Below are 57,671 nucleotides of genomic sequence, written 5' to 3'. Positions count from 1 at the left end.
CCCGCCCGGCATCGGCATCAAACCGATCATGGCCGGCAATACGGCCGAAGCGGTTCGGGCGCCGCCGATAATCTCCTCGCTGGCTTTAACCAGACGATCCAGATACCCGATTTCTCTCAGGAACCGGCCAAGAAAAGTGATCAGAATAATTATGGCATAAAGAGCCAGAAAATCAGTCGAAATCAGCAGATGAGTATAGGCCCGGAGAATTTCATCAAAGGCCGCCCCATATAATATCGCGGTCAGAATTCCGGCCCCGAAAAGAAGATAGCCGACAAAGATTTTCCGCCGCAATCCGACCACAATCACCGTGAAAATCACAACCAGTTTCAGAAATTCAATCATATTGCCGCCAATATATTGGCCGGGCCGATGGTGTCAATACACAGGCAAATATTATTGATTGTCCGACTCATTGAAACAATATATATTACTCCGTGATGAAAATTAACTGCTCTATAAACGGTCAATCGATCCCAAAAAAAAGAGCCCGTATATCCATTTTTGACAATTCCCTGTTTTACGCCGATGGGCTTTTCGAGACTTTTGCGGCCATCGGCGATAATGTCATCTTTATCGAAGATCATCTTGACCGGCTGGAAAGAGGCGCCAGGCTGATTCGCCTGGCTCTCCCCTGCTCCCGGGATAGGATTCGCCGCTGGATAATGGCCGCCAATAAGAAAAACACTGCCCCGATCAAGAAAATCCGGGTGACATTGACAGCCGGTGATTCGGCTTTCTGGGCCGGGAAAAAGTCCAAACCGCGAATACTGATTATTGTCACCGAATACAGTTTTCCGATTCAGCCATTTCGCCTTACCGTCTCGCCCTATCAGGTTGATCAGGATTCGCCCTTCCGCAATGTTAAAACCCTTTCCTTTATCATCGAAATGACCTCGCGCAAGAAGGCCTATAGCTCTCGATTCGATGACGGTATCCTTCTCAACCGATCGGGAAACGTGGCCGAGACAACTTCGGCCAATATCTTTTGGGTTAAAAACGGAATACTGTTCACCACTCCGCTGGAAGCCGGGTGCCTGGACGGAATGACACGCAAACACATTATTGAAATGGCCGAACACCGGAATATCCCCTGCCGCATTCGTAATATAAAACTAAATGATCTCCTTAAAGCCGATGAGGTCTTCGTAACATCATCTCTTAAATTAATTATTCCCGTTATTTCGATTAAAGCCGAAAAGACATATAAATTCAGAGTCGGACCCCTCACTCTTGAGTTGAAAAAAATGTTCCTCGATTATATTGAAGCCCGCAACCGGTAATCAAATCAAAGGTTTATCTGAATAGTAAAAGTGCATGACCCGGTCATCCGGCCCAATAATTGTGCGCCGGATCCTGAGTATCAATCACAAGTCCCCGGTAATCAATGTGTTGAGCCCCATCCGCGGCAGGTATGAAAATTGCTATAAATTCGGTAGTGATTGAACTGCTTAATTTTATGTTGACCCGAACGGGTTTGACCGCTATTATCGCCGGTAAAGTAACAAGGCAGGTTTAATCATGGAGGATTTGATGACCAGAGCCATAAGCATGTTTATCATAATTGCCGCCTTTCTGGGAATGGGCGGAACCCGGGTCAATGCCCAGCAGACTTATTTTAGGACCGATGAAGCGGCTCGCTCTCTTTATGAGATGCCGCCGCGATATCTGATCAATGCGGCGACGGCGGGAACGCTTCCGAGGGGATGCTTTCATATCGTCATGCGGGTTTATAACGGCGGCGGAATGCTGGGAGAAACCGCCATCGGGCTTTCAAACCGGCTGATGGTGGGAATGTCATATGGAGCTGAAAAAATTATATCGGATTACTCGGCCGACAGTAATCCTGGAATCGAGTTTAATATCCGACTCCGGATTATTGATGAGAATTATCTGCTGCCTGCGGTTGCGGTTGGGTATAATTCGCAGGGTTACGGGGCCTATCTGGAAGACCGGGAACGTTATACCTATAAGTCAAAAGGTTTTTTCGCCGTTATCAGTCGTAATTTTATGACTTCCTATTTGACCGCCGGGGGGCATGTTGGCGTGAACTATTCACTTGAAAATGATGTTGATAATGATAAGGAACCGACGGTGTTTTTCGGGCTGGATACGCGGTTTAATAATAATATCGCCATGGCTTTCGAATATGATATGGCCCTAAACGATGACCGTGCCTCTCAGAATTACGCCCGTGGCCGGGGATATTTGAATGTCGGTATAAAATGGATGTATTCCGACAACCTGGAGCTGGAGTTGTTGTTCAATGATCTGCTTCAGAATCGAAAACAGGATGCGACTACTTTTGGACGGGAATTACGTTTTACTTACATAGAGTTCTTTTAAAAGGAAACCGAGGTGAATGATAACATGCTTAAATATGCCTTACTACTTATATCCGTTGTCGTTATAATGTTTTTATCTTCCGGATGCTACACAGTTCTGAGGCCGACCGAAGAGATTCCCAGCGGCCAGGAGCAATACGGCGAAGATGAAGGCTATAACGAATATTACGGTTACAGCCATTATTATTATCCCGGCTACTGGAGTCTTTACCCACGCTGGGGGCATTATTATGCCACGCCCTGGTGGTGGGAATATGAATATTATAATGATGGTAACGAGTATGATGCCGACGGCTCGCCGCGTTCTTCCCACGGGCAAAAAGCCAATCGTATTGATGCCGGGTGGCAACCGAATAGCGGCAGTGGAACAACGAGCATTACCCGGGGTTCATCATCTTCATCGTCATCATCATCGGGCAGTGCTTCCAGCAGTGCCAAAGAAAAAACCACCAAGAGCGACAGCGGTGAAACCGAAACCAAAACCAAAGATGAAAAACAGGATGACGGGAAATCCCAAAGCACGACCGGGGGGTGGCGGAAGAAATGAAAAAAATCGTTTTATTAATTGCGGCATTTATGGCTGTTTTCCCGGAACTGGCCGGGGCAGGAATATTTAATTATCCAAGGGAAGTCATCGCGGAAAACTTGTACGGCTACGGCGCCCGCCAGATGGCTATGGGCGGGGTCGGAATCATGTCGATGGATGGGATGGCATTGTACTATAATCCGGCTAACCTGGCCCGTATTCCCAGAATCGAACTCAATCTGGGCCTGTCATATCAGAAATTTACCGATGAGGGTATAACCAGTGCCTTTGGGTTATCATCGGCACCCGTATTTTCCGCCAAAGATGATAAAACCAATACCCGTTTGAATTCCGCCGTCCTGACCGTACCCTACCCGACTTATCGCGGCTCTCTGGTTTTCGGTTTCGGGGTGGCCCGTGTTGCCGATTTCGACCGGCTGACCACCTTTGACTACCAGGAAGATTACGAAATGGCTCTTGAGGTTTTGGAATCGGGCGGCCTTTATGAATGGTCGGCGGGATTGGGAATTGATCTCTCACCGCGGATTTCTTTCGGCGGTTCCTTATCCTTCTATCATGGCCGCCATGAATCGAATTCGGAATACGAGGTGTATTCCTCGGGCACCGTTTTAAGGCAGGAGCAGGAAATAATCGAGGATAAATATCTCGGACTGGGCGCCAGGGTCGGTCTGGCCATGCAGTTATCGCGATATGTGGGCCTGGGAATAACGGTGGAATCACCGGTCAGTTTCAATGTTGAAAACAACGGTTCATACAGTGTCAATTACGCTGACCCCGGTTATTACGAAACAGTCGAATACGATATCAAACGACCGTTCACGTTTGCCACCGGGCTGATCACCCGACTAAATAATACCAGCCTGTTTCTCGATCTCAAATATATCGACTGGACCCAATTATCGTACGGCGACAATTCAGCCATGGAGCAGGATAACGACCTTTTCAACCGCTTCTACCGGGAGACCCTGAGCTTCCGGCTGGGTGGTGAATATACTTTCCCTGAAATGGGCCTGTCACTTCGAGCGGGTTATTTTAATGTTCCCCTGCCATACGAGAATGATGCAACCTATGATCCCGGGCGGCGCGACGGATTCACCTTTGGACTCGGTTTCCTGGTCGATCAGGTACTCATGATCGATGTAGCGTATGTTTCGGCCGGTTATACGAGTGATATTATTTTGACGCCGCAGGGAGATATTGGTGATTATTTCGACAATGATATCGCTTTTTCCGAGGATGCCTCGTTAAGGCGAATCTATATCACCGGAGCTTACCGATTCTGATATTTTGGATAAATTATTTCAGAGTAGCGAAGGCGGCCTGAGATGACCGCCTTTTTTATATCTTTTCCCAGCGGGAAAGTATCATCTTAACGAATTCCTCGACCTGCCGAAAAACCAGTTGCTGATATTTTTGGGCCCGATCGGGATCGAAATCGGGTAAACCTTCGCCTTTGGTGTATAGCAATATAGAACCTGGAACGGGATAGATATCGGCGCCGGATCGGTAAAAATAGGGCATATTGTCATCGTACAGCGTCTTGTCGGCCAGCGCTTCATCGATAGCCTGAACCATGGCCGTTTCGTTGTTGGCGGCATGGCCCCCGTCTTCTCCGTAGATTTCCTTCACGGCCTCCTCGCACAGTTCCCACCAGTGGATGACGGCCGTCTTGACGCGGTAATTATAAAAGAAATCGTGAGCGGCTTTTTTAAGCGAGGCATTGTTGCCGCCGTGACCGTTCATGATGATGACCTTCCGAAAGCCGACATCGTAAAGTGATTTTAAAATATCAGCCACGAAGTTTTCGAAATTCTCGGTTCTTACCGTCATGGAACCGGGATAACCATAGAGCGATTTGGTGATCCCGTAATTAAGCGTGGGAACAATCAGGGCGTTTATTTTTTCAGCCAGATAGGCGGCTATCGATTCGGGAATGTAATTATCGGTTCCCAGGGCCGCGGCTCCGTGGGCCTCCACCGTCCCGATCGGCAAAATTACGGTGTCGATTTTATCCGGCACCAGATCACGGATATTTTTCCAGGTCAGTTTTTGATATTCTCTCTCCATGGATCACCCTATCGGTTAAGAATTCTCTGAAGCACCAGTTCGGTTTCCTTGGCCGACTCCTCGTCACCCTCGAGGCGGTACTGATTGATATCGCGAACCAGGTACTCGACATCCTCGGGATGCTCGACGGCGTACCACAACTCCAGTTCTGACCATGACAATCCTTTTTCGCGGAAATAGCTGGCGACCTCGGAATAGATATTGGGCGATTTCCAATCGAATGAAGACATCGGCACATGGCACTTGTTGGTCATTCCCAGCAGATAATAACGTCCTTCCACGGTCGGTCCGAAAACAGCATCGGATTTTTTAAGCAGCTTCAGGGCCGTCTTGAGCATCGATGGTTTTAAAGTCGGGGTGCGGCTTCCAATGAACAGGACATGATTATAGCCGTTGTCAAGGCAACGACAGAAGACTGATTCCATTTTCACGCCCCAGCGTTCGGCAGGAAGAGATGTGACTGCCAAATCCTCTTTCAGCAGGCGCGCTTTCTTGCCTTTGAGTCGTTTACCCAGATATTTCAGGATCGTGGCCACCGCCTTTTTGGTGTTTGGCAGATCAGCGTAAAACAAGTGAAAATCAAGGTTGGTCAGGCCCAGGGCGTTGACTATGGTATCGGCCAGAAAAGCCTGATGAAGGAAATCAAGATCGGTTGGACTTATCGAATTGCCGATATTTAATTCCGAACCATCTTCCTTGACTTCCTGCACGCAGATGGCAAGAACCGCATCATTCTTATTATTTTTTGGCATCACTATTTGGCTGCATTTTTATAAATTTCTTTTCGGCCAATATAAGTTGAGGCGGCTGTCCCGTCAATAGATGCAACGCTATTTTTTTCTCTCTTCCGTGCGCCTTTAAATATCAGCCAATTATAACGATTTAATTAATATTATTAATCATTCCGGAATAGATTAGGGTGTGGAAGTAACATAAAATATAATGAATCGTGCGGCGAACCATCCTTCCGTCAGGGCAAAAAACTTGACAAATATAGTCGGGTCATGTAGCTTATTAAACTATTTACAGGAGGATAAAATACCAGGGCTATGAAAAATCGGATTCGACCGGAAAATACGAATAGGTTCTTAACCGCTTTCTTGTTGATGATACTGGCCTTTTCGTTTGCGGGTCAGGCATGGTCCACTGGATTGCAAACTTTCGAAATGTCCGAGGAGGTCGACCTGGTTCATATGGCGCCGGTTATTTCGCGATCCGCCGTCGAACCCGGGAATACCTGTGACGCCGCCCTGAAAGTGACCGTTTCTCCCGGCTGGCATATTAATTCCGACCGACCGCTCCAGGATTACCTTATTCCGGCGAATCTGGAGATTGATACTCTTTCGGAATTAATACCGCAAGACATTCAATTTCCGGCCGCTTCCGATATAGATTTACTCGGCGAGAAAATGGCGGTTTTCGACGGCGATGTCATTATCCGTTTCTCAGTTTCGACATCTCCCGAGGCAACATCGGGTGACTATATACTGCCGCTTCGATTCACCTATCAGGCCTGTAATGATCGTGAATGCCGCGCTCCCCAAACCGAGGCGGTCGATCTTATGGTAACGGTTGGTTCCGGAGGACGAATTTTGAGTCCCGATATCTTCGGACAGGTCGAGAATAATATTACCGGCGGTGAGGAATACCTGACCGCTAATGAGGTTCAAAAGAATCCCGAAACCGAATCAACACTGGAAAGCCTGATCCGCAACTTTGGATTCTGGGGTTATTTCCTTGCTCTCGGATTGGCTTATCTGACCGGGGTATTGCTTTCTTTTTCGCCCTGTACTTACCCGATGATACCGATTACGGTTTCGGTTTTTGCCGGACAGAATCGCAGTCTGGGACGCGGTTTCATTCTGTCGCTGTTTTATGTGGGCTCAATGGCGATAATGTACGGTTTGATGGGACTGATCGTCTCTCTGGTCGGAGGTGTTTTCGGCGCCTGGCTGGCCAGCCCTCCGGTGGTAATCGGAATTGTCGCGGTCTTTGTGATTTTCGCGCTGTCAATGTTCGGGCTTTTCGAACTTCAGGTTCCCTCTTCCCTGCGGCAGAGACTGGGCGCCAGACAGACTGGAGGCGGGGTCGGCGGGTCGATCGTTCTCGGCATTATCGCCGCCCTGGTGGTTTCACCCTGTGTCGGTCCTTTCGTGGCCGGTATCCTGCTCTATATCGCCACCTATGGTTCACCGGTATTCGGCTTTCTGGTGCTGTTTATTTTTGCCATCGGATTGGGAACACTTTATTTAATCATCGGGACATTCTCTTCGGCCATCAGTGCCCTGCCGGGAGCCGGGATGTGGATGGAATCGGTCAAGAAGTTTTTCGGATTTGTCCTGCTGGTGATGGCTCTTTATTTCTTAAGGACCATCATTTCTGGCGAAATTTATACCATTCTGATGGGCCTGCTTTTAATTGTCTATTCCGTTTTCGGCGGCGGTTTCGACCGGCTCGGCAGTGAAGATAAATTCCTTCCGCGACTCAAAAAACTTCTTGGGTTGCTGGCTTTTATTTTCGGGTTGTACCTGTTGCTGGGGGTCATGATAAATCACGGCTTCATGTCATCAAAGTTATCTGACCGGATTCCATCGTCCGGGATAGCCCATACCAATAGCGAGAAATCGATTGATTGGAGAACCGACCTGGAATCGGGACTGGTCCGGGCCCGTGAGGAAGGCCGTCCGGTTCTGATCGATACCTGGGCCACCTGGTGCGCCAATTGCCGTGTTCTCGATAAGAAAACCTTCGCACATCCCGCTGTTGTGACCGAAATGGAACGGTTTTATCCACTAAGGATTCAACTGGAAACAGCCGGTTCGGATATTTCAAGGGAATTTATGGACCGATTCGGATTGAAACATTACTCCCTTCCGACCGTTCTGCTTCTTGATTCCGGCGGTAACATAAAACGTACTCTGCAGGGCGTAGTCGAACCGGAAGATATGGTAGCTGAAATGAGGAAAATCAGGTAATTCGGCAAAATATTTCTGTTTTATCTATCCTGAGATTATCCGGCTATTTGATCTCGGACTTGTTTTCCATCAGCAACTGCACCAGATCATCTTTAATCATGGCATAAATTTCGTCCTGGTCGAGTTTGTCGACAATCTGCTTAGCCAGTTTTTCAGAGAGGATCTGTACCAGATGCGTCATAAAATGCCGGACATCATCGGGATCCAGATTTATCGATGGCGATTCGGCAGTCCGGTCCGGAGATACCTGATGGTTTACCACAGTTGCCGCCTTACCCTGATGAGGTTGATTCTTCCGCCCGGATGATGATTCCGATGCTATATGCTCGATCTCTTCTTTGAATTTCGAAATGAATTGCTCGACCCCCCCCGGGTTTATAAATGCTTCAGATTTTTCAGAATCGTCGGTCTTCTTGAATCCCGGAGGATTTATCGGTTCAATGGCATCGCTGGTCGGCCGCGATTCTATTTTTTGATCCTGATCCGAGACGCTTTTATCGATCGGATCGGGAGGGGCGACATCTTTCTGCATCTCTTTTAAAAACCAGTCGTAATCATGATTCTCAGGCGGTTTGTTGGGCTTGATAATCGGTTCGATTTCCGGTTCTGCATCGGGATTTAAAAGGCCATATTGGTCGGAGGCAATTTCGAGTCTAGCCGAGGATGAATTATCTTCATTGAGAGATTCATCCTTTTTCTGTTTGACCGGTTGACTGTCATCCCTGATCATCAGGGATTCGACCCTGTCACTGTCTCCGGTATCTTTACCTTCAATTTCCGGCTGATGAATACCATAATCACTATTGGAATCCTTTTTTATTGCCGCCTTGGGTATTTTTACCTGGGTTGTTTTATCCATGACTTCGGAGTTTTCGACTTCGATTCTATCGATCCCGAGAGCCGAATCCAGAAACTCCTCATCGACGGCATTATCCGTGAAGGGGGAAGCGGTCGTCACGCGATCAGCGTCATTTTCCAATCCTCCCCCGACAAAAAGCCGAACCTTATCCATGAAGTCCTTGGGATCGAAAGGGCGCGGCAGAATGACCTCCTCGGGATAGGATAACTGCCGTCCGTCGGGATCGGCAATCAGCAGTAAAGGAATCGAAGCGGTTTGCTCGTTTTCTTCGATCGAGTCGTATAGATACTGACCCTGATCATCCTTCAAATCGGCCCCGATTATAACCATATTTGGCCGGGATGTTACGATCAGTTCCTTTGCTTTGACAACACCGCTGGCGGACACAACGTCATAACCGTTCTGATGCAGTAACGATTCCGCAATACTCCTGATGGCGTCCGATTTTTCGGCAATAAGTATTTTTTTACGCATAATCCCGCCTTACTTTTGTCTATTTATCCTTCTTCGACAGAATCTGGCTGGCGTCTTCCAGAAATTTCCTGTCTTCCCTGGATATATTTTCGATCCCGACTTCATTAATTTTATCAAGAATTCGGTCCACCCGGGACATTATTTCTTCGGCCTCTTTGCGGTTTTTATTCAGTCTGGCTTCCTTGCGACGGTTTTTAATATTTCTTAACCAGTGTATCGGCCTATGCAGACGCCAATCCAGTTTCAAATAGGCAAATCCGACCAGCGCCCCGCCCAGATGGGCCAGGTGAGCCACATTGGGCCCGGCCGCGAGAAAATTAAGCACGAATAAAAGCGGAATCGCCCATTTAACCTGCATGGGAAGGAAAAAAAACAACAGCAGAATACGCCTGGGAAACATCAACCAGTAGGCCGTGAGAACACCATATATGGCTCCCGAGGCGCCGATTATTCGAATCGGAACCGGTATCCCGCTGACATTGGAATAGCCTCCTCCCCCGGACTGAAAAATAAGCGACAGCAGTGCCCCGCCAAGACCGCAGTATATATAGAATTTCAAAAACGATTTCGAACCCCAGGTGCGTTCGATCTCCGTTCCGAACATCCACAGAACAAACATGTTGAAAAACAGGTGAATAAAATTCGCATGGAGAAACATGTATGTCAGCGGCTGGTAAATGGTATTGGGAAAATCGGGGAAAAACCGCGATGGAACCAGCCCGAAAACGCCTGACAGATCAACGCGAAAAAGGTATTCAATTACAAACAGGGCGGTGTTGATAATCAGCAGATATTTTATTACCGGACTGATTGTTCCGGGTCCGATCCGAAGGGACCCCGGTCCGCCGAATTGCGCATTATACGGCCTCATTATTCAACCTATCGGCAAATGCTTTTTCGCTCTAAACTATATATTTAAGGAGTGTCGAAGCCAAAGTCAATACTTAGCTTAAAGACCGGAACCATTTTGTGATGTCCCCGATTTGGAGGATGATTCCGACTGGCTGGTCTTATTTTTGTCCAACTGGACATCGCAGGATGGCCCGATTCACGTATGAACACCCATTTGGGGCAGAATAATTCTGACCAGAACAAACCAGATAACCAGGAGGAGTATTAAAAAGGCAAGATCGTACAAATCCATTTATCACCCGATTCTATCCCGGTAACAAATGCCGATGCTCTTTGTACATACACCTGTCCATTACCATTATCAAACCGGCCTCATCTCCTTTTTTAAAGGCCTCCGGTGATACCACCGACTCCTGCAACCAGACCGCCCCGACTCCGATCTCAATGGCCTGTTCGACAATGTCATAAGCCTCGCGGGACCGTCGGAAAACATCGACAATATCGATTTTATCGGGAATCGACTTTAAATCGGGATAGGATTTTTCACCCAGAATGGTTTCCTCCCGCGGATTGACCGGGATAATCCGATATCCGCGGGTTTGAAGATATTGGGCGACTCCGAGACTGGGTCGGCCGAGCCGCGATGATAAACCCACAACCGCTACCGTCCGGGCCTTTTCCAGTAATTCCCGGATTTTTTCAGCCGATGGATTTTTCCAGCCGTTACCCTCGGGGCCGTAAACAGGCATAAATCAACCCAGCACTTTCTCCACATAACCGGTCAGCTGTGCCTTGGGTAGGGCCCCCACCACCTGGTCCACCAGTTTTCCGTTTTTAAAGAAGAGCAACGACGGGATCGACATAATCCTGAACTGACTGGCGATCTGAGTGTTTTTATCAACATCCATTTTGGCTATCTTTAGCTTACCATCATGTTCTGAGGCCAGCTCCTCAAGTATCGGGGCTATCATTTTGCATGGTCCGCACCAGGGGGCCCAGAAATCGACAATAACCGGAACACTTGATTTCAATACTTCCGATTCAAAGGTACCGTCGCTGATCTCTACCGGTTTACTCATAACTATACTCCTTCATCATTGTAATATTAACTGATTATAAAAAACAAATTAAGCCTTTATTTGTTCCCGGGCGAGGTTGCTGTACTCGATATGGTTCACGCTGTCAGATTCTTTCCAGGTTTATCAGGCGGCAATTTTTGACCTGGTCGACGAAAGCCTCCAGCCGGGTTTCCTCGCCCGTATCCTGAAGACCCTCATAACTGATATTAAGCCAGGGGACATCACCCAGGTCATGCGATATTTTACTTGAGAGTGAGGTAACGATTGTTCCCGGCATGCAGTTAAATGGCATGCAATTGATGATTCCCGAAGCCCCGCGGCGGCGGAAATCGATAGCTTTGCCGATCGAGAGAACCGCTTCTCCCCTGATGGCAACCGGCAGGTATGGCGAAGCCATCCGGACAATTTCCGCGATATGCGGTTCCGAATCAATAGGTATATATTTGCGAAATTTATTCTCGATCCGGGTTTCCTCGCGATGCTGGTAAATTTCCTGCAGGTAGGCGCTGGCGATTTTTTTAAGGCTTTTATCGGCAATGGAATCGAGTTTGTAGGTGTACGTGGTCGAATTGACCCACTCGGTAAAAGTGGCCAGGCGGACTTCCAGGCCGAGTTTTTCAATTTTCTCGATCAGATGATTGTTGGAAAACCGATTGTTTCGCAAATAAATTTCACCTACCAGTCCAACCACCGGTCTTTTAATGGAATCACATTCAATTCGGCTGAAAGCCAGGGCCGCCTTCTCGGACAATTGCCGAATATCTTCATCATGAAGAATGTAATCATCGAGTTGTTTCAGATATATATCATAGACGCGGTTGGATTCACCGGCCTGTCTTTCATAGGGTCTGGTACGAAGAAGACACTTTATCAGGCAATCAACGAACAGAACCCCTCTCCAGCTTATCTTTCGAAAATCGGTTCCTTTTAAGCCGAAATCGGCATAAGAATTCTCCGAGCTGGGCGAATAGATAGGAACATCGTGGTACCCAAGTTCATCAAGGACAATGCGATGAAACTGGCGATACTGGCCAAACCGGCAGGGGCCGTCGGCCCCCGGCATAAAAAAGACCGCCCGGTCACGATTGAAATCTTGGGAATGGATCTTCTTTATCATGTCACCGGTAGTTACAACACAGGGAAAACATTCCTTGCCGGAAGTAAATTTCTTACCGTAAACAAGGCTTTCCTCATCGGGCTCCTCCATTACCTCCGCCCTGACCCCGCATCGTGCCAGTGCGGCCCGAACAGCGTAGGCATGGTCGCACATGTTGGGGATATAGACGACTTTTTCCTCAGGCGTGAATTTCTTATTGGCCGGGGAGAATTCCGTTACCGGGGGTTTGTATTCATAAAAGCGCAAGGAGTCAAGAAAGGCCTCAATCCGGGTAATCATGCCGGCATCGGCCGAATGTTCGTCAACCTCAAGCTGTAAATAAGGTTTTCCAGCCATCTGGCGGCGGAAGAAATGGGAAATAAACGAATCCGGTCCGCAGGCAAAGGAAGTAATATAAACGGCGTAAAGATTGCGATGACGGCGGATAAAATTGGCCGCCGATTGAATTTTTCTTCCATACAACCAGTACATGGTGGCCAGATCCTCGGTCCCCAGATCCAACGGCAGAAAATCCATCGGAATTGTCCTGATCCCCATCTTGCGGATTTTGGATGGGATTTCGAGCGACAGTCTTCGGTCGAAACCGTTATACGGCCGGCTGACAATGATAATACATTTCTCATCCTTCTCTATCGAATCCAGAATTTCCTTTCCCTTGGAAAGCAAATTATCACGGTAACTGTCATAAGCTTTCATACCATTAATGACAGCCGTTCGAACATCCTTGTCAGGTAAACCCATTGCTTTAATTAATGGTCGTAATTGATTGAGCATCTTGGGAATATCACGAAGAATGCTGATTGGGAAGCCGATAAACCTGATGCCCGGCGTGTCGAAATCGAATTTCGTCCCGACAGTATTTGATATCGACTGGACATAGGGACAGATATAGCTGCCATAATCGTCATCCTTGTTGTCGGTAAATCTGATAATTCCCGGCAGGAAAATATAGTCAACCTGTTTTTTAATCAGGTTCTCGACATGCCCAAAGGCCATCTTGACCGGAAAACAGGTTTCGGCGGCGAATTTCTCAAGCGCATTTTCGACAATCTCATGATTGGAAAGATCGGAGTTGACGACTTCATAACCGAGCGTTTCAAAAAACGCCTTCCAGTACGGGTAATACTCGAAGAAATGCAATACTCTCGGTATTCCCACCCGACCACGGTTTAATTTATTCGGATCGACTTTAATATAACGTTTCATGAGATATTGCTGACGCAAATTGGCATAATCGGGTAATTTAACCGGGCTTTCCCTTCTGGCGACATCGTATTTCTCGCACCGACTCCCGTAATACAGCGGCTCCTCGCCCTCCACATCAACCTTATGGATTTCGCACATGTTAGAGCAATCTTCGCAGGTGAAACTGCTGAGGCTGTACTGCCGTTTGGAAAGATCGAAGCCCTTGAATTTCGAACGACTTTGCCCGTTATCAACTTCCATTGCCAAAATGGCCGCCCCGATAGCTCCGGTGACATCATGATGCGGCGGGACGGTGACGTTTTTCCCGGTCAGTTTTTCAAAGGCCGCCACAACGCCTTTATTCCAGGCGACTCCTCCCTGGAAAAAAATATTGTTCCCTATCCGGCGATCCCCCACCACCTTGGTCAGGTAATTGGAGGCAATGGAATAAGCCAACCCGGCTATCAAATCATCGGTACCGGCTCCGGCCCGCTGATGGCTGACCAGATCCGATTCCATAAAGACCGTGCACCTTTCGCCGCATCCCACCGGGCATTCGGCCGCCAGGGCTCGGTCCCCGAATTCCCGTTCGATATTAATTTCCAGTTTTTCCGCCTGCTCCTGGAGAAATGACCCGGTTCCGGCGGCGCAGGCCTTATTCATCTCGAAATCAATAACGGTTTTGTTGTTGAGCGAGATGTACTTGGAATCCTGCCCCCCGATTTCAAAGATAGTATCTACGGTTGGATCGATATTGATGGCCGCAGTGGCTTGCGCCGTAATTTCGTTTTTTATAGTATCGGCCCCGACGAAGTCACCGATCAAATATCGACCCGAGCCGGTTGTTCCCACTCCCAAAATATTTACTCTGGTGCCGACTTCCTCGCCGATTTCCGCCAATCCGCGCCGGACCGCTTCAATCGGCCTCCCCTCGGTCATCAAATAACGCCGGGCCACCACATTCTTATCCTGGTCAATCAAAACCAGATTGGTTGACAGCGAACCGATATCAATTCCCAGATAAACGTCAAGATTATCGAATTCACGGCTGTATTTTTTATTGGTAATATCATAATGTTTGGATGCCGGATAATCAAAGGTCAACCTTTCCCGTCCGGCCGAAGGGACCCCACGGTATTTCAAATAGCCTGCTATTTTTCCGGTATCAATCAGAACCATTTCCGAATCTGCTGATTCCCGAACCAGCAAGGCTGTCCCGACCGCTCCCATGACATTGAACAAATCAGGGATAATCAATTGCCCCGGCTCGAATTCCAGAATTTCGGTAAAAGCCCGAATAACCCCCGGATTAGCCGCTACACCTCCGACAAAGGCCGCCGGGGGGATGAATTTCTTACCTCGGGCAATGGCTCCCTTAAAATTACGAGCCACGGCGAAACACAAACCGGCCACGATATCATAATCGGGAGTGGCAATTTGTTGCAAATGGATCATGTCCGATTTGGCAAAAACCGAGCAACGACCGGCAATCCTCGGGGGATTTTTTGATTTCAGGGCCAGTCGACCGAACTCGTTCTCGATGGAAATTTTCAAACGCCCGGCCTGCTGATCGAGAAACGACCCGGTTCCGGCCGCGCATAGATTATTCATGCTGAAATCAATAACGACTTTTTTATGCGGATCAATCTGGATGAATTTCGAATCTTCCCCACCCATTTCGATAATGGTAACCACTTCGGGGGTAAGAGTAAATGAGGCAGTACTGATAGCATTTATTTCTCCAAAACATTTTCCGCCCAGGATATTGGCGCCGGTTTTGGCCCCGATTCCGGTAAACCCCAGTCGTACCGGTTGACCGGTAAATTCGGTAAATTGAGTATCGAGTATTTCTTTAAGCGTCTGGTACGGTCGGCCGTGAAAACGCCGGTATATAGTCTTTAAAATACGGCCGGTCTGGTTCAGAACGGCTATTTTAACCGATACCGATCCAATATCTATCCCTATTGATAATTTCATATTCTCCATCCTGGATTATTCCTGAGTAAAATGATTGATAAGATTTTTACCCCCTAAATGCAATCATTAATTAAAAGATTTTTACCCCTTTCCTTAATATAGTATATACCATATATTCACGTATTGTTAAGGATATGCGTTTGCTATTACAAAGAGTCAACCGCGCCTCAGTAACGGTGGATAATCGAATTGTGGGCGAAATTGGTCACGGATTTTTGATTCTGGCCGGTTTTCGCGCCGGTGATGACGAAGTGGCTATTCCACGGCTGGCGGATAAGTGCCTTAACCTGAGGGTGTTTGAAGATGAACAGGGGAAGATGAACCGCTCGCTTCAGGATGTCGGCGGACAACTTCTGGTGATCTCGCAATTTACGCTGTATGCCGATTGCCGCAAGGGACGTCGTCCGAGCTTCACCAACAGTTTGCCCCCCGAGCCGGCGGAGCATTTATACAACCTCTTGCTGGATGAGTTTGAAAAATCGGGACTGACCGTCGAAAGGGGCATTTTCGGTGCCAAAATGGATATCAGCCTGATCAACAACGGTCCGGTGACAATACTGCTTGATGATCGGGAAATATAAAAATCTTGCCCATCTGCTGGATCATTATTGCTTGGTCCTGGCCTCCGGTTCACCCCGCCGGATTTTTCTGCTTGATGAAATCGGGATTACCTACCGCCAGATAATTCCCGATATTCACGAAGACAACAATGCTCATATCGATCCCCATGAACTGGCCACCCTTCTGGCCTTAAAAAAAGCTCAGGCTATTCTCGACCGGATGGGATCCGATGAAATCGCTCTGGGATGTGATACCCTGGTGGTTCTTGAAGGACATATTTTGGGAAAACCGTCATCACCCGATGAGGCTTTCCGGATGTTAAACCGTCTTTCCGGGCAGAAGCATACCGTTTGTTCCGGGGTGGCCTTGGTTGACAGGGATGGAAATGAAGAAAGCGCTTATGAACTATCCGACGTCTATTTTCGGGATGTTTCCCCGGAAGCCATACGGAATTATGTGGCGACAGGAGAGCCTCTCGATAAAGCCGGATCCTACGGGATACAGGAACAGGGCGTTTTTTTGGTTGACAGGGTTATCGGAAATATTGATAATGTAATCGGTCTGCCCCGTGATTTGTTGGATAATCTGGCGGCTAAGATGGCTGTTAAAAAGGGCTTATATGGTATTGGACATTAAAGAAATCGGCGCTCTTCTAAAAAAGACAAGAGAAGAGCAGAATCGTGAAATCGAACAACTGGCCGAAGTTCTGAAAATCGCTGAACGATATCTCCTGGCCATTGAAGCCGGGCAGATCGATGAGTTGCCTTCCAATACCAAAATATATTATAACCTGTTCGTTCGATCCTACGCCCGTGAACTGGGACTTGATCCGGATGAACTGCTGGAAAGCATGGATACTGCTGAAGAAAAACCGGAGGGCGATAAAAACGGGGAAACATCGCCGGTATCATCTACCGCCGGGCCGGAAAGGCCTTATGGAGAAACCCCCCTTTACAAAATCGGTCTCTGGCTGGCGGCGGTGGTGGTGGTTATTTTTGTGGTTGTCCTGATTTTATCCCGAACCGGCGGTAAAAAAGGAGATGTGAATGAGACACCATCCGTTACCACCGGAGATGCCTTGCAAATCGAATCGGCCGCATCCGACTCTATCGTGACAACCGGTTTGCCGATCGATTCGATGGAATCAAAGGTTAAAACCGATTCGGTTATCCCGAAGCTGACGGTTAACCATCAGCCGGATTCCCTTAAGATGGGAATCATGGTAAATGAACTGAGCTGGGTTCAAGTTGTCGCTGATGGAAATATCGTGCTCGAGGATAATCTCGATTCCGGGATGACGCGTACCGTGCGTGCGGCCGAGGTATTCCTTATTTCTCTGGGAAATCCCAATGGTGTTCAACTGACTCTGAACGGTCAGTTGCTTCGTCCTCTCTCTCCCCGTGGTCGGCCGATCAAGGATGTTATGATCAGCCGCGAAAATCAGAAAAATTATTATCTGCAGTTAGAGGAATAGGTGTTGAAGAGACTGAAAAGACTATCGGCCGGGATGAAATTACGGATGAAACGCCGTCATTATCAATCAGCGCCGATATCCCTTCCCGATGATCTACGCCGGTTAAAAAACATTCTCATCTGTCTGCCGCCGGGTCAGCGCGAATTGACCATGATCAAACAATTTTTGCCCGACCTTTCAAAAACCTTTGCTGAATCCGAAATTTATCTGATGGCCTCGCCGGGGAGCACCGTATATGATATCTTCCCGCGTAAAGGTTATCGCATTATGACCCCGTCCACCGACCATGTCGGCTGGAACGGTCTGGCCAGCAAAAAATATATCGCCCTGCTCCGGGAGAATAAGTATGACCTGATTCTCGATTTGAATTTGGCTCCCAATTCCTTTGTGCAATCAGTTCTTCTGGAATTCCCCAAAGCCATTAAGGTTGGCAAGGGAAACAGTCTCGGCGCTCCGTATTACAATATCGAGATCAAAACCAAGTTTATTCGAGATGAGAAAAATATATACCGATCAATCATCTCCACTATCGATAAATTAAAAAATCCTGCATCTGCTGGAATCGATACAAGTGCGAATTAATTTTCCGGAGGAAACGTGTACCTGAAAAGATTGGAATTGCTGGGTTTTAAATCATTTCCGGATAAAACAATCATCAAATTCACACCCGGAGTCACATCCATCGTCGGCCCTAACGGTTGCGGCAAAACCAATATTCTCGACTCCATTCGCTGGGTTCTGGGCGAGCAGAAAGTGTCTCTGCTCCGCGGAACCAAGATGGAAGAAATAATTTTCAACGGTACCCGCGATGTCAAACCGCTTGGCATGGCCGAAGTGACCCTGGTTGTCCAGAATAATAAAGGGGTTCTACCCACCGAGTATAACGAAGTTCAGATCACCCGCCGCCTTTTTCGCTCCGGTGAATCCGAGTACCTGTTGAACAAGGTCCCCTGCCGGTTGAAAGACATCCAGGAGTTACTTATGGATACCGGCATGGGTTCGCATATATATTCGGTTATCCAGCAGGATATGATTGAGGCCATTCTTTCGGATAAAGCCGATGAACGGCGTTTTCTTTTCGAGGAAGCGGCCGGGATTTCCAAGTATAAGAATCGCAAGAAAGCGGCTCTGCGGAAACTCGATGCTACCGAGGGCGATCTGCTTCGTCTGAAAGATATTGTGGCCGAGGTCAACAGTCAGGTCAACGCCCTCAAACGACAGATGAATAAAGCCCAGCGATACAAAAGCCTGTCCGAGGAATTGAAAGCCTGGGAGATATTCTTAAGTAAAAACAACCTGACACAACTGGCCCGGGAACGGCATGAGTTATTGATAAAGCGCGATCAGGCCTCCGATATCAAAATCAAGGCTGATACCGATATCGACCGCCTGTCCGCCATTCAGGAAGAAGACCGTAAGCGGTTGACCGATATCGACCGCCTGCTGACCGAAGCCGGCAATGAAATCTATATTAAATCCGAGGAGGCCCATGCCGTTGAGATGGAAATCACCCAGCTTCGGGAAAGACGTGATCATGCCCGGCAAACTCGCGAAAAAAATCTGCTTGATATCGAGGCCTTCAAAAAACGCAAAAGCATTTTGTATGAACAAATCGATGAAATAGAAAAAAATCTGGTTTCACTTGATGAGGAACTGGCCCGAACCGACCGCGAAACGGAAAATGCCCGGGTCAGTCTATCATCTGTCGATGAGGAACTTCTCGCGGCCCGACGCGATCGCGATGAAATCCACAAAAAACTGATGGCGGTCGAAAACCAGTTGACGGCAGGACGCAGCGATGATTCTAACCTCAAGGAGCAGAAGTCCGAAATTGATTCCGGTCTGGCCAATTATGACATTCGCACCGAGGAATTGAATAACAGGAGAAATGGCCTGGTTGATAGCCGATCAGCACTGGAAACGGAACTGACTTCTCTCAGAGAAAAAATGATCACTCTCCAGTCGGAACGGACTGAACTGGAAGAGACTGTCGTTACCCTGAACGAACAGGCAGAAGAGGTCTCGGGGAATATTTTCGATCTAACCGCTTCTCTCGAGGCCGCCGAGGCCCGATGTCATCTCCTCAAGGAAATGGTAACTCAGTACGAGGGTTACGGTTCCGGAGTCGTGGCGGTCATGGATATTCGGGAACGATGGCCGGGGCTGGTGGGAACCGTGGCCGATAATTTTACTCCCCGGCCGGGTTTTGAAGAAGCTGTCGAAACCGCTCTGGGGGAACTGGCTGAATTTATGATCTGCCATGATCGGACGACCGCCGAGGATATCATTGCCTACCTGAGAAACGAAAAGAAAGGCAAAGCTGGTCTTCTTATAGCCGAGATGGCGGATTCCGAGAATCCCCCGACCAGGCCCCATTTGCATGATGAGGGATTTATCGGCTGGGCTGATGATTATGTGGCGACCCCGGACGATTTCAAACCGCTGGCAAAATTGATACTCTCCCGGATTGCTCTGGTTCAGGCCGAAGCCGCCGAACGTATCATGGCTCAGCTTCCGCCCTTTTTCACATTGGTGACGCCTGAAGGGAAACAATTCCAGGGGAAAGCTGTTGTCTCGGGCGGATCGCGTGAGGGTGTATCTTTACTTGGCCGTAAAGAAAAAATCCGGGAGCAGGAGCAACTTATAAATGATCTCCGAGATAAGTTGAATATCGAGCGGGAATCGCGCAACCGGATAACCTCATCGGTGGGCGCCCGCCAGGCGGAATTAGGAGATATACACAATCGTCTGGAATCTCTGCGGGAGGAAATCGAAAAAAGCGAGCGCGAAATAACCGCCAGAAAATATGAAATCGAGATGACGGCCGGCGAAATGCACCGGATTGCAAGGGATCGGAAAGAACTCGCGGTCAAGCTGGAATCACTGCAGAATCGGCAGTACAGCCTGGATTTGAATTACGATCAACTGGCCCGGGAAAAAGACAATATTACCGCCGAGCTTCAGGAGCAGGATAAACGGATCAAAATTCTTGAAACCGGATCCGATGAAGCCGAGGCGAGTTATTCCAATCTCCAGATTCGGCAGATCGAACTTAAAAGCAAGAAACAGCAATTGCAGAGCCAGATCAAACATACCAATGAATTGGTTTTTGAAATCGACAGCAATTCCCGCGATAAATCCGACGAGATTGTTCGGGTCGAATCCGATACCCGGGATGTCGGCGACAAAATCAATGAACTGGAAATCAACCTGAAGGCGGCTTTCGACGCCCGGTCCGAAATATCCGAGCGCCAGAACAAGATCCGTGACGAGTACTCGGCACTTCAGGAACAGATTGATAATCGCGAAAGGGAAATTAAAACCACGCGGCAATCACGCGAAGAAGCCGGCAATAATCTTCATGATATCGAAATCAGGATGACTGAAATCGATTCGGAGGCGAAGAATGTCCGGCAGAAAATTCAAGAAGAATATGATCTTGATCTCGAAGAAATTACGGCTGAGCCGCCTGATCCCAATGTCCCGGTCGAAGAACATCCGGCACGGATGCAGGAGTTAAAGGAACGATTAAAAGATTTCGGCGGAGTCAATTTACTGGCCCTGGAGGAATATGATACCGCCCGGGAACGCCAGGAATTCCTGACCACTCAGATGGAAGACCTGCTGAGTGCCAAATCGACTCTCCAGTCGACTATCTCGAAAATCAACCAGACTGCCAAACGGTTGTTTATGGAAACCTTCGAAAAAGTGCGGCAGAATTTCAAAGAGGTTTTCGAGGAGCTCTTTACCGGCGGCGAGGCTGATATCAACCTGGTGGATATCGAGGATCCGCTCGAATCGCCGATTGAAATCACCGCCCGCCCCCGAGGCAAGAAACTGCTTTCGATTGCCCAGATGTCGGGTGGCGAGAAAGCTCTGACCGCAATCTCTCTTCTTTTCTCCATATATCTGGCGAAACCGTCGCCGTTTTGTATTCTGGATGAAATCGATGCCCCGCTGGATGATGCCAACATCCATCGGTTTTTAAGAATTATCCGCACCTTCTCCGAGCAAACCCAGTTTATTATCATCACCCATAACAAAATCACCATGGAGGCGGCCGATATCCTGTATGGTATTACCATGGAACAGCCCGGTATCTCGAAAGTCCTCTCGGTACGTTTCAATGACGAAGATGAGGAGCGTATAATCGACACTGCGGTACGTGATGAGAAACCTGCCGTGGAGCCGGATATCCCGGAGGCCGTCAGAGAGCGAATGACCAGCCAGGTCAATATCGGCAGTACCGATGAAACCGAATAATCCAGGATTTAAAATAAACTATGTTCTCTAAATTGAAGAGACTCAGGGAATCCCTGAGCAAGACGCGCAGTAATATCTTCGGGAAAATCGGCCAGCTTATCGGCGGCCGCAGAATAGATGATGATCTTCTCGAAGAGATCGAAGAGATTTTACTCAAAGCTGATCTTGGGGTTGAAGCGACTGACCGTATAATCGACCATCTCCGCGAGCAGGCCCGCCAGGAAAAAATCTCGCAATCGGAGGATGTCTTCAGTCTATTAAAAAAAGAAATATCGGACATACTCGAAAAAAACCTCATCGGATCATTTCTGGATAACAATCATAAGCCAGTGGTATGGCTAATCACCGGAGTCAATGGGACCGGCAAGACCACCACCGTTGGGAAGCTGGCCCGTTATTTCAAAGATAACGGCAAATCGGTGATGATTGCCGCCTGCGACACCTTTCGGGCGGCGGCGGTGGAACAACTGGAAATCTGGGCTCAGCGTTCCGGGGTTGATTTTATCCGTGCCCATACCGGGGCCGATCCAGCTTCGGTGGCCTTTGATGCCGCCAATGCCGCCAAATCCCGGAATATTGATTTTCTGCTGGTCGATACCGCCGGACGTCTTCACACCAAGGCCAACCTGATGGAGGAATTGAAAAAAATCCGAAGGGTAACCGAAAAAGTGATTCCTTCCGAATATATCTTTTCCAAATTGATTTTAGATGGCACAACCGGTCAGAATGCTCTTTCCCAGGTCAAGGTTTTCGCCGATGCCGTCGGTTGCGACGGGCTTATTGTTACCAAGCTGGATGGTACCGCCAAGGGCGGTATTATAGTGGCTATCGCCGAGGAATTATCAGTTCCGGTCGATTTCATCGGTATCGGGGAAAAAATCGAAGACCTGCAACCCTTCAATTCCCGGGATTATGTCGAGGCCCTTTTTGAAAGTTGAACAGATACAGGTCACTACTCACCGGAGAAACGAACTACTGGATATTACCCGATTGATCCAGGAATATATCGACCGAATCAATCTGGATGACGGTGTGATTATTCTCTGGGTGCCGCATACAACCGCCGCTTTAACAATTAACGAAAATGCCGATCCTGATGTGGTCAGGGACATCCTCTTTAAAATGGAAAGAGAGTATCCACAGCAGGATAATTACCATCATGGTGAGGGTAATTCCGATGCCCATATCAAGTCCTCCCTGTTCGGTCCGTCCCTGAACCTGATCGTCGACAGCGGCAAGCTCTTGCTGGGAACCTGGCAGGCCGTTTATTTTTGCGAATTCGATGGGCCGCGAAAGAGAAAATTATACTTAAAGGCATTATCCGGCTGATGTTAAAAATCAACATTATTGCGGTCGGCAAGAATAAGGAAACCTGGGTTGAAGAAGCGATCAATCACTATCTTAAACTGCTTGCCAGGCATGCCTCGGTATCTTTCATATATATCCCGGACCTCAAGAAGAGCCGGGAGCTTGATAATCCCGAACTCCCCCGTCTGGAAGCGCCTCTGATCTTTAAAAAAATAAAATCATCCTGTACCGTGGCCTTAGTAGATAAGGGGAAAACTTACACCTCTGAAGAATTCGCCGAGTACATTAGCGGATTGATGATGACCTCCGGCGGATCTGTGGATTTCATCATTGGCGGCATCCATGGATTGGATAAGTCAATTCTCATTACTTGCCGTGAGACTCTCTCCCTTTCCCCCATGACCATGTCGCATCAGCTTATTCGTCCGGTTCTTCTGGAGCAGTTGTACCGGGCCTTTTCCATTCTTTCAGGCGGCAAATACCATAAATAAAATGAGCCGATCGGCGTATGGCCGACCGGCTCGCTTATGAAGGAAAGCGTACCGCAGTTAAATGGATTATTTTATCATGGTCATTTTCCTGGTAGTCTTGAACTGCCCGGCCGTGACCTTGTACAGGTAAATTCCGGAGGCGACCGTCCGTCCATCGGACCCGGTGCCGTCCCAGGTAATCGAAATCACACCAGGATCGGAATCACCGCCGAATTGTCTGACCAGTTGACCATTAACATTATAAATCGTCATATCCCAGTGACAGGCGACCGGCAACGACAGATCAATAGTCGTAATCGGATTGAACGGATTGGGATAATTCTGTGAAACCATGAAATCTTCCGGCAACAGTTTGAGGGTGTTGCTGGAGGTCATGGCTTCGCCATGGAAACTGGCAAATGAGGTTTCCACCAGGGTAATATTCCCCTGCCCGCTGTAGGATAATTTCAGAAGTTCACCGGTTCCGCTCTTAATTGTGCGGCTCGGCTCGAAACTGTATATCAGGATTCGGATTTCCGAATCGGAAATGCTGTAAGCCAGTTCCATACCATCAGCCAGATCGCCGAGTTGCGGCGGTTCCGGAACCAGGCCTTCGTACTGGAAGACCAGGAATCCGGCTCCGGCGGCACAGGCGCTCCGGGCTTCGACACTGAGTGAGCCATGGTTGTCGCCAACCGCCAGATCGATATTCAGATTATGCGGCGAGACTTTGGGGATCATGGTGGCATCACCGATAATGACCCGGATCAAATAAACCAGGTCAGCCACTGATAGGGCATAACCATCGGCGTTTATATCGGTCGCCGCAATCTGACCATCCACATTGACAACGAATGCCGCCAGACCGTGGATGAAATAATTGGTGAAAACCACCGCGTCTGCGATCTCATAGGCCACGCCGTTCAAATTGACATCGCCCCGGTCATCGATTTCCTCGGGATGTTTAACGCATATCCCGCCGTTGTGTAAATAAACGCAACGGACCGGTTTTGTCTTATCTCCAACCATACAGCTATCGGGAGCGCCGGTATTAGCGAGACGGGCGCTTTCAGGGAAGTGGATGTCATCAGATTCATCCCAGATAACACTTCCGAAGGGGCCGTATATTCTGGAATCGACATACAGAATATCACCGATGGTGTTGGAGAAGGAATTGTCACCGCAATCGGCCCAGACAAAACCGATCGGCAAATACTGGCCGCCAAGATTTTGATCATTGACCACACGCATTAATAATTGCGATAGAATCCCGTCGGGACTCAGCTGTTCCGAAGGCGGGTGGTACGGTCCATCGTTTTGATCGGCAATACCGACCAGGTGCACTAGACCCGATGGACATCCTGATCCGCAGTCTTCGCTGGGAATATTATAAATGAAGTACTCCCATTCACTGATGGCCGAGCCCTGAGATGCATACATGAAGATCAGAGCCGAGGCATCATAGCCAATCAGAAGATCAAAACCACCGATTTCCTCACGGGTATCAATCGTAACATACACAGGAACCCTGGATCCGACCACAAAGCAGGAATCAGTTTCAATAGCGACCTCGACACATACCGAACAGGCGGCCGACGGGAATACCGTTACCTGGAATGTCTTTTCGTCAATCGAGCAGCCATCACTGGCCCGGAAACAGAATTCGTAGGTCGTATCCATGTTGTCGGGAGTGAAACAGACATAACCGCTGTCATCGCAGACGGCGAAATATTCGCCGGGACCGCAGGTTTGGGTTATGGTTAATTCTCCCTCGCCCGAATCTTCGGCAAAGATACCGTCAATGCAAATCTGGCCTTCATCATCATCACACCACGGAATCATAACATCTTCCGGAACTGTCAAAACCGGCGGATCATCCTGAATAATCGTAAGATTAAGTTCGCAGGTGTCCGCGCCGCAATTGGATGAGGCAATAATGGTTATCTCGTGAAGACCGGCCTCCGACACCGGTACACAAACCATCCCGCCGGAGTATTCCCCTTCAGGAAGAACCGTGACCTCCGCTTCGGCGCCAACCACACCGACATTGAAACATACTTCATCGACTTCCGCCAGGCAGACCAGGGTATCGATATCACCCGGACAGGTTAACTCCGGAATTTCGTTTATAACGATGTCGGCTTCCACATGGCAGGTATCGATGTTGCATGGAGTCGCCGCAATTATGGTAAACATATAATGACCGGTAGTATCGGCCATGAAGGAAAAGGTTTTGGTTGTAAAATTGTATGTACCGTAAGGAAGAATACTTACCGAGGCCGAACTCGGTGTAATCGGCAGAAGAAGATTCACCGTACCGGGGGAACATAGAGATACCGCCACCGGCAGATCGGGACATATAATACCGGCATACTGATCGATAATGACATTGACTTCAATAATACAGGTGTCGGCACCGCAGTCTTCGGTGGCAATTATCATTGACTCGTAATGACCGGAAGTATCGACATACATGCATAATTCGCCATCAACATAGATGCCATAGGTGGCGATCACTTCGGCCGTCGATGGGCTAATTGAAATCGGGATACAAAGTTGTCCCGGATCACAGAGATGTTTGGTGATAGGTTCGGCCGGACAATCGATTACAGCCACCGCTCCGGTCGTTACCGTTACACAAACCGTATCCCGACCGACCGCTTGGCATTCATCATAAGCCGAAATAATCAGGCAGTGACTACCAACATTCTCCGGCGTAAAACAGACTTTTTCGGCTTCTGAATCGTAATAACCCATAGGCGAAACAACTATGGAATCAAGAGCATTATCCCGATCAATGATTTCGACAGGGATGCAGACCTCCTCATAATTGCACTGGAAAACACCGGTATCCGGCCCTGCTGAGACCACGGGAGCGTGATTGAATACGACCGCAATACTCAAGTGACATGTGTCAGCCCCGCATTCGGATTCCGCCGCAATAGTCAGGTCGTATATGCCCTCGGTATCAGCCATGAAACAGATCTCCCCGTTTTCAAAACTGCCCACGGGACTGATTGAGACCTCGGCATCCTGGGGAATGATATCTATCGGCAAACAGACTGCTTCAGGTCCACAAAGGAATACGGAGGTGTCCTCGGGGCAGGTAATCTGGGCAGGTTGTCCGATTTCAACATCGAATGTTAACTGACAGACATCACTGCCGCATTCAGCCTCGGCCGTAATTTCAATCAAGTAAACTCCGGAAGTGTCAGCTTCAAAACACAACTGCCCATCGGCAAAAGTACCGTATGAAGGTGTTACGGTTGCATTAAGCGGACTGATCCCGAGTTCATAGCAAACGGTTTCCGGGCCGCACAGGAAATTATAAATCGGTTCGGCCGGGCAATCAATTACAGCCGCTTCACCGGTGGACACGGTTACTATGGTCGTGTCGCTGGCCGAGAGATAACATTCATCGGTAGCGGTGGTAATAATAGTATAGACTCCAGCCGTGGTCGGAGTGAAACAAACCCGGCCGGTTTCACTGTCATAATAACCGATATTGGTGGAAATAGATTCGATGTTGACATCGGGATCAACTACCACGACACCAAAACAGATTTCATTAAAAACACACTGGAAAACATCGAAATCAGCTGCCGAAGTGACTGATGGACTTCTGTTCTCGATAACATTTATAACAACCGTATCGGCGTCTATGGCATTACATGAATCGATGGCTTCGACAATAATCGTATGTGAACCGGCTTCATAATCTTCAAGACAGACATAACCATTAGTCAGCTGCCCGCCGTAAGCTGTTATCGATTTAAGATTATTATCGATATCGGTAATGGTAACCGGTATGCAGATCGGATCCCACTCACATATTACAACGGTGGTGTCATCGCCCAGCACCACTTCGGGATTGCTGTTGAGATATACGTTAACCTGGGTGGTATCGGCCTTGGTGAGCCCGCACTCGTCGACTGCGGTAGTAATAATATTATAATTTCCGGCTTGAGTCGGCATGAAACAAACCCGACCGGTGGCGGAATCATAATTTCCATCTAGCGAGACCGTTACCGACTCAATATTATCATCGGCATCACTGATATCGACCGGGAAGCAGATTTCAGTCAGGCCGCAAAGGAATTCATCGAAATCCGGGGCAGATACTACGTCCGGTGCGCTGTTCATTTCAACATAAACAACGGTCGAATCATAGTCGGTTTTGCCGCATCGATCAATCGCCATGGCAACAATGGCATATCGGCCCGGGGTCGTGGGTGTAAAACAGATACGCCCGGTTATGGCATTATAGATCGTTCCCGGGGTTACAACGATTCGGACGATATTATTATCGACATCGCTGATACCGACCGGGATACAAACTTGTTCGGGGCCGCACAGCGAAACATTCATATCCGGATTCATAATTACCAGCGGTCTTGAATTCAAAGTTACATTCACGGTAAACTGGCAACTATCTTTGCCGCACTCGTTCTCGGCGACTATTTTAAGATTTTTTGTGACCGAACAGTTGGTATAAAAACAGATCGTGCGGCTGCCATGATCATACCAGGCTGATGCCGGATAAACAGTCACGTCGGCATCCTCAGGTATTCCGCCAATCTCATAACAGAGAGTATCGGCGGCGCAGATAAATTCGGAGATATTTCCGGGACATTCCAGCGTAATCGGCTGACCTGTCTCTATCGTCACAATGGTCGTGTCTTTATCATATGCCTCGCAGGCGTCGTAGGCGGTGGTAATAATATAATAGACACCGGCCGATTCAGGCGTGAAACAAACGAAACCGTTGGAATATGTGCCGATGTTGCTGGTTATCGAGACGATATTATTATCTCCGTCGGTAACCGCCACCGGGATACATATTTCATCTTCCCAGGTACAGGTAGTCAGACTCGTATCCGGTCCGGAGGTGACCACCGGCGGGGTGTTAAGCTGGATATTGATACAAACGGTCGCAGTATCGCTACCGCACATATCGGCCGCGGTAATATCGAAGCAGTAAGTTCCGGCAGTATCGGCATCAAACGTAAGAATACCCGTTTCCGGATCAATTGTCCCATCACTGCTGATCAGAGAGAATGTTATCGGGTCATCCTCGGGATCAACCGCCAGGATATAATAGCTTATTATCTGACCGGGCAGGCATTCAAAATAGTCACCGTTCCCGGATGTTATTTCAGGAGAGGCGTTAAAAGTGATATCGACAGCGAATGAACAGGTGTCAACACCGCATTCGGCCTCGGCAGAAACATTGATTACATAGTGACCTGAGGAATCAGCCCGAAAGCAAATTTCGCCATCGGAGTAAGAACCTATTGGCCAGATATTGATGCTAACTTCATCGAGCGTGATTTCCAGCGGAAGACAAACCTGATCGGGGCCGCATAATTCGATCGTCGTATCATCCGGGCAGATTATAACCGGAGTCTGGCCAATTTCAATATTAAATGTCAGCTGGCAGGTGTCTGAACCGCAAAGAGCATCAGCAATGACATCGATCACATAAGTTCCCGTCGTGTCGGCCAGAAAGCATAATTGACCATCAGTATATTCACCATATGAAGCCGTAACATTTGTATTAGCAGGCGATATTTCCAGAGGATAGCAGATTGTTGTCTGGCTGCAGACACTCATGTCAATCGGATTCTCAGGGCAAATGATATTGGCGCTTTCCCCGGTGGCTACGCTGATAACTACCGTATCCTCATCGGAGGCGTAACATGAATCGGAAGCGGTTATGATAATCTGATAATCACCAGCGCCGGGCGGCGTAAAACATACCCGGCCATTTTCAGAATCGTAATATCCCGGATTGGCCGATATAGTCTGAAGATTGCCATCAAAATCATTGGCATCTATATCGAAACAAATTTCTTCAAAAACGCACTGAAAGACATCGAGATTTTCCGGTCCAGTAACCACGGGAGGAGAATTAATTTCCACCGTAACCGTTATCGAATCACGGAAGACAGCACCGCACTCATCAACCGCCTCCAGGACAAAATCATATTCTCCCGCCTGTTCGGGTGTAAAACAGATAAATCCCCCGGAATATGTCCCGGTACCAATCAGATTGACCGTCTCAAGATTATCATCCGGATCATTGACTGCAACCGGAATGCATGTCTGAGCCGAGGCGCAGAGAAAGACAGTGCTGTCGGACATCGATATAAGAGGCGGCCGATTATAATTTACGGTGACCATTGAAAGAGCGGTATTTTTGTGACCGCACGAATCGATGGCCGTAATTTCGATTTTATAAACACCGCCCGTATCATCGGGAGTAAAACAGATCATGCCACTTTCGGAATTATAATACCCTGGCGAACTGACGGTAACCGATGACAGGTTGTCATCGGGATCGGAGATCGAAACCGGCAGACATATTTCTTCAAGATCACAGAGGAAGAATGAAGCCTCGGGAGTTAATTCCACCACCGGCGCGGAATTCAACTCAACAAAGACCTCGATAGAATCTATATCCGATACACCGCAGTCATCAATGGCCTGAACATAAATCGTGTTAAAACCGGCCGTTTCAGGCGTAAAACAGATTTTCCCGGTCGTCTCATTATAACTTCCTTGCGGGGTAATGATGATCTCGGACAAGTTATCGTCGATATCGCTGATACCGACCGGAAGACAAATTTCATCAAGATCGCATAATTTGACAGTCGTATCCGGCGCCAGAATGACCAGCGGGGCCGAGTTCATCGTCACATCAACCTGGAACATACAGCTGTCCCGGCCGCATTCCGTATCAACCACAACCTTGAGATCTTTTTTCACAGTGCAATTGGTGAAGAAACAAATCTTTCCGGCCTCGGCATCATACCAGGCCGATGGCGGAGATACACTTATTTCGGCATCAGGAGGAATTTCACCCGGATCGAAACAAATGGTATCCGGACCGCAGATGAAGACCGAAGTGTCACCGGGACAATTCAGGCTGAATGTTTCCCCTTTGACCACAGTGATAATGACCGTATCTCTCGGATTGGGAGGACAGGCATCATCCTTGGTATATTCGCCGCGAAGGCATTTATCGGTCGCTTCGTAAATGAATGTATAATCGGCCGAATCAACATCGTCCGGAAGAAAACAGGTTATCCCGGATAAAGCGCCGGTCATGCTGAAAACCCCGGGACCACTCCACTGGATTATTTCGATTATATCGCCGGCATCGGGATCAGCCGCAAATATTTCAAAACAAATCGAATCCGGCTGGCAAATATAAAACTTTTGATCGGGATTGTCGAACGACGGCGAAGTGTTGACACCCACAGTGACACATATTTCGGCCGTATCGGTGCAATATCCGTCGCTGACCATAATCGTATGGCAATATATCCCCGGTTCCTTGGACCAGAATTTCAATGAACCGGTCAGGCTGTCGAGTGTTCCCTCACATGATACCCGTCTGAATGTAAGCGGATCGCCATCGGGATCCGAAGCTTCGACCAGGATGGTTACATAACCCTGAGTCGAACATAATAATACGGTGGTATCGCTGGAGGTGATCTGCGGCGAACCGTTGATATCGACAGTATATGATTTGGTGACTATAACCGAATCGCCCTCGCTGTCTTTGGCCATCAGGGCGATGTCGAAATCGCCGGAACCGGCCGGCGTATATTCATAGATAACCTCAACCGGGGAAGGTCCGGATTGCGTTGATATCGATCCCGGTCCGGACAGCTGAGTTATGGTTATAACCCGGCTGAAATTGGTATCCTTGACCACGAAAGTGTCAGAGATAGTACCAAAATCACAAAAATAGAAACTCTCAAAGTCGAGAAAATTATAAAAATAGGGATTCGATGATGGAGGCGTCGCATTATCGGTTGCCCCTTCACCATCACCCATAACCCCGATTAAAGTCATCGTGCCATCATCAGTAATATCGGAGTTCTTCGAATCCGCCTTGTAGCCGCTGCCAGGGTATGCCTCAGCGGCAATATCATAATATGGCAGGCGGTGGCTGCCGGTTTCCGCAAAAGACCCATACGCTAAAGCAATGCTTAAAATGATTATGGAAACCGCAACTTTTACAAAGAGTTGCAACCTAATCATCCTTCCTCCATAAGTTCAATAGTCGCTCCTAATTATTATGACAATGGCGGTAAAGGGCATAAGGAGACTAGACTATAGTCATTTTCAGTTACGCTAACCTTCATCAAAACTGTACTGGCCCAGATAATAATTCGCGTGTTAATAAGACCCTGTTGTAAAAGGCGAGTACTGCTGCAAAACCATTGATAATATATTCTTATTCGCCAATAAGTCAAGGTATTTCTGGTCTGGTTTACCGGCCCGAAATTGTTTTCTAACATTCTCTTATCGCCACTTGAACAAATCCGCATGGAAAACCTCCGTCTTGCCTTTGACCCGTACCGATATGCGTATTTATTCGTACAGGTTGAAACCATGCAACTTCCGTATATGCAATATCCTTGCCTTTTTAATATGAAGCTTGATTCTTCCCAATTTTGGATGGCAGGCATCTCCCCAATCTGATACAATTATGTCAGAAGGCTATCTAAGTTACTGTTAATTAGTGGGTTAGGCTGTTGTGCGATTTTCTGACAATTGTTCCATCCAAGACAGAAATATTAAAATATTGCGGCGGGGTATCAACTCTTGAGGATTAAAACAGAATAATATGCATGATTATGCAGGCTTTTGTTAATGGATATTCATACAATTTTATAAAATCCCGGTCCTTTTACAGAAAAGACCGGGATTTTGACAAGATTAATTAATTGCCGCCAAGGATAACCGGAAGACCATGTTTTGAATCGCCGATAATAACTATCTTGGTATTCTGCGATTCCGCCAGCTTCTGAGTCGCCTCGATTCCCTTCCAGGTCAAAAGCGAGGGTGTCACCCCGGAGGCAACGATTTTCTGGAAATCGGCAATACCCTGGGCCTCGATCCGTTTCCGCTCCGCCTCCTGCTTTTCCTTCAGAAGAACGAATTCCATTTTCTGTGCCTCCTGATCGGCCTCCAGCTTGGCATTGATGGCTTCAGTTATCTTCTGAGGCAAAACCACATTCCTGATGATTATATTTTCAACTGATATGAACTTCTGAACCATCAACCCCTGCATTTCCGATAGAATTTCACTGGCAATCGCTTCCCTTTTGGAGGAGTAAATTTCTTCGGGTTTGTATTTTCCCACTACCGCCCGGGCCACTCCGCGCATAGCCGGGGCGACGGCAATATTAAAATAATTTTTACCAACCGTTATCTGGAGCGAATCCAGCTTGTCGGCCACCGGTCGGTACCAGATGGTAACTTCAAGTCCGATTGAGGCGCCGTCGGCCGAAAGCACATGCAAATCCTCGCGGCTTTCATTAAGCTGAATCTGGTAAACGAACATGGTATTCCATGGGAAATGCCAGTTGAAACCTTCAGCATAAATCTTCCCCATCTCCGTTCCATCGCCGAATTTATAATAGAATACCCCCCGATGTCCCGATGGAATCTGGGTCCCGCAACCGATTATCCCGGAAATAAAAACCAAGATCAATAACAGCGGTAACAGCCGGTGTGCCCTGAGATGACGATCAAACATAAGACCTCCATGTTATAAATGTTACAATTGATTAATTCCCTTTAAATGGTCCCGTAAGAATGTTACAAAGAGGCGCGATTTAATACAAGGCAAAAATCGGGATTATTTTGAATTATTGATTTTAAATGGTATTGCCTGATCGACCTTTTTAACCAGTGTCGAATCATTATCCAGTACCCATGAACCGTCAACAATAAACAGGTTGAAAAATGCCTCGCTTGAAGATGGTAAACGCCAACCCGTTGTATATTTGTCGCCGGAAAGTACCGTCCTGAAACTTCCGATTACCTTTCCTCCGACCAGAGGAAAGACATTCAGCGATTGATCGGTCGTGAATACTATCGAATCCTTCGGAGAAATAATCACAACATTGTTTTTATTGAAATATTTCCAAAATTTAATATGTGGAATATACATAATATACATGGTGTCGGGCGGTAACGTTGAAAATGCCTCTCCGCCTGAAGATTTGAATTCGCCGACCGCGGCGGCGGCCGTTGTTACACATGAATATCCCCAGAAACGCCAGCCGTGATATTCATAGTTGTCATCATATAGTTTTAGAAAATATGCCCGCCTGGTAACCCAGCTTTCCATGTAATGGTAAAATGCCGTATCGCTATTTCCGATCGTGTCGACCCGGCCATAAAAGAAATCATGGATTTCAATCACGGCATTCAAAATCTGATCAAATCCACCGATATCACGTGGAATCGTATCGATGTCGCAGTCATAATATCTGATAGTGGAATCAATATGTACCATTACCCGGAGGGTATCATCGGCGTAATAGGAATCTTCAGGGTAAAGATTGATGGTATACAATTCTCTTCCGTCGACAGATTCCTCGATAAAAGAGCGCATCTCATCGAAATATGTCGTTTTATCCGGATCATCGGGACTGCATGATATTGAAATAACCATCAGGGAGAAAAGAACGGCCATAAGTACATAACGGTTAAAGGCAGACATTTATATTACCTCTTTTTCCTGTTTCTCAGGGTATCTTTGATATTCTTGATCTCGTCGCGGAGAGCCGCGGCCGTTTCGAATTCCAGATTCTGAGCGGCTTTTTTCATGGCCGCCATCAGGAAGTTAATCTGTCCTTCGGCCGTCATCTGGGCGAAATAATCAGGTTTCTCGATCACCTGCTCGTCATCAGCCGTCCGGGAATCGGCGAATTGAGTCGCTTTCAATATCTCATCCCGGGTTTTGAATATCGTCTCCGGTTCAATATGGTGCTCTTTGTTATATTCCAACTGCTTCAACCGGCGGCGCTCGGTTTCCTCGATCGCCTTCCTCATCGAATCGGTAACCTTGTCGGCGTAAAATATCACTTCCCCGTTTTTATTTCGTGCCGCTCTCCCGGCCGTTTGAATCAATGACCGTTCCGATCTTAAAAAGCCTTCCTTATCGGCATCAAGGATTGCCACCAGTGAGACTTCCGGAAGGTCCAATCCCTCCCGGAGTAGATTTATCCCGACCAGAACATCGAATTCCGACAGACGTAAATCCCGGATAATTTCGGTCCGGTCGATGGCGTCGATTTCACTGTGCAGGTAACGAACCCGGATATTCAGTTTGGCCAGATAGTTGGTCAAATCCTCGGCCATCCGTTTGGTCAGAGTCGTCACCAGAATTCTCTCGTGGCCAGCTACGCGTTTTCGAATCTCGTCGATCAAATCATCCACCTGAGTTGCCAGCGGTCTGACCGTGATTTTGGGATCGACCAGGCCGGTCGGCCGGATTACCTGTTCCACAATCACTCCCCCGGATTTCTCCAGTTCGTAATCGGCCGGGGTGGCCGAGACAAAAACCGCCCGATCTATAAGCGATTCGAATTCATCGAAAAAAAGCGGCCGGTTATCAAGCGCCGAGGGTAACCGAAAACCATGTTCCACAAGAACTTCCTTGCGCGAACGATCCCCCGCGAACATCCCCCTGATCTGCGGCACCGTCTGATGTGATTCATCGATTATTAAAAGGAAATCCTTGGGGAAAAAATCAATCAGGGTGGCTGGTCGTTCACCCGGAAGCCGCCCGGTCAGATGCCGGGAATAGTTTTCGATACCACTGCAATAACCGATTTCCTTCATCATTTCCAGATCATAATGAGTCCGCGAATCCAACCGCTGCATCTCCAGAAGTTTATCCGCGGCGCGGAGTTCCGCCAGTCTTCCCGCCAGTTCTTCCTCGACCTGTTTTATCGCTCGATCGAGTTGCGGCCGGGTAGTTACGAAATGCTTGGCCGGGTAAATGGCCACCTTTTGCCGTTCATTCAATATCTCACCGGTCAGAGGATCGATTTCGGTTATCCGCTCGATCTCATCTCCAAACATCTCCAGCCTCAGGGCCGTTTCCTGGTAGGCCGGAATCAGCTCGATAGTATCTCCCTTGACACGGAAATTACCTCGGGCGAAATTGATATCGTTACGATTATAGTGAATATCGATCAGGGACCGAATGATTTCATCGCGATCCGCCTTTTGCCCCACTTCCAGAAACAGCAGGAGATTCCGGTAATCCTCTGGAGATCCCAATCCGTAAATGCACGAAACCGAAGCGACAATAATGACATCGTCTCTTTCCAGAAGTGAAGCTGTTGCCCGAAGACGGAGCCGGTCGATATCCTCATTCATTGAGGTGTCTTTTTCGATATAAGTGTCGGTGGTCGGAAGATAAGCCTCGGGCTGATAATAATCGTAATAACTGATAAAAAACTCCACGGCGTTTTTCGGGAAGAAGGCTTTCAATTCCCCGTATAACTGGGCCGCCAGGGTTTTATTATGTGATATCACCAGGGCCGGACGGCCATACTCCTTGATGACATTGGCCATGGTGAAGGTTTTGCCGGAACCGGTAACACCCAGCAGGGTCTGGAATTTATCGCCGCGGTGAAGCCCTGCCGTCAATTCCCGGATGGCCTGCGGCTGATCGCCCCGCGGCGTGTATTTCGAAACCAACTGGTAAGGGGATCGGTTACTGCCGGTTTTCATGGAAATGTTTGTATCGATTTTCCTTGTCATCTTCATATTTTTGCCGTTTTCTCAATATATATTTACCTGCCAATATCGCAATCTAATTATAAACGAGCCATCACATCATAATGTTTACATTTGAATTGGAACCGCTTGTCTGTTGGGGGGTTTAATAAAGTGAAGATAAAGCGTAACATGGCAGGATTAAAGAGCGTATAATATGTTAGGGCAAATTTTATCTTGACACCCGTGATTAAAAGAATAACTTATAGAATTCCAAATTGTTAGGGTTCTATATATTGTATTGGAGGATCTTGAAATGTATGCTGTTTTTGAAACCGGAGGATTGCAATTCAGCGCTGAAGTGGGCACGCAGATAAAAATTCCCCATATGACTGCGACACCCGGCGAAATGATCTCGATCGAGAAAGTCATGTTGGTCAATGATGGCGAGAAGTCGTTTGTCGGATCCCCCTATCTGGAATCGGCCAGCATTGAGGCCGAAGTTTTAAATGAAGGTCTGGCCAGAAAAATCGATGTTTATAAATTCAAGAAAAGAACCAAATATCGTAAGGCCCAGGGGCATCGCCAGAAATACACGGAAATCAAGATTAAGAAAATCACTCCACCCGAAAATTGAACCACGGCGAAGTACACATGACACGGAAATGGCCGGCATCACGGATGATCCGGCCTTTTGTGCTGGCTGTGGTGGCGATGGTTATTTTCTTACCCCAACTCCGGGCACAGACTTTTAATGTTGTTAATGTCAATGTGGTCGGCAATAAAGTCGCCTCAACAAGTCTTATCCTGTCGGTCGCCGGAATAAAAAAAGGGGATGAACTGACCGCCTCCGTTACCCAGGAAGCCGTCAGCCGCCTCTATGGACTGGGCTTTTTTCGTGATATCGAAATTCTGGCCGAAGAAGTTACCGGCGGCTTGAACCTGACAATCAAGGTGACCGAATTACCCAAACTCGGGGTTCTTAAGTTCACCGGCAACAAAGAAATCAAAACCAATGATATCAAGGAAAAACTAAACCTGACCGGCGGCAGTTACCTGTCCCAGAATCTTATCTATGAAAAAAGAAATAAAATAACTGATATTTATGGTGAAAAAGGGTACTATCTGGTTCAGGTCGATTTCGGTCTTCAGTACAGTCAGGATTCCTCGATAGCCGATCTGACTTATAATATCAGCGAGGGTTCCAAGGTCAAAGTGGAGAAAGTCGTTCTGACCGGCAACGAGCGAGTCCCTGCCAAGGATATCATCGGGAAAATGCGCAATCGAAAACGCGGACTGCTTAAATCCTCCAATTTCGATAAAGAAAAGTACCCTGAGGATATGGAAAAAATAATCACTTACCTGCATAATAAAGGTTTTATCGACGCTTACCTGAAGTCGGATTCCATTGCCATTGACAGCGCCCGCAATCGCATGACCATTTATCTTGATATTTATGAAGGACCGCGGTACTATTTCGGGACGACTCAGTTCACCGGCAATGAGGTCCTGCCCGATGAAATTCTGGCGAGTGTTCTAAAATACAAGGAAAACGCGGTTTTCGACAACGAGAAATTCGATGAGTCGATTTACGAAATTTATTTCCTCTACCAGGAAAAAGGGCATCTCCATGTCCGCGTTATCGATGATAGAAAAACCAGCGACAGCCTGATTAATATAACTTTTGATATCGTCGAGGGTTTACCTTCTGAAATCAACCTGGTTCGTATTCTCGGTAACACCCGGACCAAAGAAAAAGTCATCCGCCGGGAAATGTCGATTCGACCGGGACAAGTTTTCCATCGCTCGCTGTTAATCCGATCGGTTCGCGATATTATGCAGCTGAATTATTTCGGCAATGTTACTCCGGATATCACCAATCTGCCGTCGGGTGATGTCGATGTCGTCGTCACTGTCGAGGAAAAACCCACCGCCCAGGTTTCGGCCGGGGCCGGTTACTCCGGAGTCGATAAATTCGTCGGCACGTTTGGTCTGGGTATTCCCAATTTCCGTGGTATGGGACAGAATCTGTCGCTTAATATGGATATCGGAAGTACCACCAATTCCTATTCCCTTTCTTTCACCGAACCATGGGCTTTCTCCACCCCGACCTCAGTTGGTGTGGATTTGTATTCCACCAACCGCGAATGGTATTCCGACTATACCGAAGGGCGGCGCGGCGGTGCCATTCGAATCGGCCGCCGGTTGCGATGGCCGGACAATTATTTCCGCGCCTATGCCCGTTACCGTATCGAAGGGGACCGTTTCTATGATTTCAGCGATAGTTATACCGCATCGCATTCGGAATTGACGATTGACGCTTACGAGGAATATGTTCCCGTTTATGATACTTCCGGTACGATTATTATCGATTATACTCTCGATACCACCTATAATTATGAATATGGATCACCTCTCGTAGGTTCTCTGGAAAGATTCAATAAAAACTGGCTGACCCTGTCGAGTGTTGAATTATCAGTCATCAGGGACAGCCGTGATCTTCCCCAGTTCGCCACCAGGGGCTCGATTATTTCCTATTCGCTGGAACAATCCGGTGGGATTCTGGGCGGATTCTGGGAATATCAGAAACATGTTCTGACTGTTTCCAAATTCATTCCGCTGCTCTGGAAATTCGTCCTGGCCAGCCAGGTTACGGCAGGGCTGGTCTCCTCGCCCGGGGCCGATACCACTATTCTCGAATCGGAACGCTTCTCCCCCGGCGGAACCGGCTACAGCGGTATTATCCGCGGTTATGATGATGGCTCCCTGACGCCCGACTCGACCATAACCAGATATGTCACCACCAATTATTATGATGCCACCAGTGGATCCGATAGTATCCTTGTCGAAACGGTTATCGACACCACTACTTACACCACTCGGGTGCGTGGTAAGTACATGCTGGTTGGGAACTTCGAGCTGCAACTACCCATTATCGAAAACCAGTTGTATGGTCTGGCCTTTTTCGATATCGGCAACTCCTGGCTGCATCAATCCGATATCAACCTGAGTAACCTTTATCGAGGGGTCGGGCTCGGTTTCAGGCTGGTTGTCCCCGGTATAGGCACCATCGGATTCGACTTCGGTTATGCCCTGGATGAACACGGCGATGATGGCAAGGGATGGAAACCTCATTTTCAGGTAGGCACAACATTCAGATAATTATGTAATTTTAACATACGAGGAGAGAAATGTTAAAAGGTAAATCGTTTTTATTAACCGGATTGGCAGTTTTGCTGATAATGGCTCTTTCAACCCCGGGTCAGGCTCAAATAGGTAAGGTCGGGTATATCGATTCCGATCGCATTTTCGCCGAATACAAGGACTGGGCCAAAGCTCAGGAAGAATTCAACACGTTGTACAAGGCCTGGGATGATGAGGCCAAAGAAATGCAAAAGGCCTATGAAGATATGACGACGGAATACGAAAAACAGCAGTTGATTCTCTCGCCCGACAAGAAAAAGGAAAGAGAAGCCGCTATTGAGGCCAAACGCCAGAGCCTGGATGCTTTTACGCGCGATGTTTTCGGACCCAGTGGCCGCGCCGAGCGAAAACAAAGCGAGCTGGTCAAGCCCCTGCTGGATAAAATCAACACCGCTATTGAACGCGTGGCCACCGAAGGCAATTATGATTTTATCTTCAATTCCGGGGGCCTTGCCTATGCCAAGCAGGATTTTGACATTACCGATAATGTACTGGATATTCTGGAAGAACAATAAAGGGGTAATCCGGTGTGGGCATTAAACTGAAAGAATTGGCCCGAATCGCCGGTGGTAAACTGGCCGGCGACGGCAATCTGATTATTGAATCCGCGGCCCCGATCAATTCTGCCGGGCCGAGGCAGATAACCTTCGTCGCCAATAACAGATATGCGAAATTTCTTGAAACGACCGCCGCCTCGGCGGTCGTTCTGTCTCCAGACCAGAAATTTGATCGTCTCCCCGTTATTTTCCACAAAGACCCCTATTTCGCCTTTGCTCTTATTCTCGATATCCTTTACCCGGAATCCGGTCAGGGGCAACCGGGGGTTAACCCTACCGCCGTTGTGGCATCCTCGGCCGCCATCGGCCAGGGTTCATCGGTTGGGGCGCTGTCTTATATCGGTGAAAATACCATCATCGGTGAAAACACCGCAATTATGCCGAAAGTCTATCTGGGGCGAAATGTCATGCTGGGGAATAATTGCAAAATCCATCCGGGCGTTAATCTACTTGATGATACGCACATAGGAAATAATGTCATCGTTCACAGTGGAACCGTAATCGGCTCTGATGGTTTCGGATATGCCCGGCACGAAAGCGGTATTAAAAAGGTCAAACAGGTCGGATGGGTGGAAATCGGCAACGAGGTTGAAATCGGAGCCAATGTGACCATTGACCGGGGTGCGCTGGGTCCGACCAGAATCGGTAATTCGGTCAAGATCGACAACCTGGTTCAAATTGCCCATAATGTGGAAATCGGAGATTTCTCGATCATTATTTCCCAAACCGGTATTTCCGGATCCACCAAACTGGGCCGGGGTGTGATTCTGGCCGGCCAGGTCGGAATTGTCGGGCATATTGAGCTTGGCGATGGCGTTATGGTTGGAGCCAAATCAGGTATTAAAAGCTCCGTTCCCTCCGGGCAAAATATGTTCGGTTATCCGGCCCGGGAAATAGGCCGCCAGAAAAGAATTGAGGCCTGTATCAATAGACTTCCGGAACTCCTCAAACGCGTCAACCAATTGGAAAAAAAAGTCAATCCCGATCAGGAATAATATTTTCTGCAATTGAAAAAGGCGGGACATCCCGCCTTTTTTATGGATCAATGCAATTTGCGTAATTCGCTTTAGAACGGCAAATCATCGTCCTCGCCGCTTAAATCACCCGCCGGCGGCGCCTCGGGTGGCATCTCCGTGCTCTGGGCCGGCTGCCCGGCGCCCTGATCGCGGCCGCCCAGGAATTGAAGTCGTTGGGCGACGATCTCGGTCGTATATCGCTTATTGCCGTCCTTATCCTCCCATGAGCGGGTCTGGATTCTTCCCTCAACATACACCGTTCGGCCTTTAGCCAGATATTCCTTGGCAATTTCCGCCTGCCGACCCCATACCACAATATTATGCCACTCGGTCCGGTCCTGCATAACGCCGTCTTTGTCCCGCCATTTCTCCGATGTCGCCATAGAAAAAGAGGCGACCGCCTGTCCCCCCGGTGTATAACGAAGTTCCGGATCCTTGCCAAGATTACCGATAAGGATTGCCTTGTTTATTCCTGCCATGGGTATCCTTCCTTTGAATGTTGGAATCGTTTGGATGAATATAATGGCCGTTTCCCTCCCTGTCAATAACATCTGTGGATTGCAAAGATTTTGCTTGTTGTGTTTTGTCAATCGTATTATTATCAACAAAATTACGCGAAGGGGATATGGATATAATAATCTCAAATGAACGGGCGCTGGCAACCACCCTGGAAAAATTCCTTAAGGATAAGCTGGTCAATTCCGGATTAAAAGGCTATATCCTCGGTCTCTCAGGCGGGATTGATTCATCGCTGGCCGCCTCCATTGCCGCTCGGGCGATCGGAGCCAATCAAATTCATGGTTTAATGATGCCTTATAAACATTCCTCGGGCGATTCGCTGGCCGATGCTGAGAGGCTGGTTAAACAACTGGGTATAAGCTCTGAGACAATTGAAATAAGCCCGATGATTGATGACTATTATAAAAATGTGTCAATCGTTAATAAAGTCCGGCTGGGCAATAAAATGGCCAGGGAAAGGATGTCGATCCTGTTCGATCGGGCCTATGAAATGGGCTGTCTCGTTTTGGGCACCTCCAACCGTACCGAAATCTGCCTCGGATACGGTACATGGTACGGCGATATGGCCTGTTCGGTTAACCCGCTGGGTATGCTTTATAAAACGCAGGTCCGACAGATGGCCCGTTATTACGATATTCCGGGGAGCATAATTACAAAAACCCCCTCGGCCGATCTCTGGCCGGGTCAGACCGATGAAGGTGAACTGGGATTGGAATACGAAAAAGTGGATCGGTTATTGTTCATGATAATCGAACAGGGCCTGACTAAACGTTTGGAACTCACGCGGGCCGGTTTCAGCGATGCTTTTATAGTCCGGGCCGTAACTCTGATAAACAAGTTCCATTATAAACGACATCTTCCGGAGATTCCTGATTTAGGCCTTAACCCCATACCGGATAATGTCGTCATTGGATAAACCGCGGGATGAGCGATATTCTGAAAAAAGGCGTTTTGTACCTTGTACCGACCCCTATCGGTAATCTTGGTGATATTACCAGACGGGCCCTGGAGGTTTTGTCCGAATCAGATTTGGTTGCCTGTGAGGATACCCGTCTATCGGGTCGATTGCTGGCTCATTTCGGATTAAAGAAAAAACTGCTCAGTTATCATGATTTCAACGAACAGAAACGGCTCCCGCAATTACTCGAAATACTCAATGGTGGGGGGACTGTCAGTGTTATCACCGATGCCGGTTCGCCGGGGCTGTCCGATCCGGCTTTTCGGATTATCCGAGCCGCTATTGAAAATAATATAGCCGTGTCTCCTCTCCCCGGCCCCAATGCCCTGATTCCGGCCCTGACCGGATCGGGGTTGGCTCTCGATCGATTCTTTTTCGAAGGCTTTCTGCCCCCCAAATCCGGAGCCCGGAAAAACCGGTTATCAGGATTGAAGGAGCTTGATCATACCCTTGTCTTCTATGAATCTCCGCATCGAATCGAAAGGACTATGGCCGATGCTCTGGAAGTCCTTGGTAATCGACAGGCCTGCATTGCCCGGGAGCTGTCGAAAATTCATGAGGAATTTATCCGCGGCCGTATCTCGGAACTGCTCGAAACAGCCAGGGGACGAATACTGAAAGGCGAGATAGTGCTGGTAATAGCCGGAAAATCCGCCGGGGATAGAGAAAATCAGCATGAGTAAGTGTAAGATCTACCCGTTCGATATTATTATTCTCATCTATCTCTCACTGCTTTCGATACTGATATTATTATTCGGGCGACCGCTTTATTTGTACTTCGATGAATTGCTGTTCAATCTGGGTATAACCGCCCTGATTCTGATGATTATCCGTTACCTCTCCGACACCGACAGGAAGATAGTCCTGCTCTTTCGGCTTCTCTATCCGGCCGTGTTGTTTACGTTTTTTTACCGTGAGACCGGCGGATTGATGCATCTGATATTCCCTGATTTTCTGGATTATCAATTAACCGGATTAGAGCGGTCGTTTTTCGGGGACAATCCGACTCTCTGGCTGGACCGAAATTTATTAAATGTCTGGCTGACCGAAATCCTCAGTCTGACATATTTTCTGTATTACCCCATGATCCCCGTTTTTCTCCTGATGGCCTTTATTAAAAAGGAGTATCTGGTAATCGAAAAATCACTGGCCGCCATCTGTCTCACCTTTTTTATCTGCTATCTGATTTTTATCTTCTATCCGATCGAGGGGCCGCGCTATTTCTTCGCCGAAAAATATATTAATTCCATCAGCGGACCGATCTTCCGGCCAATGGTGGAGCTGGTTCAGGCCAAAGGTTCAGTCCATGGAGGGGCTATGCCGTCTTCACATTTCGGAGAGGCTCTGGTGATGCTGATTTTCTGTTTGAAATATTACAAAAAAGCCGCTATTATTTTTTTGGTAATCGATATCGGAATGGCGCTGGGAACTTTTTATGGCCGGTATCATTATGTTTCCGATGTTATCGTCGGCGGAATCATCGGAAGTGTGGTCACAATTATAGTTATGAAATATTATGAGCGATGGTTTATCACCACCGACAAAACCTGTGAGACGGAAGAGAAAGCTGTAAAATATGTATCCTGAATTATTTAAAATTGGTTCTATTGCCATCCGAAGTTACGGCGTCATGCTGGCGATTTCGTTTTTCCTCGGTGTCTATTACGTTAGCCGAATTGTCAAACGGGAGAAACTCAACTTTGAATATTTCCTGACCGTTTCCTATATCATGGTTTTCACTGGGGTGGTCGGGGCCAGGGTTTCATATGTTCTCTTTCATATAGAGGAATTCAGCGGCAACTGGCTTTCTGCTGTCAATCCCTTTCATGCCGATCATTTCGGGATTGCCGGTCTCAATCTCTACGGCGGGATAATCGGGGCCGTGATTTGCTCTTATATTTACCTGAAGGCAAAAAAACTCCCGGTGCTGGAAACCTTTGATATTTTCGCGCCGACCATCGGTCTGGGTTTGATTTTTACTCGGATCGGGTGTTTCCTCAATGGATGCTGTTTCGGGACCCCGACCGGCTTGCCTTGGGGGGTCAGTTTCCCGGAGGGTTCGATTCCGTATTATATCTTTGGATCCGCTCATTTACACCCCTCGCAAATATACAGCTCACTTTATGGATTACTGCTCTTTGTCTTTCTTCACTACCGCTTGAAACATCGCCACTTTCCGGGGCAGATCCTGGCCATGCTGTTTATGGTCGAGGCGATTTTCCGTTATGCTATCGAATATGTTCGTTATTATGAAGATGCCATGCATATCAATATCCTGGGCATGCATCCCACCTACAACCACCTGATATCGATTTCACTGTTTTTGCTGGGTCTGGGTATATATATCATCCAGTACCGCAGGACGGTAAATAAACAGACCGCAGGGGCTTAATGGACGAAAACCGGATCGGTGATCTCTATGCCCTTTCCTGCGCCATTGTCTGCGGGCTGGGAAATATCCCGGCTAAAGTGGCCGTCGAGGGATTAACCCCGGAGATTTTTAATATCTATTATTTTTCTTTTGCCTGTATCCTGTCAGCCTTTTTCCTTTTGGAAAAAAAGACTCGGCGGGAAGTTTTGAATGTATCACCCCGGATACTGGGCCTTATTTTCGTTCTGGCCATACTTTTCGCCCTGGCTCTCTACCTGTTTATCACCTCGCTGAAACTGATTGAACCGGCCACGGTTTCTTTTCTTTCCCGGTTCGAGGTCATATTAACCGTAATCCTGGCCTTTTTTCTTTTGAAAGAAAAACTAACGGCCGTGGAATTAATCGGAGGGTTGATTGCCCTGGGTGGTATTTTTATACTCAAATATCACACCAACCTGGCCATTTCAAAAGCCGCCACCCTGATGGTCCTTTCCTCGCTTTTATTTGCCGTGGCAGAAGTCATTATCAAGAAGAATATCAAAAGGCTGGGGACTATTAAATTCCTTTTCTATCGAAATATCTTCATGGTATTTATCATGTATGTCATCCTGCTTATCCGAGGTCAAAACTTGTATCTTCCGCCGGCCAAAACCCTCTGGCTTATATTAATCGCGGCCCTGCTTCTCCCTGTCCTGGGGCGAGCCACCTACATGGAGGCTCTGAAACGAATTAATATCTCCCGGGCCGCCCTGATCAGCCAGTCTACCCCGCTTTTTACCGCTCTTTTTGCCTTTGCCATCCTGCGGAGTCTCCCCGTCCCAATCGAATGGCTTGGAGGGGGATTGATTATTCTGGGAGTTGTGGTTGTTCAGTTATCGCGGAAAAAGATATTAACCGAAAATCGAATTGAAAGACAATCGTAGGAATTTATACCCTGCCGTATCAGTGCACCTCAAGCATCCGCTCAAGAGCCAGATAAGCTTTCTGTCGGACTTCATCCGGCACGGTTATTGTCTTCATATCTTCATAGTTTTCAAGACAATAAGCCAGGTCGTTTAAAGTTGTTCTGTACATGTTGGCGCAAACCGGGCAGGTTTGACCGGAAAGCTCGAAAATCTTTTTATCGGGATGTTCATGGGCCAGCCGGTTGATCAGGTTGATCTCGGTCCCGATGGCAATCACCGAACCGGCCGGTTGCTGTTCCACATATTTAACAATGAAGCTGGTCGAACCGACCGCATCGGCCTGCTCCACCACGGTATGAGAGCATTCCGGATGCACCACGATTTTGACATCCGGATATTTTCCCCGGACTTCGGTTACGTGCCGGGAGCGGAAATTGGTATGAACATGGCAATGGCCTTTCCAGAGAATAACTCTGGCCTTTTCAATTTGCTCGTCGCTTAGTCCGCCCTGCTCTTTGGCAAAATCCCAGAGGACCATATCATCGCGAGACAAGCCGTATTTGATGCCGGTGTTATAGCCCAGATGGCGATCGGGAAAGAAAAACAGTTTCTCACGCCGTTCGAGAGCCCATTTATAGGCCGCATCCGCGTTTGAACTGGTGCAGATGAGTCCCCCATGTTCCCCCACGAAAGCCTTTAGCGAGGCCGCCGAGTTCATATAGGATATCGGCATAATTCGTGTATCGCCGCCGAAAGCTTTCAAAACCTCCCAGGCTTCGAGAACCTCCTCAATCTCAGCCATATCGGCCATCGGGCAACCGGCCAGCGGATTGGGCAGGTAAACCTTTTGATGCGGTTTGGACAGGATATAAGCCGCCTCAGCCATAAAATGAACCCCGCAGAAAATTATCAGATCGACATCATCACGTTCCGCCGCGATTTTGGAAAGTCCGTAAGAATCACCCACGGCATCTCCCGACTCGACTATTTCCGGTCGCTGATAATGATGAGTCAGTATTATCGCCTTCCGACCCAATTTTCCCCTGGCGGATCGGATACTGTCTTTCAGCTCCTCCGTTGTCGATTCACGATATTCTTTCGGCAAGGCAAAATACATAAACAAAATTCCTCAATTTCCACTCCATACGTGAAAGAATTCATAATATACTAACATTTTATGAATGCGCAATGTTTCCGTAAACCGATTCATCGGTTTCTCCGAAAGGCCCTGCCAAAACAATTGCCTTGAAATACCGTATGTCATATATTATCGACTTTTAAACCAGCCCGGTTTTGATTCCGGGCGGCCGTGTAATAAAACCGGTTTTTTCGCCGATGATTGAATAACGTTGTCAAAACGGGTTTTTACTGGAGATAATAGGATATGGAAAACAATGCGACTGCTCCGAATTCGAATTTCATCACCGACATAATCGATGATGATCTCAAACAGGGCAAAAACGATCACCGCGTTCATACCCGTTTTCCGCCGGAACCGAACGGCTATCTCCATATCGGACACGCCAAGTCGATCTGTCTCAACTACGGCATCGCCCGGCGTTACGATGGCCGGTTCAACCTTCGTTTCGATGATACCAATCCCAGCAAGGAAGAAACCGAGTATGTCGAATCGATTATCGAGGATGTCCGCTGGCTCGGGGCCGATTGGGATGACCGTCTTTTCTATGCTTCGGATTATTTCGGAACCCTGTATGAATATGCTGTCAGATTGATTAAAAAGGGTTTGGCCTATGTCGATGATTCCTCGGCCGATGAAATTCGCCGGCGCCGCGGGACTCTGACCGAACCGGGCGAAGAAAGCCCCTACCGCAATCGTTCTATCGAGGAAAACCTGGATCTTTTCGAACGCATGAAAGCCGGTGAATTCCCCGACGGTTCGCGCGTTTTACGAGCCAAAATAGACATGTCGTCGGGCAATCTCAACATGCGCGATCCGGTTATGTACCGCATTCTTCATGCACCGCATCATCGCACCGGTGACAAATGGTGCATTTACCCGATGTACGACTGGGCCCATGGCCAGTCCGATTCGATCGAAGGTATCACCCATTCCATATGTACCCTGGAATTCGAGGATCACCGGCCGCTATACAACTGGTTTGTCGAACATCTTGAAATTCACTCCCCGCGGCAGATCGAATTTGCCCGGCTTAACCTGACTTATACGGTCATGAGTAAACGCAAGCTCCTCCAGCTGGTCCGGGAAAAACATGTCGGCGGCTGGGACGATCCCCGGATGCCGACCGTCTGTGGTCTGAGACGGCGCGGCTATACTTCGGAGTCGATTCGTAATTTTGCCGAACGCATCGGGGTGGCAAAGAAAGACAGTACCGTCGATATCGCTCTACTCGAACACTGCCTGAGAGAGGATCTCAACAAACGGGCCGTCCGGGTTATGGCCGTTCTCGATCCAATCAAAGTCGTTATCGAAAATTATCCTGAAGGAAAGGTCGAGGAACTGGAAGCGGTTAATAATCCCGAAGATGAAACGGCCGGGACTCGCATGGTGCCTTTCTCGCGAGAGGTTTATATCGAGCGCGATGATTTCCGCGAAAATCCGCCAAAGAAATATTTCCGCCTGGCCCCGGGTGCCGAAGTCCGCCTGAAACATGCTTATTTTATAATCTGTAACAAGGTCATTAAAGACAGTAAGACCGGCGAGATTGTCGAATTACGCTGTACATATGATCCCGCTACACGGGGTGGTGATGCGCCGGATGGGCGTCGCGTCAAAGGGACGCTACACTGGGTGTCGGTTTCTCATGCCATCCCGGCTCAGGTGCGCCTTTATGATAAATTGTTTTTTAAGGAAAACCCGGAAGAGGATGATGATTTCAAAGTCAACCTTAATCGTGATTCGCTTCAGATCCTGAATAACTGTAAGCTGGAACCGGGGCTGGCGAAAGCAACACCGGGCGATTATTTCCAGTTCATGAGACAGGGTTATTTTGTGGTTGATTCCCGGGATTCACGGCCCGAGGCCCTGATTTTCAATCGTTCGGTCGGACTGCGCGATTCCTGGGCCAAGATTGAACAAAAATAAGATTAATTCCGGCCAGGCCGGATTCACGGGAGATGGCTGATATCATCCATCTCTTGTTTTTTATTGATTAATACGGGATAATTCTTCCAGTACCTGTTTATTATCGGGCAGGACCTGCAAACCGGGGCGATCGATAAATCGAATTATCCCCTGTTTATCGACAATGAATATGACGCGGTCACTGTAACCCGATGCGGTCAGGACCCCGTACTTGCGGGCCACTTCACCGTGCGGTGAATTATCGGCCAGCATGGGGTACGATATTCCCCCCAGGGTCTTCTGCCAGGCCTGGTGGCAAGGTACCGAATCGACCGAGATAACCAGAACCTGGGTGTCCAATTTTTCGAAATGGGCGAGATTTTGTTCATAGCCGGGTATCTGGTTGGTGCAAACCGGGGTCCAGTCCATCGGGTAAAAGGCCAGGATGACATTCTTTTTTCCCCGGAAATCAGACAGCCTGATCTTGCCGCCGAGATGTGACGGCAGAATAAAATCGGGAGCCTTACTCCCGACTTTTATTGTTTTTTTGAATAATGAAAACAATATTGTAAATCCGGTCTAATTACGGTTAATCTTCCGCCGGGATAAATCGCTCCGACGAGGCTCCGCATATCGGGCAGACTTCAGGCGGACGATCCTGATCATGGATATATCCGCACACTTCGCATCTGAATTTCATGATTCATCCCACCCGGCTTAATCTTCCATAGGCGATGTGCCATCGGCCGAAAACCAGAAATAATTTCCGGAAATGGCTTCCCGTTCGGCCATCAGAATTTCATAATGACCGTTTTCTTCTTCGGAAAATTCCTTAAGAATTTTCTTGAATTCGGCATCATCCATCTTCTGCGCGGCTTCCTTATAAAACCTCGTCGCCTCAAGTTCCGCTTTCATGGCCAGGTTGATATATTCGATTTCATTATTGAATTTCTTCAAGTTGCCTTTATCGAAAGCGGCCTCAAGCGGGCTGATTCCCTTTTCCGGAAGTTCCCCCACTTCTCCACCGATTATTTTCTTATACCAGCCGGTTAGAACCGACCGATGCCGGCTCTCGTCATTTCGTAAATTCTCGAGTCGTTTTCTTGCCTCGACATTGGTAATCTGTTTGGCCAGTAAATCATAGAAGTTATATCCGTCGATTTCGCTTTTTATGGCGCTCTTTAACAGGGTTGCCTTATCTTTCAATACATTATCATTCATCGCTTGGCTCCTTATATTCGGAAAACAGCCGGTATCTGGCAGTCGATACAGGTTTCCTAAAATTAATTCTTTTTAGTTTTTTGTAATTGCTCGAGTTCCCTTTTAAGTTTCCTCAGTTTGTTCTCATCTCGCTTGCGCTCATCCTTATTGAACAACCCCCCGAAATGATTCTTTTCCATCTTCTCTTCAAGACGCTCGATTTCCAATTCCAGCTTTTGAATTTTATCCATGGTCCTATTTCCCCCCGTTATCAATGTAGGTAATAGCCCTGTTAATTCTTTTTATGGTTTCGTCCTTACCGATAGCTTCCAGTATATCGAACAAACCGGGTCCATGGGGAGCGCCGGATACTGCCAGACGAACGGGATGAATTAATTTCCCCCGTTTGACATTCATCTCCTCGGCGACCGCGTTTAGAGCGGTTTCCAAATTTTCTTTATTGAAATCCCGGATCGTACCGAATTTTGATTCCAGGCTGACCAGGTATTTCCTTCCCTCCATAGTGAATTGCTTCTCCGCCGAGGAGGCATCATATTCGAATTGGCCATCGAAGAAATAACCACTCATATCCACGAAATCGGTCAGACGGCGACAACGCTCTTTGAGCATCCCGACAATCGCCAGCAAATATTGCCAGCGTGTTTCCAGCCAGTATTTGGTGGTCTGACTCGACGCCACCAGAAGCGGCGCTACCAGATCGGCCAGACGGTGGCTTGGCGTATTCCGGATATATTCGGCATTCAGCGAGAGTAGCTTTTCCTCGTCGAAAATGGGATTCGCCTTATTAACGTATTCCAGTTTGAATATTCTGATCAGTTCTTCTCGGGGCAGGTATTCCCGGTCATCCTTGGGCGACCAGCCCAGCAAACAGAGAAAATTAAACAGGGCTTCGGGTAGAATACCCTCATGGGCGTATTCGGCCACGTCCTTATCACCCAGTCGCTTGGAAACTTTTCGTTTATCCGGTCGAAGAATTAGTGGCACATGCGCGAACACCGGTATTTCCAACCCCAGGCCCCGATAGATATGTAACTGTTTAAATGTATTACTTATATGATCGTTGCCGCGAATGACATGGGTAATCCCCATTTCGTGATCATCCACCACCACCGCCAGATTATAAACCGGCGAGCCATCACTGCGGGCGATCACGAAATCTTCGATTTCGCTATTCTGTTTGACAATTGTCCCGGAAATAAAATCATCATACTTCGTTTCACCTTCCGGAATGGCGATCCTGATCGCATATGGGACACCGTCTTCCAGATTCCTGTCGATTTCCTCCTGGGAAAGATGGCGGCATTTTTGATTGTACTGTGGTGAACTTTTCTCGGCCATGGCCTTTTCACGGGCTTTCCGGAGTTCCTCGGGCGAACAAAAACACCGATAAGCCTTATCCGAATCAAGCAATCTCCTGATATAAGGCGTATATCGCTCCATTCGCTGCGATTGATAAATCGGCTCCTCGTCCCAATCCATTCCGAGCCATTTCAAAGCATCAAAGATCGGCTGAATCAATTCCGGCCGAGATCTCTCAGCGTCGGTATCTTCGATTCGTACCAGAAAACGACCGCCCATATTCCGGGCAAACAGCCAGTTGAAAATGGCTGTCCGCGCAGTACCCACATGAAGATAGCCCGTGGGCGACGGGGCAATTCTCACTCGTATCTGCTTATCTGACATATGATATTATATGACAAGCAATTACAGTATATTGTTAAAGTTATGGATTATCATCTTTCGGTTTCTCATCCTCGGGCCGGGGTGTCATTTCCGAGGGCAGGGGTTGTACCGGAGGCGGTGGTGGAGGTGGCGAATACAGCGATTGCTCAGGAGGTTGTTGATAGGTCGGTTGCTGAGGTGGATATGTTGGTGGTTGTTGATATATCGGCTCTTTAGGGGCAATATGAGTCAGATCGAACTCCAATCCGCCAAGGAATCGGGCCAGCATATTGTACAGGAATGTGACTATCAGGGCCATCAGAGTATAGCCAAAGGCCCCCATAAGGGAGAATAGAATCGGATAGATAAGTATCATCGCCCCGAAACTGAGGGTTTGAAAATCCTGAGAAAAGTAGGGTGAGACTGCACCGCCAAACTGCTCTGAAACTGCCAATATAAAGCCCATAAAAATGGCAAAAAACAGGCCGCCGATAAACCCCACGATAAGATTGAGAATAAACATTACCTTGATAACCGACCAGTAACCGACTTTTTTTAATTCATATCGCATAACGGCCTCGCAGATTTTATTAATTCCGTAAATTGATTCGTTGCAATATAAATACCCGATCCGATCATCTCAAGCCTAAAATTCAATCATTTGTCCGATATCACTGGGGATTCAATATAAAACGGGCGTCCACTGCCTTGGAATGATTTTTCCGGGCACAGGCAATAAAAGGATTGATATCTATCTCGGAAAAAACATCGAAGTCGGAAACCAGTTGCGACAGCCGAAGAAGAGAATCCTTCAGCGTTGTCATATCAACCGCCTCGCTTCCCCGAAAGCCCGTCAGCAGACGATACGATTTCAGGTTTTTTATCATTTCATCAGCATTATTGTCGGTCAGGGGATTGATTCTGAAAGAAACATCCTTGAGGATTTCCACATAAATTCCCCCCAGCCCGAACATGATCAAGGGACCGAAGGCCGGGTCGGTAGTCATGCCGATGACCGTCTCGATTCCCCCCGATATCATTTCCTGGACAAAGACCGAAAACTTCTCCCGGCTTTTGCCCTTTTTCATTGAGCCGACATTTTTTTTCAAAACCGAATAGGCTTTTTTAACCTCGCGTGCCGTCCGCAAATCGATTTTCACAGCGCCAAAATCGGTTTTATGTAGAATCTGGGGGGTATTGACCTTTAAAACCACCGGGTAGCCTATTGCCTCGGCCGCCGCCAAAGCTTCTTTTTCCGTGGTGGCGATGGCATTCCTTGTGGTCGGAATACCATATTGGCTCAGTATTTCAAGGGCTTTCTCACCGACTATGGCCGTTTGATTATTCTCGAATGATTCATTGATGATATTTTGAACCGCCGCCCGATTGACTTTAAAGCTTTTATATTTTCCATGGGGCCGCTCCAGCCAGCGGCGATGCCCATCAATTAGTGACAGCGTTTTGGCAATCGCCTCGGGAAATTGATAAACAGGGATTCCGTTCTGCTTGAGGAAATTAACCCCCTCGGAACCCATCCCGGCCCCCATAAAACATGCCAGAATGGCTTTATCGGTTCCTTTTACCCCTTCGAGAATTGATGAGGCGACTTCCATCTGATTGATCGTCACGGGCGGAACGAAAATCGGCATAATTGTATCGAAATTTTTATCTTCCCTGACCACTTCAAGAGCCGCCCGAAATTGCTTTCCTCCCGCCCCGGCGACCAAGTCCAGAGGATTGTTGACCGTCCCCTGTCCCGACAGGGTGCCCTTTAGCTTTTTGGCGGTCACCCCCGTATATGGAGCGACCTGCATACCCAGGCCCACTAAAGCATCGGTTGCCAGCAGAGCCGGACCTCCGGCGTTGGAAACAATTGCCACCCGGTTTCCTTTGGGTATCGGCTGATTGGCCAGGGCGGCCGCCACATCAAAAAGCTCCTCCACCGAAGAGACTCTCAAAACTCCGCATTGATCAAATAAAGCATCCACTGCCACATCAAGTTCCGCAAGAGCGCCGGTATGCGACGAGGCGGCTCGGGCCCCCTGACTGGTCCGGCCCGATTTCACGGCCACAATTGGTTTGGTACGGGAAATCTCCCGGGCTATTTTCGTGAAATGACGGGGATTACCAAAGTTTTCAAGGTAGAGGAGAATGACATCTGTCCGGGGATCATCCTTCCAGAATTCCAATATCTCATTGGCCGAAATGTCGGCCTTGTTGCCGATCGAGGCAAACATCGAAAAACCAAGACCCAGAGCATGGGCATGATTTAAAATAGCTTCCCCCAGGCCGCCCGACTGCGATACAAAACCTACCCGGCCCGGCAGGGCACTGGTTTTTCCAAAGGTGCAGTTAAGGCTGAATGACGGGTCAGTATTGATAACCCCATAGCAGTTGGGGCCAATCATGCGGATTCGATACCTGCGGCAAATATCTATCAACTGTCTTTCCAGTTCCACTCCTTTTCCGCCGACTTCCTTAAATCCGGCGGAAATTACCACCATTCCTCGAACCCCCTTCTGACCGCATTTCTCTGCCACTTCCGGAATATTATCTCGCGGGATGACCATGATGGCCAAATCGACAGCATCAGGGACATCAAGAATCGTCGAATAACACTTAATGGAATGGATGACATCGTAATTGGGATTGACCGGAAAAACCTTGCCATTAAATTCGTTGATAATCAGGTTGTGTAGAATTTCTCGTCCGATAGTCCCTTTTTTGACCGAGGCTCCGATAACGGCCACTGATTTCGGCCGAAAAATATATTCTAAACCCTGCATAATAAATAATCCTTTCTGAATCCGTCAACTGATCTGAATCCTGTCCGGAGGTACCGGGCAACCTTCTTATCCACGTATTTGTCCGCCAAACAACAGTTTATACGAATGAATGTCAAGCAGAATTTGTATGGTTGCCGGTCGATCCACACATAGGCAAGTTGACATAAATGGCCCCCCCATAATAATTCAAATTATTTAAAAATATTCGATATTTGTAATTGTTTTAGTTGATTGTTGTTTCGTAATATATATAATCTCACATTTCAAATCGCGATATGGTGTTTTATTGCGATTGGAGACTTTTGCTGTTAGATAAACTCAGGAAGGCTGTAAAGCCTTATGGTTTAAGTCAGTTAGGTGATTTTTGCTATTGACAATTACTTTTGACTGATATATATTAAATCGTTCTGCAATTTACCTCATGCGCTGAAAGGCAGTAGCAAAGGGTGGGTGGGAAGCAAGTGTAATTTGCGGTTGTATTAGACCTCAAGAGCACGAAGCTTAAAATATAAAAATGATGTTTTTGGGTGATTGATCACCAGTAAAGAGATGTTTATAAATAGCATTCAAACCCCACATCTAAACTTATGCCATTTGAAGGGAGGTGGTTGTTCGGAGAACATAGGATAGTTTTCAGGCAGTTCCTCTGCCATTTTCCGATTCTCCGGAGATATCGGAATTTCTTCAGGAGAATAAGTTGGGAACTTTGACCAAAGGTCTTTGAAAGGAGATAAAATGACCAAAAGACTATCGGCAATTATTGTCCTCTCTTTGCTAATAGTTGCCTTTATGGCGATTACAGTTTTCGCCGCAAAGACTGCCGATAAAAATATCTGGAACCAGCGCATCAAGATGACCAAGAATTCCAAGGCCAGGCTGGCCGGGGCGGAAAACTATGTCGGTTATTCCCCCAATACCGGCGGTGCCCAGGATCTTGGTTTCGATGAAATCAAATCGACTTCTCCTGGTCTCCAGGTTGGTATTACAACCTATGATCTTCAGAGTAATACCCGCATGAACCGCCAGATCGACTGGCGCGGCAGCGAATACGTCCACATGATCTGGATGAAATCGACTTTAAAGGATAACACCACTCTGGATCGTGGAACCGGATACGAACTCTGGGATGCCGATGAAGCAGTCTTTATATTTGAAGGAACCGGCGGCGGTTGCGACATTCATGCCCGTCTTGGCCCGGGTGTCAACTATTCCGGCTATATCAGCTTGGATATCGACACCGAAGGTAAAGCCGTTATTGCCAATCATCATAATGAAGGTGCCGGCTATCATTCCACCGTTTGGTATGACTTCGATGTCGGCTCATGTTTCTTCTCCCCCTATAAACGACCGGTGCCTGATTCAACCATGAAGTACGGCGTTTCTACCACAGATATCAGTCTCGGCGACTGGAGATTCCTATGGCCGTCTCATGAATATCAGGTTTATAACAACGATACCGTGACTCACGTATTTGCTCAGCAGTCCGAAGACAAGGATCCCGAGCCGTCGCTGATTCATTATTTCCGTCGGGTCGGCTCCGATACCGTTGGCGCCTGGGATTATCCGCCGGTTATCATTGATACCGTTCCGGTTATTGCTCAGACCGTTACCGCCTCTCGCGCCAGCGGCAAAGTGGCTTTGGTCTGGCAGGCCCCTCCAGGACAGTACCCCGGCGATCCCGAATCTCTGGAACGTAACTGGCTCGATCCGGGGTTGGGTGTCAACCAGCGGACCAATGATGTTTATTACATGATTTCGACCGATATGGGTGCCAGCTGGGGTTCTAAGGTCAATATGAGCGCTTATGACTCAACCAAGGGCGGCTGGCTTAGCCATGGTGATATGGGTGTCCTCATTGATTCCGATGATTATCTCCATATCGTTTGGTCGGCCCGTGAAATTATCCCGGCCGATGAAGGTCTCGGTGAATACACCACCTTCTATGGCTCTCGTCTGTTGCACTGGGATGAACTCAATGATGAAATCAGAACCGTCAAGGATGCCAACTGGGATATTACCGATGAGGCTTACAATGACAGCACCTGTACTGGCGGCGCCTGGAACGAAATAAGTATTGTTAAGCCTCAGATTTCTGAGTGCGACGGCAAGTTCTACACCATCTTCGTCCAGTTCCTCGACATCGCCAATGGTATCCATGACGACTGCGCCCTGTTGCGCTGGCAAGGTGCCGGTTATTCCGGAACCGCCAATGGTGAACTGTATATTTCAGTTTCCGATAACGGCGGTTATAACTGGGATATTGCCCGCAACCTGACCAATACCTATACTCCGTTATGCGATACCGCTACCGGTACCGAAAATCCCTGCGAATCCGATCACTACCCGTCAATGTCGCGTTTCGGTATGGAAGTCGTTGACGGCGACTTTACCGGTGTTCCGGTTGTCGATCCATCCGGATCGTACAGCGGTGATTTTTATCTCGATGTTCTTTACATCAACGATAAATTCCCCGGTTCGGTTCAGCAGGATGCGGGTATCTGGACGACCAACCCGGTTAAGTGGTTCAGGGTTCCCTGCGTGGAACCGGTTCCCAACCCGGTCCTGGCTTTTACCCCCAGCAGAATTAACGAACCGACCTGGACCAAGCCCACCGTCCAGCTTGATACTGTGGTTAAACTGGAAAACGTCGGTAACGCTCCTTTGACGATTAACAGCATTTCAATTGCCCTGACACCCGGCGATCCGGCCTGGCTTGATGTCAGCAACTATGGCCCGATTACGATTTCGCACCTGTCGCCCAACTTTACCACCATCGACTTGTATATGAATGATGGTGGTGTTGTGACGGCCGCGCCGGCTGTTCTCGAAGGTTATGTCGTGATCAACTCCAACTCGATTGGCGGCCGAACCGATTCTCTCCGCGTTAACCTGATCGTGGCCGATACCGTCCAGTTCCCCGAGGAATCCGAAATCCGCACCGCCTGCGTGCGTCTCTCCTTCAGCAACGCCGGTGGTGTTGGTGATGGCGGCGGTTTGAACGGCAACGGCGGTTACAACCTGAACTACTTCAACGATTGCGATACAACCGATAACAACAGCGGCTCGGATGACCATGCCGGGGTTTACCTGTACGACATGAGTCCTTTCATCTGTTTGATCAAGAGCGGCGACACCGTCCTGAACTATGGCATGTATGATGCCACCTGGTTGTCTGATAACGGTTTCCGTCCTCAGGTTAGTCCTTCGGCGGATTCCAGCACTTATCCGGATTACCAGTATGGTTACTCGGGCATTTTCGTCTCCAAGGATTCGACCATTCTGTTCGACCAGGAGCTCTTTGCCCCGACGGCATCTGACAGTTGTGACTTTGTCGTTTTG

Annotated in this window: 44 protein-coding genes (1 of these 44 running past the window's edge); 24 read left to right on the top strand and 20 right to left on the bottom strand. The window is 48.1% G+C overall.

The annotated features are described in order from the left end of the window. Positions 1 to 345, bottom strand: the 5' portion of a protein-coding gene (locus JXQ28_09235; GenBank protein ID MBN2277916.1) for a DUF401 family protein. It extends 876 nt beyond the left edge of the window; 345 of the gene's 1,221 nt are visible here — the first part of the coding sequence; its start codon is at positions 343 to 345; its stop codon lies beyond the left edge, outside the window. Between the two features lie 92 nt (positions 346 to 437). Here JXQ28_09235 and JXQ28_09230 point away from each other — a divergent pair, with 92 nt between their 5' ends. The 4 genes from JXQ28_09230 (at position 438) to JXQ28_09215 (ending at position 4,175) form a co-directional block, all read left to right on the top strand. Further along, a complete protein-coding gene (locus JXQ28_09230) occupies positions 438 to 1,283 on the top strand; it encodes an aminotransferase class IV family protein (GenBank protein MBN2277915.1) in 846 nt (281 codons plus the stop codon). A 250-nt stretch (positions 1,284 to 1,533) separates the two neighbouring features. Continuing rightward, positions 1,534 to 2,346, top strand: coding sequence for a hypothetical protein (locus JXQ28_09225; protein ID MBN2277914.1), 813 nt, complete (start codon positions 1,534 to 1,536; stop codon positions 2,344 to 2,346). A gap of 12 nt (positions 2,347 to 2,358) precedes the next feature. Beyond that, on the top strand, positions 2,359 to 2,892 hold the full coding sequence (locus JXQ28_09220) for a hypothetical protein (protein MBN2277913.1): 534 nt from the start codon (positions 2,359 to 2,361) through the stop codon (positions 2,890 to 2,892). Further along, positions 2,889 to 4,175 (top strand): outer membrane protein transport protein, encoded by a 1,287-nt coding sequence (locus tag JXQ28_09215; protein ID MBN2277912.1) that lies wholly within the window; start codon positions 2,889 to 2,891, stop codon positions 4,173 to 4,175. Before JXQ28_09220 ends, JXQ28_09215 begins: the two co-directional genes overlap by 4 nt. Positions 4,176 to 4,230: 55 nt before the next feature. On the opposite strand, the gene JXQ28_09210 is transcribed toward JXQ28_09215, so the two are convergent. Further along, on the bottom strand, positions 4,231 to 4,959 hold the full coding sequence (locus tag JXQ28_09210; GenBank protein MBN2277911.1) for a creatininase family protein: 729 nt from the start codon (positions 4,957 to 4,959) through the stop codon (positions 4,231 to 4,233). An 8-nt stretch (positions 4,960 to 4,967) separates the two neighbouring features. Further along, positions 4,968 to 5,711, bottom strand: coding sequence for a DUF2064 domain-containing protein (locus JXQ28_09205; protein MBN2277910.1), 744 nt, complete (start codon positions 5,709 to 5,711; stop codon positions 4,968 to 4,970). 441 nt (positions 5,712 to 6,152) lie between these two features. Between JXQ28_09205 and JXQ28_09200 the strand changes: the two genes are divergently transcribed. After that, positions 6,153 to 7,934, top strand: coding sequence for a thioredoxin family protein (locus tag JXQ28_09200; GenBank protein ID MBN2277909.1), 1,782 nt, complete (start codon positions 6,153 to 6,155; stop codon positions 7,932 to 7,934). A gap of 43 nt (positions 7,935 to 7,977) precedes the next feature. Here the strand turns inward: JXQ28_09200 and JXQ28_09195 are convergent, their stop codons facing one another. From JXQ28_09195 to JXQ28_09175, 5 genes are all read right to left on the bottom strand, one after another. Continuing rightward, positions 7,978 to 9,267 (bottom strand): hypothetical protein, encoded by a 1,290-nt coding sequence (locus JXQ28_09195; protein MBN2277908.1) that lies wholly within the window; start codon positions 9,265 to 9,267, stop codon positions 7,978 to 7,980. A gap of 19 nt (positions 9,268 to 9,286) precedes the next feature. Then, positions 9,287 to 10,138: a rhomboid family intramembrane serine protease gene (locus tag JXQ28_09190; protein MBN2277907.1), complete on the bottom strand. Its 852-nt coding sequence runs from the start codon at positions 10,136 to 10,138 to the stop codon at positions 9,287 to 9,289. Positions 10,139 to 10,424: 286 nt separating this feature from the next. Then, the gene (locus JXQ28_09185) at positions 10,425 to 10,868 is read right to left on the bottom strand and encodes a CoA-binding protein (protein ID MBN2277906.1); all 444 of its coding nucleotides are present in this window, start codon (positions 10,866 to 10,868) and stop codon (positions 10,425 to 10,427) included. 3 nt (positions 10,869 to 10,871) lie between these two features. Beyond that, positions 10,872 to 11,198 carry a thioredoxin gene (gene trxA, locus JXQ28_09180; protein MBN2277905.1) on the bottom strand — a complete coding sequence of 109 codons (327 nt, stop codon included), beginning with the start codon at positions 11,196 to 11,198 and terminating at the stop codon, positions 10,872 to 10,874. A 103-nt stretch (positions 11,199 to 11,301) separates the two neighbouring features. After that, positions 11,302 to 15,477, bottom strand: a complete 4,176-nt coding sequence (locus tag JXQ28_09175) for a CoA activase (protein ID MBN2277904.1) — start codon at positions 15,475 to 15,477, stop codon at positions 11,302 to 11,304. 134 nt (positions 15,478 to 15,611) lie between these two features. Between JXQ28_09175 and JXQ28_09170 the strand changes: the two genes are divergently transcribed. The 8 genes from JXQ28_09170 to JXQ28_09135 are packed head-to-tail and all read left to right on the top strand — an operon-like array spanning position 15,612 to position 23,574. After that, entirely contained in the window at positions 15,612 to 16,058 is a 447-nt protein-coding gene (locus tag JXQ28_09170; GenBank protein ID MBN2277903.1) for a D-tyrosyl-tRNA(Tyr) deacylase, read from the top strand. Then, the gene (gene maf / locus JXQ28_09165; protein ID MBN2277902.1) at positions 16,042 to 16,674 is read left to right on the top strand and encodes a septum formation protein Maf; all 633 of its coding nucleotides are present in this window, start codon (positions 16,042 to 16,044) and stop codon (positions 16,672 to 16,674) included. The genes JXQ28_09170 and maf overlap by 17 nt, the downstream gene beginning before the upstream one ends. Then, positions 16,658 to 17,512: a helix-turn-helix domain-containing protein gene (locus tag JXQ28_09160; GenBank protein MBN2277901.1), complete on the top strand. Its 855-nt coding sequence runs from the start codon at positions 16,658 to 16,660 to the stop codon at positions 17,510 to 17,512. The genes maf and JXQ28_09160 overlap by 17 nt, the downstream gene beginning before the upstream one ends. Further along, positions 17,513 to 18,094: a hypothetical protein gene (locus tag JXQ28_09155; protein MBN2277900.1), complete on the top strand. Its 582-nt coding sequence runs from the start codon at positions 17,513 to 17,515 to the stop codon at positions 18,092 to 18,094. Between the two features lie 15 nt (positions 18,095 to 18,109). Further along, on the top strand, positions 18,110 to 21,775 hold the full coding sequence (smc, locus tag JXQ28_09150) for a chromosome segregation protein SMC (protein ID MBN2277899.1): 3,666 nt from the start codon (positions 18,110 to 18,112) through the stop codon (positions 21,773 to 21,775). Positions 21,776 to 21,795: 20 nt separating this feature from the next. Beyond that, positions 21,796 to 22,713, top strand: a complete 918-nt coding sequence (ftsY, locus tag JXQ28_09145) for a signal recognition particle-docking protein FtsY (GenBank protein MBN2277898.1) — start codon at positions 21,796 to 21,798, stop codon at positions 22,711 to 22,713. Further along, the gene (locus JXQ28_09140; protein MBN2277897.1) at positions 22,688 to 23,104 is read left to right on the top strand and encodes a YjbQ family protein; all 417 of its coding nucleotides are present in this window, start codon (positions 22,688 to 22,690) and stop codon (positions 23,102 to 23,104) included. Before ftsY ends, JXQ28_09140 begins: the two co-directional genes overlap by 26 nt. Then, a complete protein-coding gene (locus JXQ28_09135) occupies positions 23,104 to 23,574 on the top strand; it encodes a 23S rRNA (pseudouridine(1915)-N(3))-methyltransferase RlmH (GenBank protein ID MBN2277896.1) in 471 nt (156 codons plus the stop codon). The genes JXQ28_09140 and JXQ28_09135 overlap by 1 nt, the downstream gene beginning before the upstream one ends. A 66-nt stretch (positions 23,575 to 23,640) precedes the next feature. Here the strand turns inward: JXQ28_09135 and JXQ28_09130 are convergent, their stop codons facing one another. The 4 genes from JXQ28_09130 to uvrB all read right to left on the bottom strand — a co-directional run bounded on the left by JXQ28_09130 (position 23,641) and on the right by uvrB (position 36,105). Then, positions 23,641 to 31,605 (bottom strand): T9SS type A sorting domain-containing protein, encoded by a 7,965-nt coding sequence (locus JXQ28_09130; GenBank protein ID MBN2277895.1) that lies wholly within the window; start codon positions 31,603 to 31,605, stop codon positions 23,641 to 23,643. Positions 31,606 to 32,290: 685 nt separating this feature from the next. Beyond that, on the bottom strand, positions 32,291 to 33,109 hold the full coding sequence (locus JXQ28_09125) for a prohibitin family protein (GenBank protein ID MBN2277894.1): 819 nt from the start codon (positions 33,107 to 33,109) through the stop codon (positions 32,291 to 32,293). A gap of 102 nt (positions 33,110 to 33,211) precedes the next feature. Beyond that, positions 33,212 to 34,081 carry a hypothetical protein gene (locus tag JXQ28_09120; protein ID MBN2277893.1) on the bottom strand — a complete coding sequence of 290 codons (870 nt, stop codon included), beginning with the start codon at positions 34,079 to 34,081 and terminating at the stop codon, positions 33,212 to 33,214. Between the two features lie 5 nt (positions 34,082 to 34,086). Continuing rightward, positions 34,087 to 36,105 (bottom strand): excinuclease ABC subunit UvrB, encoded by a 2,019-nt coding sequence (uvrB, locus tag JXQ28_09115; GenBank protein MBN2277892.1) that lies wholly within the window; start codon positions 36,103 to 36,105, stop codon positions 34,087 to 34,089. A gap of 301 nt (positions 36,106 to 36,406) precedes the next feature. On the opposite strand from uvrB, the gene rplU reads away from it, so the two are divergent. The 4 genes from rplU to lpxD are packed head-to-tail and all read left to right on the top strand — an operon-like array spanning position 36,407 to position 40,846. Then, complete coding sequence (rplU, locus tag JXQ28_09110; GenBank protein MBN2277891.1) at positions 36,407 to 36,727, top strand: 50S ribosomal protein L21; 321 nt, start codon at positions 36,407 to 36,409, stop codon at positions 36,725 to 36,727. Between the two features lie 17 nt (positions 36,728 to 36,744). Then, entirely contained in the window at positions 36,745 to 39,252 is a 2,508-nt protein-coding gene (gene bamA / locus JXQ28_09105) for an outer membrane protein assembly factor BamA (GenBank protein ID MBN2277890.1), read from the top strand. A 29-nt stretch (positions 39,253 to 39,281) separates the two neighbouring features. Then, on the top strand, positions 39,282 to 39,809 hold the full coding sequence (locus JXQ28_09100; GenBank protein MBN2277889.1) for an OmpH family outer membrane protein: 528 nt from the start codon (positions 39,282 to 39,284) through the stop codon (positions 39,807 to 39,809). 14 nt (positions 39,810 to 39,823) lie between these two features. Continuing rightward, positions 39,824 to 40,846, top strand: coding sequence for a UDP-3-O-(3-hydroxymyristoyl)glucosamine N-acyltransferase (lpxD, locus tag JXQ28_09095; protein ID MBN2277888.1), 1,023 nt, complete (start codon positions 39,824 to 39,826; stop codon positions 40,844 to 40,846). A gap of 71 nt (positions 40,847 to 40,917) precedes the next feature. Here lpxD and JXQ28_09090 read toward each other — a convergent pair whose 3' ends face one another. Beyond that, positions 40,918 to 41,352: a single-stranded DNA-binding protein gene (locus JXQ28_09090; protein MBN2277887.1), complete on the bottom strand. Its 435-nt coding sequence runs from the start codon at positions 41,350 to 41,352 to the stop codon at positions 40,918 to 40,920. Between the two features lie 140 nt (positions 41,353 to 41,492). On the opposite strand from JXQ28_09090, the gene JXQ28_09085 reads away from it, so the two are divergent. Genes JXQ28_09085 through JXQ28_09065 form a run of 5 tightly spaced genes read left to right on the top strand, consistent with a single transcriptional unit; the run spans position 41,493 to position 45,638 of the window. Further along, positions 41,493 to 42,302: an NAD+ synthase gene (locus tag JXQ28_09085; GenBank protein MBN2277886.1), complete on the top strand. Its 810-nt coding sequence runs from the start codon at positions 41,493 to 41,495 to the stop codon at positions 42,300 to 42,302. Positions 42,303 to 42,310: 8 nt separating this feature from the next. Then, entirely contained in the window at positions 42,311 to 43,027 is a 717-nt protein-coding gene (rsmI, locus tag JXQ28_09080) for a 16S rRNA (cytidine(1402)-2'-O)-methyltransferase (protein ID MBN2277885.1), read from the top strand. Continuing rightward, the gene (locus tag JXQ28_09075) at positions 43,020 to 43,931 is read left to right on the top strand and encodes a phosphatase PAP2 family protein (protein MBN2277884.1); all 912 of its coding nucleotides are present in this window, start codon (positions 43,020 to 43,022) and stop codon (positions 43,929 to 43,931) included. The genes rsmI and JXQ28_09075 overlap by 8 nt, the downstream gene beginning before the upstream one ends. Then, entirely contained in the window at positions 43,921 to 44,736 is an 816-nt protein-coding gene (lgt, locus tag JXQ28_09070; GenBank protein ID MBN2277883.1) for a prolipoprotein diacylglyceryl transferase, read from the top strand. Before JXQ28_09075 ends, lgt begins: the two co-directional genes overlap by 11 nt. Next, complete coding sequence (locus JXQ28_09065) at positions 44,736 to 45,638, top strand: DMT family transporter (protein ID MBN2277882.1); 903 nt, start codon at positions 44,736 to 44,738, stop codon at positions 45,636 to 45,638. The genes lgt and JXQ28_09065 overlap by 1 nt, the downstream gene beginning before the upstream one ends. 19 nt (positions 45,639 to 45,657) lie before the next feature. Here the strand turns inward: JXQ28_09065 and nadA are convergent, their stop codons facing one another. Further along, a complete protein-coding gene (gene nadA / locus JXQ28_09060; protein MBN2277881.1) occupies positions 45,658 to 46,737 on the bottom strand; it encodes a quinolinate synthase NadA in 1,080 nt (359 codons plus the stop codon). A 267-nt stretch (positions 46,738 to 47,004) separates the two neighbouring features. On the opposite strand from nadA, the gene JXQ28_09055 reads away from it, so the two are divergent. Beyond that, entirely contained in the window at positions 47,005 to 48,684 is a 1,680-nt protein-coding gene (locus JXQ28_09055) for a glutamine--tRNA ligase/YqeY domain fusion protein (protein ID MBN2277880.1), read from the top strand. A gap of 60 nt (positions 48,685 to 48,744) precedes the next feature. Here JXQ28_09055 and JXQ28_09050 read toward each other — a convergent pair whose 3' ends face one another. The 6 genes from JXQ28_09050 to JXQ28_09025 all read right to left on the bottom strand — a co-directional run bounded on the left by JXQ28_09050 (position 48,745) and on the right by JXQ28_09025 (position 54,332). Then, a complete protein-coding gene (locus JXQ28_09050) occupies positions 48,745 to 49,227 on the bottom strand; it encodes a redoxin domain-containing protein (protein ID MBN2277879.1) in 483 nt (160 codons plus the stop codon). 153 nt (positions 49,228 to 49,380) lie between these two features. Further along, the gene (locus JXQ28_09045; protein ID MBN2277878.1) at positions 49,381 to 49,884 is read right to left on the bottom strand and encodes a ferritin family protein; all 504 of its coding nucleotides are present in this window, start codon (positions 49,882 to 49,884) and stop codon (positions 49,381 to 49,383) included. 62 nt (positions 49,885 to 49,946) lie between these two features. Then, positions 49,947 to 50,114 (bottom strand): hypothetical protein, encoded by a 168-nt coding sequence (locus tag JXQ28_09040; GenBank protein ID MBN2277877.1) that lies wholly within the window; start codon positions 50,112 to 50,114, stop codon positions 49,947 to 49,949. Positions 50,115 to 50,118: 4 nt separating this feature from the next. Next, the gene (locus JXQ28_09035) at positions 50,119 to 51,546 is read right to left on the bottom strand and encodes a glutamate--tRNA ligase (protein MBN2277876.1); all 1,428 of its coding nucleotides are present in this window, start codon (positions 51,544 to 51,546) and stop codon (positions 50,119 to 50,121) included. A gap of 61 nt (positions 51,547 to 51,607) precedes the next feature. After that, a complete protein-coding gene (locus tag JXQ28_09030; GenBank protein MBN2277875.1) occupies positions 51,608 to 52,117 on the bottom strand; it encodes a DUF3566 domain-containing protein in 510 nt (169 codons plus the stop codon). Positions 52,118 to 52,217: 100 nt separating this feature from the next. After that, the gene (locus tag JXQ28_09025) at positions 52,218 to 54,332 is read right to left on the bottom strand and encodes an acetate--CoA ligase family protein (protein MBN2277874.1); all 2,115 of its coding nucleotides are present in this window, start codon (positions 54,330 to 54,332) and stop codon (positions 52,218 to 52,220) included. 735 nt (positions 54,333 to 55,067) lie between these two features. Here JXQ28_09025 and JXQ28_09020 point away from each other — a divergent pair. Then, the coding region (locus JXQ28_09020) for a hypothetical protein (GenBank protein MBN2277873.1) at positions 55,068 to 57,671 on the top strand (2,604 nt) is incomplete at its 3' end.

The sequence above is a fragment of the Candidatus Zixiibacteriota bacterium genome, from assembly GCA_016933955.1.
Lineage (GTDB): Bacteria > Zixibacteria > MSB-5A5 > GN15 > PGXB01 > JAFGTT01.
The sequence above is the reverse complement of the archived record's forward strand: the minus strand, read 5'-3'. Positions and strand labels throughout refer to the sequence as shown.

Coding starts and splice junctions, on each gene's coding strand:
- JXQ28_09225 (MBN2277914.1), top strand. CDS start 1,534: ATGACCAGAGCCATAAGCATGTTTATCATAATTGCCGCCTTTCTGGGA.
- JXQ28_09215 (MBN2277912.1), top strand. CDS start 2,889: ATGAAAAAAATCGTTTTATTAATTGCGGCATTTATGGCTGTTTTCCCG.
- JXQ28_09210 (MBN2277911.1), bottom strand. CDS start 4,959: ATGGAGAGAGAATATCAAAAACTGACCTGGAAAAATATCCGTGATCTG.
- JXQ28_09205 (MBN2277910.1), bottom strand. CDS start 5,711: ATGCCAAAAAATAATAAGAATGATGCGGTTCTTGCCATCTGCGTGCAG.
- JXQ28_09200 (MBN2277909.1), top strand. CDS start 6,153: ATGGCGCCGGTTATTTCGCGATCCGCCGTCGAACCCGGGAATACCTGT.
- JXQ28_09195 (MBN2277908.1), bottom strand. CDS start 9,267: ATGCGTAAAAAAATACTTATTGCCGAAAAATCGGACGCCATCAGGAGT.
- JXQ28_09190 (MBN2277907.1), bottom strand. CDS start 10,138: ATGAGGCCGTATAATGCGCAATTCGGCGGACCGGGGTCCCTTCGGATC.
- JXQ28_09185 (MBN2277906.1), bottom strand. CDS start 10,868: ATGCCTGTTTACGGCCCCGAGGGTAACGGCTGGAAAAATCCATCGGCT.
- trxA (MBN2277905.1), bottom strand. CDS start 11,198: ATGAGTAAACCGGTAGAGATCAGCGACGGTACCTTTGAATCGGAAGTA.
- JXQ28_09175 (MBN2277904.1), bottom strand. CDS start 15,477: ATGAAATTATCAATAGGGATAGATATTGGATCGGTATCGGTTAAAATA.
- JXQ28_09170 (MBN2277903.1), top strand. CDS start 15,612: ATGCGTTTGCTATTACAAAGAGTCAACCGCGCCTCAGTAACGGTGGAT.
- maf (MBN2277902.1), top strand. CDS start 16,042: ATGATCGGGAAATATAAAAATCTTGCCCATCTGCTGGATCATTATTGC.
- JXQ28_09160 (MBN2277901.1), top strand. CDS start 16,658: ATGGTATTGGACATTAAAGAAATCGGCGCTCTTCTAAAAAAGACAAGA.
- ftsY (MBN2277898.1), top strand. CDS start 21,796: ATGTTCTCTAAATTGAAGAGACTCAGGGAATCCCTGAGCAAGACGCGC.
- JXQ28_09140 (MBN2277897.1), top strand. CDS start 22,688: ATGTCGAGGCCCTTTTTGAAAGTTGAACAGATACAGGTCACTACTCAC.
- JXQ28_09135 (MBN2277896.1), top strand. CDS start 23,104: ATGTTAAAAATCAACATTATTGCGGTCGGCAAGAATAAGGAAACCTGG.
- JXQ28_09130 (MBN2277895.1), bottom strand. CDS start 31,605: ATGATTAGGTTGCAACTCTTTGTAAAAGTTGCGGTTTCCATAATCATT.
- JXQ28_09125 (MBN2277894.1), bottom strand. CDS start 33,109: ATGTTTGATCGTCATCTCAGGGCACACCGGCTGTTACCGCTGTTATTG.
- JXQ28_09120 (MBN2277893.1), bottom strand. CDS start 34,081: ATGTCTGCCTTTAACCGTTATGTACTTATGGCCGTTCTTTTCTCCCTG.
- uvrB (MBN2277892.1), bottom strand. CDS start 36,105: ATGAAAACCGGCAGTAACCGATCCCCTTACCAGTTGGTTTCGAAATAC.
- rplU (MBN2277891.1), top strand. CDS start 36,407: ATGTATGCTGTTTTTGAAACCGGAGGATTGCAATTCAGCGCTGAAGTG.
- bamA (MBN2277890.1), top strand. CDS start 36,745: ATGACACGGAAATGGCCGGCATCACGGATGATCCGGCCTTTTGTGCTG.
- JXQ28_09100 (MBN2277889.1), top strand. CDS start 39,282: ATGTTAAAAGGTAAATCGTTTTTATTAACCGGATTGGCAGTTTTGCTG.
- JXQ28_09085 (MBN2277886.1), top strand. CDS start 41,493: ATGGATATAATAATCTCAAATGAACGGGCGCTGGCAACCACCCTGGAA.
- rsmI (MBN2277885.1), top strand. CDS start 42,311: ATGAGCGATATTCTGAAAAAAGGCGTTTTGTACCTTGTACCGACCCCT.
- JXQ28_09075 (MBN2277884.1), top strand. CDS start 43,020: ATGAGTAAGTGTAAGATCTACCCGTTCGATATTATTATTCTCATCTAT.
- lgt (MBN2277883.1), top strand. CDS start 43,921: ATGTATCCTGAATTATTTAAAATTGGTTCTATTGCCATCCGAAGTTAC.
- JXQ28_09065 (MBN2277882.1), top strand. CDS start 44,736: ATGGACGAAAACCGGATCGGTGATCTCTATGCCCTTTCCTGCGCCATT.
- nadA (MBN2277881.1), bottom strand. CDS start 46,737: ATGTATTTTGCCTTGCCGAAAGAATATCGTGAATCGACAACGGAGGAG.
- JXQ28_09055 (MBN2277880.1), top strand. CDS start 47,005: ATGGAAAACAATGCGACTGCTCCGAATTCGAATTTCATCACCGACATA.
- JXQ28_09045 (MBN2277878.1), bottom strand. CDS start 49,884: ATGAATGATAATGTATTGAAAGATAAGGCAACCCTGTTAAAGAGCGCC.
- JXQ28_09040 (MBN2277877.1), bottom strand. CDS start 50,114: ATGGATAAAATTCAAAAGCTGGAATTGGAAATCGAGCGTCTTGAAGAG.
- JXQ28_09030 (MBN2277875.1), bottom strand. CDS start 52,117: ATGCGATATGAATTAAAAAAAGTCGGTTACTGGTCGGTTATCAAGGTA.
- JXQ28_09025 (MBN2277874.1), bottom strand. CDS start 54,332: ATGCAGGGTTTAGAATATATTTTTCGGCCGAAATCAGTGGCCGTTATC.